51 protein-coding genes (2 of these 51 only partly in view) are annotated in these 55,001 nt (G+C 70.0%); 11 read left to right on the forward strand and 40 right to left on the reverse strand.

Features of this window, described 5'->3' with window-relative positions; all coding sequences use genetic code 11:
• The 6 genes from MYL53_RS10415 to yrfG all read right to left on the reverse strand — a co-directional run.
• On the reverse strand, positions 1-543 hold the 5' end (the start) of the coding sequence (locus MYL53_RS10415) for a Tex family protein (protein WP_247853739.1). It extends 1,821 nt beyond the left edge of the window; only the first 543 of its 2,364 coding nucleotides appear in the window; its start codon is at positions 541-543; its stop codon lies off the left edge, out of view.
• Between the two features lie 184 nt (positions 544-727).
• Positions 728-1,225 carry a peptide-methionine (R)-S-oxide reductase MsrB gene (gene msrB, locus MYL53_RS10420; RefSeq protein ID WP_247853740.1) on the reverse strand — a complete coding sequence of 166 codons (498 nt, stop codon included), beginning with the start codon at positions 1,223-1,225 and terminating at the stop codon, positions 728-730.
• 152 nt (positions 1,226-1,377) lie between these two features.
• Positions 1,378-2,931 carry a phosphoenolpyruvate carboxykinase gene (locus tag MYL53_RS10425; protein ID WP_247853741.1) on the reverse strand — a complete coding sequence of 518 codons (1,554 nt, stop codon included), beginning with the start codon at positions 2,929-2,931 and terminating at the stop codon, positions 1,378-1,380.
• Between the two features lie 250 nt (positions 2,932-3,181).
• Complete coding sequence (gene hslO, locus MYL53_RS10430; RefSeq protein WP_247853742.1) at positions 3,182-4,057, reverse strand: Hsp33 family molecular chaperone HslO; 876 nt, start codon at positions 4,055-4,057, stop codon at positions 3,182-3,184.
• Positions 4,058-4,174: 117 nt separating this feature from the next.
• Positions 4,175-4,555, reverse strand: a complete 381-nt coding sequence (hslR, locus tag MYL53_RS10435; protein ID WP_247853743.1) for a ribosome-associated heat shock protein Hsp15 — start codon at positions 4,553-4,555, stop codon at positions 4,175-4,177.
• Complete coding sequence (gene yrfG / locus MYL53_RS10440; RefSeq protein WP_247853744.1) at positions 4,552-5,229, reverse strand: GMP/IMP nucleotidase; 678 nt, start codon at positions 5,227-5,229, stop codon at positions 4,552-4,554. The genes hslR and yrfG overlap by 4 nt, the downstream gene beginning before the upstream one ends.
• A gap of 211 nt (positions 5,230-5,440) precedes the next feature.
• Here yrfG and nudE point away from each other — a divergent pair, with 211 nt between their 5' ends.
• Positions 5,441-6,028, forward strand: coding sequence for an ADP compounds hydrolase NudE (gene nudE, locus MYL53_RS10445; RefSeq protein ID WP_247853745.1), 588 nt, complete (start codon positions 5,441-5,443; stop codon positions 6,026-6,028).
• 52 nt (positions 6,029-6,080) lie between these two features.
• Here nudE and MYL53_RS10450 read toward each other — a convergent pair whose 3' ends face one another.
• Together MYL53_RS10450 and ilvD are read right to left on the reverse strand one after the other, a co-directional pair.
• Complete coding sequence (locus tag MYL53_RS10450) at positions 6,081-7,172, reverse strand: oxidoreductase (protein WP_247853747.1); 1,092 nt, start codon at positions 7,170-7,172, stop codon at positions 6,081-6,083.
• Positions 7,173-7,261: 89 nt separating this feature from the next.
• Positions 7,262-9,106 carry a dihydroxy-acid dehydratase gene (gene ilvD, locus MYL53_RS10455; protein ID WP_247853748.1) on the reverse strand — a complete coding sequence of 615 codons (1,845 nt, stop codon included), beginning with the start codon at positions 9,104-9,106 and terminating at the stop codon, positions 7,262-7,264.
• A gap of 408 nt (positions 9,107-9,514) precedes the next feature.
• On the opposite strand from ilvD, the gene MYL53_RS10460 reads away from it, so the two are divergent.
• Complete coding sequence (locus MYL53_RS10460; RefSeq protein ID WP_247853750.1) at positions 9,515-10,621, forward strand: histone deacetylase family protein; 1,107 nt, start codon at positions 9,515-9,517, stop codon at positions 10,619-10,621.
• Positions 10,622-10,961: 340 nt separating this feature from the next.
• The gene (locus MYL53_RS10465) at positions 10,962-11,408 is read left to right on the forward strand and encodes a GNAT family N-acetyltransferase (RefSeq protein ID WP_247853751.1); all 447 of its coding nucleotides are present in this window, start codon (positions 10,962-10,964) and stop codon (positions 11,406-11,408) included.
• Positions 11,409-11,481: 73 nt separating this feature from the next.
• Here MYL53_RS10465 and MYL53_RS10470 read toward each other — a convergent pair whose 3' ends face one another.
• From MYL53_RS10470 to nrdR, 12 genes are all read right to left on the reverse strand, one after another.
• Positions 11,482-12,126 carry an ATP-binding cassette domain-containing protein gene (locus tag MYL53_RS10470; RefSeq protein ID WP_247853752.1) on the reverse strand — a complete coding sequence of 215 codons (645 nt, stop codon included), beginning with the start codon at positions 12,124-12,126 and terminating at the stop codon, positions 11,482-11,484.
• Complete coding sequence (gene thiP, locus MYL53_RS10475) at positions 12,110-13,786, reverse strand: thiamine/thiamine pyrophosphate ABC transporter permease (RefSeq protein WP_247853754.1); 1,677 nt, start codon at positions 13,784-13,786, stop codon at positions 12,110-12,112. The genes MYL53_RS10470 and thiP overlap by 17 nt, the downstream gene beginning before the upstream one ends.
• Positions 13,783-14,787 (reverse strand): thiamine ABC transporter substrate binding subunit, encoded by a 1,005-nt coding sequence (gene thiB, locus MYL53_RS10480; protein WP_247853756.1) that lies wholly within the window; start codon positions 14,785-14,787, stop codon positions 13,783-13,785. Before thiB ends, thiP begins: the two co-directional genes overlap by 4 nt.
• A gap of 187 nt (positions 14,788-14,974) precedes the next feature.
• Entirely contained in the window at positions 14,975-17,407 is a 2,433-nt protein-coding gene (gene lon / locus MYL53_RS10485) for an endopeptidase La (RefSeq protein ID WP_247853757.1), read from the reverse strand.
• Between the two features lie 78 nt (positions 17,408-17,485).
• Positions 17,486-18,727, reverse strand: a complete 1,242-nt coding sequence (locus MYL53_RS10490; RefSeq protein WP_247853758.1) for a DUF945 family protein — start codon at positions 18,725-18,727, stop codon at positions 17,486-17,488.
• Positions 18,728-18,780: 53 nt separating this feature from the next.
• Positions 18,781-19,254, reverse strand: coding sequence for a phosphatidylglycerophosphatase A family protein (locus MYL53_RS10495; protein ID WP_247853759.1), 474 nt, complete (start codon positions 19,252-19,254; stop codon positions 18,781-18,783).
• Entirely contained in the window at positions 19,251-20,204 is a 954-nt protein-coding gene (gene thiL, locus MYL53_RS10500; protein WP_247853760.1) for a thiamine-phosphate kinase, read from the reverse strand. The genes MYL53_RS10495 and thiL overlap by 4 nt, the downstream gene beginning before the upstream one ends.
• A gap of 13 nt (positions 20,205-20,217) precedes the next feature.
• On the reverse strand, positions 20,218-20,718 hold the full coding sequence (gene nusB / locus MYL53_RS10505; protein WP_247853761.1) for a transcription antitermination factor NusB: 501 nt from the start codon (positions 20,716-20,718) through the stop codon (positions 20,218-20,220).
• Positions 20,718-21,206 carry a 6,7-dimethyl-8-ribityllumazine synthase gene (gene ribH, locus MYL53_RS10510; RefSeq protein ID WP_247853762.1) on the reverse strand — a complete coding sequence of 163 codons (489 nt, stop codon included), beginning with the start codon at positions 21,204-21,206 and terminating at the stop codon, positions 20,718-20,720. Before ribH ends, nusB begins: the two co-directional genes overlap by 1 nt.
• 85 nt (positions 21,207-21,291) lie before the next feature.
• Positions 21,292-22,458, reverse strand: a complete 1,167-nt coding sequence (ribBA, locus tag MYL53_RS10515) for a bifunctional 3,4-dihydroxy-2-butanone-4-phosphate synthase/GTP cyclohydrolase II (protein ID WP_247853764.1) — start codon at positions 22,456-22,458, stop codon at positions 21,292-21,294.
• Positions 22,459-22,647: 189 nt separating this feature from the next.
• Entirely contained in the window at positions 22,648-23,778 is a 1,131-nt protein-coding gene (gene ribD, locus MYL53_RS10520) for a bifunctional diaminohydroxyphosphoribosylaminopyrimidine deaminase/5-amino-6-(5-phosphoribosylamino)uracil reductase RibD (RefSeq protein ID WP_247853765.1), read from the reverse strand.
• Positions 23,775-24,260, reverse strand: coding sequence for a transcriptional regulator NrdR (gene nrdR / locus MYL53_RS10525; protein WP_016856619.1), 486 nt, complete (start codon positions 24,258-24,260; stop codon positions 23,775-23,777). Before nrdR ends, ribD begins: the two co-directional genes overlap by 4 nt.
• Positions 24,261-24,382: 122 nt before the next feature.
• On the opposite strand from nrdR, the gene dsbG reads away from it, so the two are divergent.
• The gene (gene dsbG, locus MYL53_RS10530) at positions 24,383-25,132 is read left to right on the forward strand and encodes a thiol:disulfide interchange protein DsbG (RefSeq protein WP_247853767.1); all 750 of its coding nucleotides are present in this window, start codon (positions 24,383-24,385) and stop codon (positions 25,130-25,132) included.
• A 6-nt stretch (positions 25,133-25,138) separates the two neighbouring features.
• On the opposite strand, the gene MYL53_RS10535 is transcribed toward dsbG, so the two are convergent.
• The 6 genes from MYL53_RS10535 to MYL53_RS10560 form a co-directional block, all read right to left on the reverse strand.
• Positions 25,139-25,528, reverse strand: a complete 390-nt coding sequence (locus MYL53_RS10535; protein WP_247854023.1) for a DUF6691 family protein — start codon at positions 25,526-25,528, stop codon at positions 25,139-25,141.
• A gap of 8 nt (positions 25,529-25,536) precedes the next feature.
• Entirely contained in the window at positions 25,537-25,998 is a 462-nt protein-coding gene (locus tag MYL53_RS10540) for a YeeE/YedE family protein (RefSeq protein WP_247854025.1), read from the reverse strand.
• A gap of 2 nt (positions 25,999-26,000) precedes the next feature.
• Positions 26,001-27,758 carry a SulP family inorganic anion transporter gene (locus MYL53_RS10545; protein ID WP_247853768.1) on the reverse strand — a complete coding sequence of 586 codons (1,758 nt, stop codon included), beginning with the start codon at positions 27,756-27,758 and terminating at the stop codon, positions 26,001-26,003.
• Positions 27,755-29,050 (reverse strand): NAD(P)/FAD-dependent oxidoreductase, encoded by a 1,296-nt coding sequence (locus MYL53_RS10550; protein WP_247853769.1) that lies wholly within the window; start codon positions 29,048-29,050, stop codon positions 27,755-27,757. Before MYL53_RS10550 ends, MYL53_RS10545 begins: the two co-directional genes overlap by 4 nt.
• A gap of 39 nt (positions 29,051-29,089) precedes the next feature.
• On the reverse strand, positions 29,090-29,959 hold the full coding sequence (locus tag MYL53_RS10555) for an MBL fold metallo-hydrolase (RefSeq protein WP_247853771.1): 870 nt from the start codon (positions 29,957-29,959) through the stop codon (positions 29,090-29,092).
• 181 nt (positions 29,960-30,140) lie between these two features.
• Positions 30,141-31,550 carry an MBL fold metallo-hydrolase RNA specificity domain-containing protein gene (locus tag MYL53_RS10560; RefSeq protein ID WP_247853773.1) on the reverse strand — a complete coding sequence of 470 codons (1,410 nt, stop codon included), beginning with the start codon at positions 31,548-31,550 and terminating at the stop codon, positions 30,141-30,143.
• 149 nt (positions 31,551-31,699) lie between these two features.
• Between MYL53_RS10560 and MYL53_RS10565 the strand changes: the two genes are divergently transcribed.
• Positions 31,700-32,257 carry a FlgO family outer membrane protein gene (locus tag MYL53_RS10565; protein ID WP_247853774.1) on the forward strand — a complete coding sequence of 186 codons (558 nt, stop codon included), beginning with the start codon at positions 31,700-31,702 and terminating at the stop codon, positions 32,255-32,257.
• 58 nt (positions 32,258-32,315) lie between these two features.
• On the opposite strand, the gene MYL53_RS10570 is transcribed toward MYL53_RS10565, so the two are convergent.
• The 6 genes from MYL53_RS10570 to MYL53_RS10595 form a co-directional block, all read right to left on the reverse strand.
• On the reverse strand, positions 32,316-33,314 hold the full coding sequence (locus MYL53_RS10570; RefSeq protein ID WP_247853775.1) for an OmpA/MotB family protein: 999 nt from the start codon (positions 33,312-33,314) through the stop codon (positions 32,316-32,318).
• A 210-nt stretch (positions 33,315-33,524) separates the two neighbouring features.
• Positions 33,525-34,790, reverse strand: a complete 1,266-nt coding sequence (gene glyA / locus MYL53_RS10575; protein WP_247853776.1) for a serine hydroxymethyltransferase — start codon at positions 34,788-34,790, stop codon at positions 33,525-33,527.
• Positions 34,791-34,937: 147 nt separating this feature from the next.
• Positions 34,938-36,383, reverse strand: coding sequence for a hypothetical protein (locus MYL53_RS10580; RefSeq protein ID WP_247853778.1), 1,446 nt, complete (start codon positions 36,381-36,383; stop codon positions 34,938-34,940).
• A 35-nt stretch (positions 36,384-36,418) separates the two neighbouring features.
• Positions 36,419-37,843 (reverse strand): polyphosphate kinase, encoded by a 1,425-nt coding sequence (locus MYL53_RS10585; RefSeq protein WP_247853779.1) that lies wholly within the window; start codon positions 37,841-37,843, stop codon positions 36,419-36,421.
• Positions 37,844-37,853: 10 nt separating this feature from the next.
• Positions 37,854-40,415, reverse strand: coding sequence for an ABC transporter permease (locus MYL53_RS10590; protein ID WP_247853781.1), 2,562 nt, complete (start codon positions 40,413-40,415; stop codon positions 37,854-37,856).
• On the reverse strand, positions 40,412-41,128 hold the full coding sequence (locus MYL53_RS10595; RefSeq protein ID WP_425591751.1) for an ABC transporter ATP-binding protein: 717 nt from the start codon (positions 41,126-41,128) through the stop codon (positions 40,412-40,414). Before MYL53_RS10595 ends, MYL53_RS10590 begins: the two co-directional genes overlap by 4 nt.
• A 10-nt stretch (positions 41,129-41,138) precedes the next feature.
• On the opposite strand from MYL53_RS10595, the gene MYL53_RS10600 reads away from it, so the two are divergent.
• The gene (locus tag MYL53_RS10600) at positions 41,139-41,813 is read left to right on the forward strand and encodes an arylesterase (protein WP_282103479.1); all 675 of its coding nucleotides are present in this window, start codon (positions 41,139-41,141) and stop codon (positions 41,811-41,813) included.
• Positions 41,814-42,118: 305 nt separating this feature from the next.
• Here the strand turns inward: MYL53_RS10600 and MYL53_RS10605 are convergent, their stop codons facing one another.
• Positions 42,119-43,009 carry a DMT family transporter gene (locus MYL53_RS10605; protein ID WP_247853784.1) on the reverse strand — a complete coding sequence of 297 codons (891 nt, stop codon included), beginning with the start codon at positions 43,007-43,009 and terminating at the stop codon, positions 42,119-42,121.
• A gap of 91 nt (positions 43,010-43,100) precedes the next feature.
• Positions 43,101-43,370: an Rdx family protein gene (locus tag MYL53_RS10610; protein ID WP_247853786.1), complete on the reverse strand. Its 270-nt coding sequence runs from the start codon at positions 43,368-43,370 to the stop codon at positions 43,101-43,103.
• Between the two features lie 54 nt (positions 43,371-43,424).
• On the opposite strand from MYL53_RS10610, the gene MYL53_RS10615 reads away from it, so the two are divergent.
• The 5 genes from MYL53_RS10615 to MYL53_RS10635 all read left to right on the forward strand — a co-directional run bounded on the left by MYL53_RS10615 (position 43,425) and on the right by MYL53_RS10635 (position 49,010).
• On the forward strand, positions 43,425-44,738 hold the full coding sequence (locus MYL53_RS10615; protein ID WP_247853787.1) for an MFS transporter: 1,314 nt from the start codon (positions 43,425-43,427) through the stop codon (positions 44,736-44,738).
• 103 nt (positions 44,739-44,841) lie between these two features.
• Positions 44,842-45,276, forward strand: coding sequence for a PAS domain-containing protein (locus MYL53_RS10620; RefSeq protein ID WP_247853788.1), 435 nt, complete (start codon positions 44,842-44,844; stop codon positions 45,274-45,276).
• A gap of 205 nt (positions 45,277-45,481) precedes the next feature.
• Positions 45,482-45,694 (forward strand): PA3496 family putative envelope integrity protein, encoded by a 213-nt coding sequence (locus MYL53_RS10625; protein WP_247853789.1) that lies wholly within the window; start codon positions 45,482-45,484, stop codon positions 45,692-45,694.
• Positions 45,695-45,811: 117 nt separating this feature from the next.
• A complete protein-coding gene (gene ettA / locus MYL53_RS10630; protein WP_247853790.1) occupies positions 45,812-47,473 on the forward strand; it encodes an energy-dependent translational throttle protein EttA in 1,662 nt (553 codons plus the stop codon).
• Between the two features lie 199 nt (positions 47,474-47,672).
• Complete coding sequence (locus MYL53_RS10635) at positions 47,673-49,010, forward strand: DUF2254 domain-containing protein (protein WP_247853791.1); 1,338 nt, start codon at positions 47,673-47,675, stop codon at positions 49,008-49,010.
• Here MYL53_RS10635 and lpxL read toward each other — a convergent pair.
• From lpxL to MYL53_RS10665, 6 genes are all read right to left on the reverse strand, one after another.
• On the reverse strand, positions 49,004-49,924 hold the full coding sequence (lpxL, locus tag MYL53_RS10640; protein ID WP_247853792.1) for an LpxL/LpxP family Kdo(2)-lipid IV(A) lauroyl/palmitoleoyl acyltransferase: 921 nt from the start codon (positions 49,922-49,924) through the stop codon (positions 49,004-49,006). The genes MYL53_RS10635 and lpxL overlap by 7 nt on opposite strands.
• Before the next feature lie 19 nt (positions 49,925-49,943).
• Positions 49,944-51,044, reverse strand: a complete 1,101-nt coding sequence (alr, locus tag MYL53_RS10645; protein ID WP_247853793.1) for an alanine racemase — start codon at positions 51,042-51,044, stop codon at positions 49,944-49,946.
• 213 nt (positions 51,045-51,257) lie between these two features.
• Complete coding sequence (rpoS, locus tag MYL53_RS10650; RefSeq protein WP_247853794.1) at positions 51,258-52,241, reverse strand: RNA polymerase sigma factor RpoS; 984 nt, start codon at positions 52,239-52,241, stop codon at positions 51,258-51,260.
• 129 nt (positions 52,242-52,370) lie between these two features.
• Positions 52,371-53,450: a peptidoglycan DD-metalloendopeptidase family protein gene (locus tag MYL53_RS10655; RefSeq protein WP_247853795.1), complete on the reverse strand. Its 1,080-nt coding sequence runs from the start codon at positions 53,448-53,450 to the stop codon at positions 52,371-52,373.
• A complete protein-coding gene (locus MYL53_RS10660) occupies positions 53,443-54,420 on the reverse strand; it encodes a DUF368 domain-containing protein (protein WP_247853796.1) in 978 nt (325 codons plus the stop codon). The genes MYL53_RS10655 and MYL53_RS10660 overlap by 8 nt, the downstream gene beginning before the upstream one ends.
• Positions 54,421-54,480: 60 nt before the next feature.
• Positions 54,481-55,001, reverse strand: partial view of a protein-L-isoaspartate(D-aspartate) O-methyltransferase gene (locus MYL53_RS10665; protein WP_247853797.1) — the 3' portion only. Its footprint extends 172 nt past the window's final position; only the last 521 of its 693 coding nucleotides appear in the window; the start codon falls outside the window, past its right edge; its stop codon occupies positions 54,481-54,483.

The raw sequence follows: 55,001 nt of genomic DNA on the forward strand, positions 1-55,001 counted from the left end.
CAGCTCGGCTTCCTCGGCGAAGCGCTCCATCAGGATCTGCTTGGCGCCGTCCAGCGCGGCCTTGGCATCCTCGATGGCCGGGATGTCGCCGTCGGCGGCGCGAAGATAGTTCGCGGCCTCGGCCTCGGGGTCGAGCGAAGGGTCGGCCAGCAGCGCGTCGGCGAGCGGCTCGAGGCCGGCCTCGCGGGCGATCTGCGCCTTGGTGCGACGCTTCTTGCGATACGGCAGGTAGAGGTCTTCCAGGCGCTGCTTGGTGTCGGCGGCGCGGATGCTGGCGGTGAGCTCGGGCGTCAGCTTGCCCTGCTCGTCGATGCTGGCCAGCACCGCCTCGCGGCGCTCCTCCAGCTCGCGCAGGTAGCCCAGCCGTTCATGCAGCTGGCGCAGCTGGGTGTCGTCGAGCCCGCCGGTGACTTCCTTGCGATAGCGGGCGATGAAGGGAACGGTGGCCCCGCCGTCGAGCAGCTCCACGGTGGCCGCCACCTGGGGGCCGCGAACGCCGAGCTCCTCGGCGAGACGATCGATGATCTTGGCTTGTGCGTCCATGTAATCCTTGGCAATCCGGGACAGACGATCGCGACAAGGTATCACACCGCCTGCGATGCCGGCAGGTGCGAGGAGCGAGGCAGCATTACCCTGCCCCACGTCACGGGGTTTCTTCACGCTTCCCACTCGCCCCCGCGCAGCGAGCGTTGTTCCAGCTTCAGGCTCTCGGCAAAACCGGGCCCGGCTATGCCGGCACGAAGCGCAGCGCCAGGCCGTTGTTGCACCAGCGCAGCCCGGTGGGCTCGGGGCCGTCCTCGAACACGTGGCCCTGATGGCCGCCGCAGCGGGCGCAGTGGTACTCGGTGCGCGGAATCAGCATCACCAGGTCGAGCTCGGTAAGCAGATGCCCCTCCACATGGGTGAAGAAGCTCGGCCAGCCGGTGCCGGAATCGTACTTCATGTCGCTGGTGAAGAGCGTCAGGTCGCAGCCGGCGCAGCGGTACTCGCCGTCGCGGGTCTCCTTGTCCAGCGGGCTGGAATGCGCCGGCTCGGTGTCGGCCTGACGCAGGATCGCGAAGCGCTCCTCGGACAGGCGCTCGCGCCATTCGGCCTCGCTGAGCTCGAGCGGCGCGATGTCCGGCGCACGCTCGAGATCGAGCTTGGGCCGCGCCTGGACCAGACCCGGCACCAGCCCGGCCAGGCCGCCGAGCCCCACAAGCCCCAGAAAATTACGTCGTTTCATGTTGCGCCTCCGTTGTGACGGGACACCCTTGTGTCGTGCCCGGCGCGGCATCCTTACTCGCACGGCTCGTTCCCTATCGAAAAAGTAGCGGAAGGCGCCGCCACTCGGCGACGCCCTCCGGAGCACGGCGCCGAAGCGCGGGCTCGTCGGCTTCAGGCGGGCCTCGGTCCCGCGGCCACGATCGCCGGGCTCACGCCCTCGAACCTGGCGAAGTTGTCGACGAAGCGCGCGGCCAGGTCATCGCGGCGGCGGTCGTAGGCGGCCTTGTCGGCCCAGGTCTCGCGCGGGTCGAGCAGCGTCGCATCCACCCCGGGCACGGCGGTCGGCACGGCCAGGTTGAGTCCCTCGAGATGGCGGGTCTCGACGCCGCGCAGCGCCCCGGACTGGATGGCATCGATGATGGCGCGGGTGGTGGGAATCGAGAAGCGCTCGCCGCCCTCCCCGTAGGCGCCGCCGGTCCAGCCGGTGTTGACCAGATAGACCTCGGCGTCCTGAGCCTCCACGCGCTTGATCAGCAGGTCGGCATAGACCCGCGCCGGCCGCGGGAAGAAGGGCGCGCCGAAGCAGGTGGAAAAGGTCGCCTCGAGCCCCTCGGAGGCGCCCATCTCGGTGGACCCCACCTTGGCGGTGTAGCCGGACAGGAAGTGGTAGGCCGCGGCCTCCCGCGAAAGCACCGAGACCGGCGGCAGCACGCCGCTCATGTCGCAGGTCAGGAAGACGATGGCGCTGGGCTCGCCGGCGCGATTCTCGGCGACCCGCTTGTCGATGTGCTCGAGCGGATAGGCGGCGCGGGAGTTCTGGGTCAGGCGGTCGTCGGCGTAGTCCGGCACCCGGCCCTCGTCGAGCACCACGTTCTCCAGCACGGTGCCGAAGCGGATGGCGTTCCAGATCACCGGCTCGTTCTTGGCCGAAAGGTCGATGCACTTGGCGTAGCAGCCGCCCTCGATGTTGAACACGGTGCCCGGCCCCCAGCCGTGCTCGTCGTCGCCGATCAGGTAGCGCGCCGGATCGGCGGAGAGGGTCGTCTTGCCGGTGCCGGAGAGGCCGAAGAACAGCGTGGTCTCGCCGTTCTCGTCGACATTGGCGCTGCAGTGCATGGGCAGCACGTCGACCTCGGGCAGCAGGAAATTCTGCACCGAGAACATCGCCTTCTTCATCTCGCCGGCATAGCGCATGCCAGCGATCAGCACCCGCCGGCCGGCGAAGTCGAGAATCACGCAGCCGTCGGAGTTCGTGCCGTCCCGGGCCGGGTCGCATTCGAAGCCCGGGGCATTGAGGATGCGCCACTCGGGTTTCGACGAGGGATTGAAGGCCTCGGGACGCACGAACAGGGTACGGCCGAAGAGGTTGTGCCAGGCGGTTTCGGTGGTCACCCGCACCGGCTGATAGTGGCCCGGATCGCTGCCCACGTGCAGCTCGGAGACATAGTGTTCGCCGTCACCGAGGAAGGACTCGACACGCGTCCACAGGGTCTCGAAGCGTTCGGCGTCGAAGGGCCGGTTGACGCTGCCCCAGTCGATGGCGTCCCGGGTCGAGGGCTCGTCGACGATGAAGCGGTCCTTCGGCGAGCGCCCGGTGCGAGCGCCGGTATTGACCACCAGCGCCCCCTGGGCGGACAGGCGGCCCTCGCCGCGGGCCAGCGCCCGCTCGATCAGTTCGGCGCTGGACAGGTTGAGGTGGGCCGTGGCGTGCTGTGTCGTTGTCATGTGGCGTTTCCTGGGCCGGAGGCCGTTCTCTCTCGTTTGCCGGGCGTCCGCGATGCGGTCTCATCCCCTCCCGGCGGCCGCTTGCGGTTGACCGTCTTGTGACAGCGGCGACCGGAACACGGAGGGGATGCGGGGCAGTATGGCAAACAAGTCGAGCGGCAGGAAATGCCGTCAGATCCACCACTTTTTTCGTAATTTTACTACTACTTCGACGATATTGACGGCGACGCATCGCGCCGCCGCCTGGGCCTCAGTGCACGGTCGGCGGCGGGCCTTCGGGGTCGTCGAGCATCGCTTCCACCTCGGCGAGCGTGAACTCGTAGCGGGTATGGCAGAAGTGGCACTGGGTGGCGATGCCGCCCTGCTCGGCGAGGATGTCGCGCAGCTCTTCGCTGCCCAGCGACAGCAGGGCGCCGGCGATACGCTCGCGGGAACAGGTGCAGGCGAAGCGCAGCGCCTTGGGCTCGAAGACCCTCACGGTCTCCTCGTGATAGAGGCGATGCAGCAGCTCGCGCTGCTCGACCGCGAGCAGCTCGGCGTCGGTCAGGGTCGAGGCCAGGTGCACGGTGCGTTCCCAGGCGTCGTCGTCCTGATTCTGCGCCTCGTCGGGCAGGCGCTGCAGCAGCAGGCCGGCGGCGCGCGTGCCGTCGTCGGCCAGCCACAGGCGGGTCGGCAGCTGCTCGGACTGGGCGAAGTAGTCTTCCAGGCAACCGGCCAGGCTGTCGCGAGTCAACGCCACGATGCCCTGGTAGCGATGGCCCTCGCGCGGGTCCAGGGTGATGGTCACCTTGCCCTCGCCCAGCAGCTCGGCGAAGCTCGCGTCCTCGGCGGGAATCGCCGCGTCCTCGTCGAGCCGGGCGATGGCGCGCAGCTCGCCGCCGGGATTGGACTCGGCCATCAGCAGCGACAGCGGCCCATCGCCGCGCACCTCGATGCTCATGGTGCCGTCGAGCTTGATGGTCTCGGTGAGCAGGGCCACCGCGGCCAGCAGCTCGCCGAGCTGGCGGGTCACCGCCGGCGGATAGTCGTGGCGCTCCATGACCTCGGCGTGCGCCTCCTGGAGGGTGACAATCTCGCCGCGGACGTTGGTCTCCTCGAAGAGGAAACGCTGAATCTGGTCGTTCATGATGCTTGCCTGGTTGGAGGTGAGGAGTAAGGGGTAAAGCGTGAGGAGTAAGGGGCAAAGCGTGAGGAGCAAGGGGATGCCACAGGCGCCTCACGCCTTGCCCCTCCCCCTCACGCTTCACTCACCCCGCATAAAACGCTTGATCTCGCGGCGCTGTTTCTTGTCGGGGCGCTTGAGCGGATGCTGCATGGCCTGATTGGCCTGGCGGCGGCTCTCGGCTTCCTTGGTCCGCCGCGCCTCGCTCTCCGCGGTCTCGCGATAGAGCTCGCGGGCCTCCGGGGCGCCGCGGCGCTGCTCGGAGAGCGCCACCACTTCGACCTCCCAGGTGTCCCAGCCCTGGGGCACGCGGATCAGAGCGCCGATCTCCACGGCCTTGCTGGTCTTGGCGCGACCGCCGTTGTAGTGCACCTTGCCGCCCTCGATGGCCTTCTTGGCCAACGCACGGGTCTTGAAGAAGCGCGCCGCCCACAACCACTTGTCAAGACGCACGCCGCTCATGCGTCCTCCCCGTCGCCGGGCCGCTCCCCGGGCAGGATGGCGGCGAAGCGGTCGAGGGCAATGAACTCCTCGAGCTCCTTCTCGGGCCGCCGGCTGTCGGGCTGCTTGATGCCCAGCAGGTGGCGGATGCCGTACTCGCGGGCACTCTCCAGCACCGCCGCGTTGTCGTCGATGAACAGCGTGCGGGCCGGGTCGAAGGGCTCGACCTCCTGCAGCAAGAACCAGAATTCCTGGGCCTCCTTGGGCACGCCGAGATCGGCGGAGGAGACGATGGCGTCGACGTAGTCCTCGAGGCCGGTCAGCGGCAGCTTCAGCGCCAGGCTCTCGCGGTCGGCGTTGGTGGCCAGCACCACCCGCGGATGGGCGCGCTTCAGCCAGCGCAGGAAGTCCAGGGCGTCGCTGCGCAGGCCGATCAGATGCTGAACCTCGCGCTTGAGCGCCACGATGTCGACGTCCAGCTCGCGGCTCCAGTAGGCCAGGCTGTACCAGTTGAGCGTGCCCTGCTCGCGCAGGATGCGCGCGCGGATCGCCTCCTGACTCGCTTCGTCGAGCCGGTGCAGCTCCGCGTAGCGGCGCGGCAAGTGTTCCAGCCAGAAGTGGCTGTCGAAGTGCAGGTCCAGCAGGGTGCCGTCCATGTCGAGAAGGACGGTATCGATGGCACGCCAGTCGATCATGGGACTCCTTAGGGATGGACGCCTTTCGGTCGGGTCGACGGCGCCGCGGAGACGTCCGCCGGGGGAAAGACGTGGTAGTGTACCCAAACGATGCCGAGGACGCATTCCAGCGCCCGACCGACCCGGGCTATCGCCCCGATTGGCGGGATTGATCGGACGCCTGCGACCGGCATCCTCAGGGAAAGACAGACGCCGAACGACCGGAGATCCCATGACCGACGACCATGCCCCCCACAAGCCGCACGTCCTGGCCCGGCGCAGCGTCGCCCGCAGCCGGCTGTTCCACGTCGAGGAGATGGAGCTGCGCTTTTCCAACGGCGCCGAGCGCACCTTCGAGCGGCTGGGCGGCACCGGGCGAGGCGTCGGCGCGGTGATGATCGTGGCCATGCCCGACCCCGAGCACGTGCTGCTGATCCGCGAATACGCCGCCGGCGTCGAGGACTACGCCCTGACCCTGCCCAAGGGGCTGGTGGATCCCGGCGAGGACCTGGTCACCGCGGCCAATCGAGAACTGATGGAGGAGTGCGGCTTCGGCGCCCATCGCCTGGAGCCGCTGGTGGAGCTGACCCTGGCGCCGAACTACATGCGCCACCGCATGCAGGTGATGCTGGCCACGGACCTCTACCCCAGGCGCCTGCCCGGCGACGAGCCGGAGCCGCTGATCGTCGAGACCCACGCCATCGACGAGATCGGCGCGCTGCTGGCGCGGGAGGACTTCCACGAGGCGCGGGCCATCGCGGCGCTGTACATCGCCCGGGACAAGGTACGCACCGAGAGCACCAGCCCGAGCCTCTGGTAGGCACCAGAAAGTGGCGCCGCTGCCCCGATGTGCCGGGGCAGCGGCACGCGATTCAGCCCTTGGCGTGCAGCCGGCGCGGCAGGCTGCCGCCCTCCTTGAGCTTGACCCAGCGCCCCTGGCGGTAGCTGTCCAGCCCCGCCTCGAGCAGGCACATCACGTCCAGCGCCTCATCGGCGGTCACCGGCGGCGGCGTGCCGCGCAGCAGGGTGCGGGCGATGCCGTCGTAGTAGGCGCGATAGTCGCCCGGCACGCCCTCGACCTCGTGGTGCACGAGCGTGACCTCGTCGCCCTCCCCTTCGTTCAGCGTCAGCCGCCCCGGCGCCGGGTCGATGCCCCAGGCCGGCTGCGGAATCTCGCCGCCCTTGAGCCACTCCTCCTGCGGATCGAGGCCGTACTTGACGAAGCTGCCGCGGGTGCCGTTGACCCGCCAGCGCGGCGTGGGCTCGGCCACCAGGGTGCTGGCCTTGAGGACCACCCTCAGATGGTCGTACTCCAGCACCGCCTGGAAGTCGTCGTCGATCTCGGCGCCGTCGCGCAGGGTGGCAAGCTCCAGCAGGACGGCCCGGGGCATGCCGAACAGCGCCCGGGCCTGGTCGAGCAGGTGCGGGCCCAGATCGAACCAGATACCGCTACCGGGGCGATGCTGCTCACGCCAGCGGTCGGGCACCGTCGGGCGGAAGCGGTCGAAGCGTGATTCCACCTCGACCACCCGCCCCAGGCGCTCCTCGTCGAGCAGCGTCTTGAGGGTCAGGAAGTCGCTGTCCCAGCGACGGTTGTGGAAGACGCTGAGCAGGCGCTCGGCGTTATCGGCCTGGACCTTGAGCTGACGCGCCTCGGCCAGGGAGACGGCGAACGGCTTGTCGAGCACCACGTGCTTGCCCTTGCCCAGCGCCGCCTTGGCCAGCGGGAAGTGGGTCTCGTTGGGCGTGGCGATGACCACCAGATCGATCTCCGGGTCGGCGAACAGCGCCGCCGCCTTGGCGTGCACCGTGACCTCGGGATAGATCGCCTGGACCCGCTCCGCATCGCTGGAGACCACGGCGGAGAGCTCAAGGCCCGGCGCGGTCTGGATCAAGGGCGCGTGAAAGGTGCGACCGGCCATGCCGAAACCGATCAGGCCGACGTTGAGGGTCTGGGTCTTCATTGCGTGGCTTCCCTGCTGTATCGAGTCTTGTGGGGGTGAAAGCGGGCCTGGAGGAAGGCGGACCCCGGCCATCGCCGGGGCCCGAAAGCTCAGTCGAGCTTGGAGAGGTCGCGCACCGCGCCCTTGTCGGCGGAGGTGGCCAGCAGCGCATAGGCCTTGAGCGCCGCGGAGACCTTGCGCACGCGCTGGATGCTCGGCTTCCAGGCGTCGCGGCCGCGGGCTTCCTCGACCCGGCGGCGCTCGGCGAGTTCCTCGTCGGAGAGCTTCACGTCGATGCTGCGATTGGGAATGTCGATGCGGATGATGTCGCCGCTCTGGACCAGGCCGATGGCGCCGCCGGCGGCGGCCTCCGGCGAGGCGTGGCCGATCGACAGGCCCGAGGTGCCGCCGGAGAAGCGGCCGTCGGTGAGCAGCGCGCAGGCCTTGCCCAGGCCCTTCGACTTCAGGTAGGAGGTCGGGTAGAGCATCTCCTGCATGCCCGGGCCGCCCTTCGGTCCCTCGTAGCGGATCACCACCACCTCGCCTTCGACCACCTTGCCGTCGAGGATGTGCTCCACCGCCTGGTCCTGGGACTCGACCACGTGGGCCGGGCCCTCGAAGACCAGGATCGAGTCGTCGACGCCGGCGGTCTTCACCACGCAGCCGTCGAGGGCGATGTTGCCCTTGAGCACGGCCAGGCCGCCCTGCTGGGAGAAGGCGTGCTCGAGGTCGCGGATGCAGCCGGTGGCGCGGTCGCCGTCGAGGCTCGGCCAGCGCGCGCTCTGGGAGAAGGCGGTCTGGGTCGGGATGCCGCCGGGGCCGGCCTTGTAGAACTCCACGACCTCGGCGCTCGGCGAGCGCATGATGTCCCACTCCTCGAGGGCCTCGGCCAGGCTGTCGCCGTAGACCGTGGGCACCCGGGTATCCAGCACGCCGGCGCGGTCCAGCTCACCGAGGATCGCCATGATGCCGCCGGCGCGGTGCACGTCCTCGATGTGGTATTTCTGGGTGTTGGGCGCCACCTTGCACAGCTGCGGCACCTCGCGGGACAGACGATCGATGTCGTCCATGTCGAAGTCGATGCCGGCCTCCTGGGCCGCGGCCAGCAGGTGCAGGATGGTGTTGGTGGAGCCGCCCATGGCGATGTCCAGGGTCATGGCGTTCTTGAACGCCGGCTTGGCGCCGATGGCGCGCGGCAGCAGGTGCGCCTCGTCACCCTCGTAGTAGCGCTTGGCCAGCTCGACGATGCGGTGGCCGGCGGTCTCGAACAGCCGGCGGCGGTCGCCGTGGGTGGCCAGCAGGGTGCCGTTGCCCGGCAGCGCCAGGCCCAGCGCCTCGGTCAGGCAGTTCATGGAGTTGGCGGTGAACATGCCGGAGCAGCTGCCGCAGGTCGGGCAGGCGCTGCGCTCGACCTCGCTCAGGGTCTCGTCGTCCACCGAGTCGTCGGCGGCCATGACCATGGCGTCGACCAGGTCCAGGCCGTGGTCGAGCAGCTTGGTCTTGCCGGCCTCCATGGGGCCGCCGGAGACGAAGATCACCGGAATGTTGAGGCGCATGGCGGCCATCAGCATCCCGGGGGTGATCTTGTCGCAGTTGGAGATGCACACCAGGGCGTCGGCGCAGTGGCCGTTGACCATGTACTCGACGCTGTCGGCGATGATGTCGCGGCTCGGCAGCGAGTAGAGCATGCCGTCGTGACCCATGGCGATGCCATCGTCCACGGCGATGGTATTGAACTCCTTGGCCACCCCGCCGGCCTTCTCGATCTCGCGGGCCACCAGCTGGCCCATGTCCTTGAGGTGGACGTGGCCGGGCACGAACTGGGTGAAGGAGTTGGCGACCGCGATGATCGGCTTGTGGAAGTCGTCGTCCTTCATGCCGGTGGCGCGCCACAGGGCGCGGGCACCGGCCATGTTGCGGCCGGCGGTGGTGGTGCGGGAACGATACTCGGGCATGGTGTCCTCTTGATGTGCTGCCGCCGCCCGTGGCCTCGCGCGTGCGTGCGAAGGCGTCTCGCACGCATCGTCGAGGCCCGGGCGGTCTTGGTGTCCAGAGCGCCGATTCTGTCATGCCCCCGGCCGCCAGGCCAGCGCCTCGCTCCCCAGCGCCGCCGGCTTCACGCCGGTCACCGGTAGCGCTCGCCCAGGCGCGGTCGTGCCCGCAGGCCATGGCCGGGCAATCGGCGAGACCCTCTTAGGCCCGCGCTGCCCCGGGAGCGTCGCACCCGGCCGCCGCGGGCTCGGCCGGGCGCCCGAGCGGATCACCGCGTGCTGATTGCCCCCTTCGATGCAGGACCCTGATACTCTGTAGTCAGCGGTGGGAACCGCCTCACCGCTATGTCAAGCGCCACAGGAGCCTTCGACATGGCCGAACAGAACCGCGTGATCGCTTTCTACGACGAGCGGATGCTGGCCCACGAGCCGGACATCGATGCGCCATTCTTGCCGGGGCGCATGGATGACCGCATCCGCAGGCTGCTGTCGGGGCTGGGTGTCCCCTGGAAGTATCCGGAACACCCGGCGAGGCTCACCGCCATCCGGCATCTGCTGGAACTCGAACCGGTGGCCGGCGTGGCCTTCGAGTCAGGCACGGCGGCGACACGCGAGCAGTTGGGGCGCGTACACACCACCTCCTATCTGGACCATATCTTCGGTCTTCGCGGCCAGAGCGCCTGGCTGGACGTGGACACCACGGCCGTGTCACCCGGCAGCGTCGACGCCGCCGAGGTGGCCGCCGGCACGGCGATCGCCGCCGTCGAGGCCGTCGTCGCGGGGAGGGCCGAGAGCAGTTTCGCGCTGGTGAGACCTCCCGGCCACCACGCTGAGCCGGTGCGGGCCCGCGGCTTCTGCCTGTTCAACAACGTGGCGGTGGCCGCCGCTCATGCCCGCATCGCCCTGGGCTGCGAGCGAGTGATGATCGTCGACTGGGATGCCCATCACGGCAACGGCACCCAGGACATCTTCTGGGCCGATCCCCATGTGCTGTTCTTCGACCTGCACCGCGCCGCCCCCTTCTATCCCGGCACGGGGGGCATCGAGGAGATCGGCATTGGCCTGGGGGATGGCACCAACGTCAACGTTCCCCTCCCCGCCGACGCCGGCGATGCCGCCTACCTCAAGGCCTTTCACGAGATCCTGGTACCCGCGGCCGAGTGGTTCCAGCCCGACCTGATCCTGGTCTCGACCGGTTTCGATCCGCATAGCCATGACCTGGCCCTGACGGTCTCCTATGACGGTTTCGCGGCCATGACCGGCCTGCTCAAGACCCTGGCCCGCCGGCACTGCGAGGGCCGCCTGGTCTTCGTGCTGGAGGGCGGCTACAACCTGATTTCGCTGTCACGCGGCGTCAGGTCGGTGCTTCGGGTGCTGGCCGGCGACGAGCCGCCGGAACCCGGACAGCGTGGCATCGCCGAGGTCGAGGCCGCGGCGGCCTTTCACCGCGGCGCCTTCGTCGGTCCCCCTCCGAGCTGACTCGCGTTGCGCGCAGGCCACTCGTCGAGGGGATGGATCGCTTCCCTCCTCGCGACCTTGGGCGTGTCACGCGACCGGTCGCAGCGACGGATGGGCAGGCCGCTTCGTAGTAGACTGTCGGCATGGGACATCGACCCTGTCGTCCTCGGGCAGCCCCGGCTTGCCTGTCACGGGGCATCCATCGCCCCGCGCTCTCACTCGACCACCGCCGGTGCGTCGAGCTCACCGGACTGGGGGCAAGCCGTGAGATCCCGGAGATACCGGCACACCGGAACCGGCACGGTCGGTCGCGCGGCATCCGCCAGTGCGGAATCTCATGCCCCGTCTGGAGGCAGCCTTGATGGAAATAGCACTGAAGGACGTCACTCGCGAGAATTTCGATGCCATCATCGCGCTGGAGGTGGCGGCATCGCAGCGCCGCTATGTCGCCGACAACCTGTATTCCATCGCCGAGTCGAAATTCCATCCGACCTATCGACCCCGCGCCATCTACTGTGACGGAGACGTCGTGGGCTTTCTCATGTATGAGTCCTTCGACCACGACGACAGGCCGCCTGCCTACAACATCTTCCGCCTCATGATCGACCGGCACCACCAGGGAAGAGGCATCGGGCACAAGGCCATGCAGGGGGTGCTGGACGAAATCCGGGCGAAGGGGCCCTTCGAACGGATCACGATCTGCTATGTGCCCACCAACCGGGTCGCCCGGGACTTCTACGCCAGCCTCGGCTTCACCGAGACGGGACTGAGCGAGGCCGGCGAAGTCATTGCGGAGATCAGGGGATGAAGCCGGCATCAAGCGACGCGTTCAGCGCCGCAAGACGCCATGCGTCACCGTGACGTCCTGCCTGGCACCGGGATCACACCAGCCGCCCACCCTCGAGCCGGCAGCGGCGGTCGGCCAGGGCCTCGATGTCGTCGCGGTCGTGGCTGACCAGCAGCACCGCCACGCCGGCCGCCTTCTGGCGACGCACCAGCTCCCAGAGCCCGCGCCGGGTGGCGTCGTCGAGCCCGGTGAAGGGCTCGTCGAGCAGCAGCAGCGGCGCACCCCGCAGCAGCGCGCGCAGTAGCGCCACCCGCTGGCGCTGGCCGCCGGAGAGTTCGTCGGGCAACCGGTCGTGGAGCCCCTCCAGCCCGACCTCGGCGAGCCCCTCGCGGATGCGGACCTGCTGTTCCCGGGAAAGCCGCATGTCCGGCGCCAGGCCGAGCCCCACGTTGAGCCACACCGGCAGGTGGTCGAAGAGATTGTGCTCCTGGAAGACGGTGGTGATGCCGCGCTCCCAGGGCGGCCGCGCCAGCAGGTCCTCCCCCGTCCAGTCGAGCCGCCCGCCGCCGGGCTCGAGGAAGCCGGCCAGCAGCGCCAGCAGGGTGCTCTTGCCGGAGCCGGACGGCCCCTCCACCGATAGGCACTCCCCCGGCGCGAGCGCGAAGGAAAAGCAGAAATCGGGGATCTCGCCGGGGTCGCAGCGGGTGTAGTGGAAGGTCAGGTCATGGCAGTCGAGCATCGGAGCGTCCTTGCGGCGAAGCGGCCCGCCAGCGGTGGCGCGGCGGGTGTCGGGTCAGGCGGTCGAGCGCGGCGAACAGCAGCGCCACCAGGGCCAGCAACAGCAGCGCCGTGGCCGCCGCCCCCTGCCAGCGATAGCCGCCGAGCTGCTGGAACAGCAGCATCGGCAGGGTCGGTGCCGCGGGGCTGCCGAACAGCGCGATGACGCTGAAGTCGCCGAGTGACAGCGTCATCGCATAGGCCAGTGCCAGCGCCAGCGGGCGGCGCAGCCGCGGCCACTGCAGCCAGCGCAGCCGGGCCATGCCGCGCACTCCGAGCTGGTCGGCCAGCCGCCGCTCCGGCGCCGAGAGCCCCGGCAGCGCGCCGCGGATCACCTGCATGGCGAAGGGCAGCGCCATGAAGGCGTTGACCAGCACCACCAGGGCGTAGCCCTCACAGCCGCTGCCGAGCCGCGGCCGCAGCAGCAGGAACAGCCCGGTGCCGAACACCAGCGCCGGGATCACCAGGATCAGCTGACCGCCGCCTTCCATCAGCGCCGCCAGCAGCGGCCGACGCCGGTCGCGCAGCCACTGGCGCCCGGCGAGCAGCGCCACGGCCAGCGCCAGCGCGCCGAGCCCGGCGCCGAGCGCCATCGACAGGCTGCGCATCGCCGCGGGAACGAGACTCGCGCCGCGTGGCATCTCGGGCAGGCCGAGCACGCCGGCCACCAGCACCGCCGCCAGCGGCGGCAACAGCAGCGCGGCCAGGCCGGTGAGGCAGAAGGCATCGGTGAGACGCGAGACGCCCTGGGCGTCGCGGCGCCACCAGCGCCCGCCAGGACGGCCAGAGCGAGCCCCCACCGCCAGCGACGGCGTGCCGCCGCGGGACAGCGCGAGTAGCCACAGCGTCAGGCAGATCGCCAGCTGGGTCAGCGCCAGCAGTGCGGCCAGGGCCAGGTCGTGGTCGAACTTCATCGCCTGGTAGAGCGCCACCTCCAGCGTCGAGGACGCCGGCCCGCCGCCCAGGGTCATGACGATGGCGAAGCTGGTGAAGCACAGCGTGAACACCAGCGCGGCGAGGCGCGGCAGCAGCGGCGCCAGCCGCGGCCACTCCAGCGCACGCCACAGTGCGCCACGCGAGAGCCCGAGCTGTCCGGCCAGCCGCCACTGGGCCGGCGGCGCCTGCTCGAGGGCCTGCAGCATCAGCCGCGCGGCCAGCGGCAGGTTGTAGAACAGATGCGCCAGCACGATGCCGGAGAGGCCGTAGAGGTAGTCGTCCGGCAGCCCGCCGAGCCAGTCGCGCAGCGGCGACAGCCAGCCCCGCCGGCCGTGCACGGCGACCAGCCCGAACAGCGCGATCAGGCTCGGGATCACCAGCGACAGCTCCATGGCCCGCAGCAGCAGGCGTCGGCCGGGAAAGCGCGGCCGCCGGGCCAGCGCCAGCGCCACGGGGATCGCCAGGCCGATGGAGAGCAGCGTGGAGAGGCTGGCCTGCCACAGGGTGAAGCGCAGCACGGCGGCCAGCCACGGTTCCTGCCACAGCAGCGCCGGATGCAGCTCGCGAGCCTGCCACAGCAGCGCCCCCAGGCTGCCGAGCCCGAGCCCCGCCACCGCGACGAGCGCGACGATGCCGGCCCCCAGGGGCCAGCGCGAATGCGTGGCCCAGCGCGTGGTGGGGCTCATCGGGCGGCGGCGTTGCGCCACTCGCGGAGCCACTCGCGGCGGTGCGTCTGCACCTCTTCCGGCGTGAAGGTCAGGCTCTCGGGCTGGATCAGCCGGTCATAGACCCCGGGCAGTTCGTCGCCGAGGTCGACGGCCGGATGCATGACGTTGCCCAGCGGAATATGGCGCTGGAAGTCCGGCATCAGCATGAAGGCCAGGAACTCGCGGGCGAGTTCGGGATGCTCGCTGCTCGCCACCCGGGCGGCCGTTTCCACCTGCAGGTAGTGGCCGTCGTCGAATTCGGCGGCCTGGTAGCGGTCGGTGCCCTCGACGGCCATGTGGTAAGCCGGCGAGGTGGCGTAGGACAGCACCATCGGCGCCTCGCCGTTCATGAACAGCGAGAAGTAGGCCTGGCTCCAGCCGTTGGTGACGGTCAACACGCGCTCGTTGAGCCGCGCCCAGATCTCGGGCGCACGCTCGCCGTAGACCTTCTTGATCCACAGCAAGAGCCCCAGGCCGGTAACGCTGGTGCGCGGGTCCTGAAGGATCACCTTGACGTCGTCCGGGGCGTCGAGCAGCGCCTCGAAGCTGTGTGGCGGCTCGGCGAGCTGCTCGGTGTCGTAGACGAAGGCGAAGTGGCCCCAGTCGTAGGGCACGAAGGTATCGTCGTTCCACACGATCGGCAGGTCGAGGGCGCCGGTGTCGATGCCGTGGGGCGTCAGCAGGTCCAGCGCGCGGGCCTCGGCCAGCAGGTTCATGTCGAGGCCCAGCACCACATCGGCGGCGGTGTCCTGCCCTTCCAGGCGAAGCCGCTGGAGGATGTCGACGCCGCCGGGCAGCGCCACGAACTCGAGATCGCAGTCGCAGCGCGCCTCGAAGGCCGCCTCGATGCCGGGCCCCGGCCCCCACTCGGAGACGAAGGAATCGTAGGTGTAGACGGTGAGGGTCTCGCCGGCCTGCGCGACGCCGGCGACCAGCAGCGTGGCAAGCGCCACACCGGTGGCATGAACCTTGGGAGCCATGGACATTCCTGTTGTTCGAGAAGTGGGAAGTGAAGAGTGGAGGATCGGACACGCAAACGCGCCCGCCATTATGCCATCGGCGGACGCGTTACGGAGGGATGGGGTTATCCGGGGCTTGTCCGGCGACAGGTCTGCGCGGGACGCTTGCCACCTTACTCCTTTTTCCTTACCCCTCGCCCCTCGCGCCTCACGAGCCGAACACCACCTTCGCCACATCCCGATAATGCCCCGCGAAGTGCACCGTGACGCCCTCGCGGAGGTAGTCAGGCAGCTCCTCGTAGTCGCGGCGATTGGCCTCGGGCAGGATCAGCTCGAAGATCTCGCTGCGCCGGGCGGCGATCACCTTCTCGCGAATGCCGCCCACCGGCAGCACGTGACCGGTCAGGGTCAGCTCGCCGGTCATCGCCAGCGGCCGGTCGATGGCCTTGTGCCTGGCCAGCGACAGCAGCGCGGTGGTCATGGTCACGCCGGCCGAGGGACCGTCCTTTGGCGTGGCGCCCTCCGGCACGTGCAGGTGCACGAAGGCGGAGTCGAAGAAGTCCGAGTCGGCGCCATATTCGCCGAGATGGCCCAGCACGTAGCTGTAGGCGATGTTGGCGGATTCCTTCATCACGTCGCCGAGCTGGCCGGTGAGCTTGAAGCCGCGGTCCAGGGCGTGCACCTTGCCGGCCTCCACCGACAGGGTCGCGCCGCCCATGGCGGTCCAGGCCAGCCCCGTGACCACGCCCTCGCCCTTCATCACCTTCTCCTTGCGGAAGGTGGGCGCGCCGAGGAACGTCTCGAGGTTCTTCACCGAGACCTTGACCGTCTGCTGGTCGTTCTCGAGCAGCTTGACCGCCGACTTGCGCACGATGCGGTGCAGCTGCTTCTCGAGCTGGCGCACCCCGGCCTCGCGGGCGTAGCCCTCGATCACCTGGCGCAGCGCGGCGTCGGTGAGGTTCAGGCGCTTCTTGGGAATGCGGTCGCGCTCGAGCAGCTTGGGCCACAGGTGATGCTTGGCGATGGCCATCTTCTCCTGGGCGATGTAGCCGGACAGGCGAATCTGCTCCATGCGGTCGAGCAGCGCCGCCGGGATCGAATCCAGGGTATTGGCGGTGCACACGAACAGCACCTTGGACAGGTCCAGGCGCACGTCCAGGTAGTGGTCGAGGAAGTCGACGTTCTGTTCCGGATCGAGCACCTCGAGCAGCGCCGAGGCCGGGTCGCCCTGGAACGACTGGCCGAGCTTGTCGATCTCGTCGAGCATGATCACCGGGTTCTCGACGCCGACCTCCTTGATCGCCTGCACCAGCTTGCCGGGCATGGCGCCGACGTAGGTACGGCGATGGCCCTTGATCTCGGCCTCGTCGCGCATGCCACCCACCGAGAAGCGATAGAACTCGCGGCCCAGCGCCTCGGCGATGGAGCGCCCCACCGAGGTCTTGCCGACGCCCGGCGGGCCCACCAGCAGCAGGATCGAGCCGCCGACGTCGCCCTTGAAGGTGCCCTCGGCGAGGAACTCGACGATGCGCTCCTTCACGTCCTGCAGGCCGTCGTGATCGCGGTCGAGCACCTCCCTGGCGTGGCCCAGGTCGAGCTGGTCGTAGCTGGTCAGCCCCCAGGGCAGCGAGGTCAGCCAGTCCAGGTAGTGGCGGGTGGTGCCGTACTCCGGCGAGCCGGTCTCCAGCACCGAGAGCTTGTCGAGCTCGTCGTCGATGCGCTCCTGGACCCGCTCCGGCACCGCCTTGTCGGCCAGGCGGCCGCGGAAGGTGTCGACGTCGTTCTCGCGATCGTCCTTGGAGATGCCCAGCTCGCGCTGGATGACCTTGAGCTGCTCGCGCAGGAAGAATTCGCGCTGGCGCTCCTGCATCTGGGCGTTGACCTGCTCGCTGATCTCGCTCTGCAGCCGGGCGACGTCGATCTCCTTGCGCAGCAGCGGCAGCACCTTCTGCATGCGCTCCATTACCGGCAGCGACTCCAGCACGTCCTGCAGCTCCGGCCCCTTGGCCGAGGTAATGGCCGCGGCGAAGTCGGTCAGCGGCCCCGGCTCGTGGGGGCTGAAGCGGTTGAGATAGTGCTTGAGCTCCTCGCCGTAGAGCGGGTTGATCGGCAGCAGCTCCTTGATGCCGTTGATCAGCGCCATGGCGTAGGCGCGGGTCTCCTCGTCCTCGGCGTCGACCGGCTCGCGGGGATAGCTGACCTCGACCAGGTAGGGCGGCTCCTTGGAGAGCCAGCGCTGGATGCGGAAGCGGCGCATGCCCTGGGCGATGAACTGCAGCTGCGAATCCTCGCCCTGCAGCTTGTGCACCTTGACCGCGGTGCCCATCTCGGGGAAGTCGCCGGGGCTCAGGTCCTCGACCCCGGCCTCACCGACGAAGGCCAGGCCCACCATGTGATGCGGCGTGTTGCCGACCCGGCCGATGGTGTCCTCCCAGCGCTCGCGGTTGATCACCAGCGGCTGGACCTGGGCGGGGAAGAAGGGACGATTGTGGATCGGCAGCAGGTAGAGGCGCTCGGGGAGCGTATCGCTGGCCGGCACCACCGCGTGCCCGGCGCCCTCGTCGAGTTCCAGCTCGTCCTCCGTCTCGGCCTCGACCCACTCCAGGCCGTCCTGTTCATAGCGCTGATCGTCTTCGCTCATGCGTACCTCATCCTGAAGGAACGGGACATCGCGACCCGTGATGTCTTCGGAATGCGGGCGACGGCGCCGAACTTCAAGTCATCGCCACCGTTCGAGCACCGGCGGCAGTGGCCGGCCGTTGAGTCTGACCTTGCCGCGTACCACGTCGACCTGCAGCTCTCGGGTGTCCAGCGGCAGCCCCAGGCCAAGGGCGATCACCGGCGGCAGGTCCTGCCACAGGAAGTCGCCGTCGAGCCGCTGGCGCCAGGCCGCACGCTCGGTGTCGGTATTCAGCGCCAGCGGCTCCAGGGCATCGAGGTCGCGGGCGTCGAACACCAGCACGCCCTTGCCGGTGAGCGACAGCCCCAGCATGGGGCTGTCCAGGTCGGCGTCGAGGATGTCCAGCCGCGGCGAATCGACCAGCAGCTCGCGCAACACCGGCGTCAGCGCTTCCTCCGGCGGGCGCTCGCCCGCGTCAAGCTGGCCGCGCGTCGCTTGATGACGCAGCAGGTTGCCCAGCCGACGCAGGGCATCGGCATCGATGCGAGAGAGCTCGCCGGCGAGCGTCCCCGTCAGCAGCACCTCGTCGCCCGAGAGCACCTGGCCGACGTCGAGCCTGCCCTTCAAGCGCAGCTCCTCGGCGTCCAGCACGGTGTTCGTCTGCAGCGTGATCTCGCCGGCGTCGAAGGCCAGCTCCGGCGAGCGCCAGGCCAGGTCCTCGATGCGCAAGCGATCGTTCTGATTGAAATGATAGGCGCCCTGGGTGTAGGCGAAGCGGCTCTCCAGCACCAGCGGGCCGGCGCTCAGGCTGGCCTCGCCGTCATCGAGGCGCAGCTCCGCCAGCCGCGCGCGCAGCCGCCAGTCGCCGACGTCGCCGTGCACGGCGACGCGGCCGCCCTGCAGGGTCAGGGTGCGCGCCTGCTGCTGGAAGACGATCGGCGCCAGTTCCAGGGTGGCATCGAGGGTGGAGGAATAGGGGCGGAAGTGGGCTTCCCACTGCGGCGGCGCGCCGGCGGCCCCCGACGAGGCCTCGGTCGCCTCGCCCAGATGCGGGCGCAGGGTACCGTCGAGCCGGGTCTCCAGCACGCCGTGTCGGGCCCGGTAGACGAGATCGAGGTGCCAGGCGTTACCCAACAGCGGCGACAGATGAATGACGCCGTGAGAAGTCAGCCAGCCGCGCTCGATATCGCTGCGGCTCACCCGCAGCTCGCCGTCGGCCTGGAGCTCCTCGACGGCCCGGGCCAGCTCGCGCTCGAACAGCAGCCCGGAGAGGGTCTGGGCCACCGCCCAGGCCAGGGCCAGCATCGCCAGCACCGGCACGATCAAGCGCTCCTTGCGCATCACTCACTCCTTGTCGCCGAGACGCCCTGCCCCGAGCCGATACGCCTCCGAGCTCAGTGGAGCCAGAACCACAGGTGCATGGTACACCAGGCGTAGGCGCTGGCCAGGACGTCGTCGATCATGATGCCGAAGCCGCCGGCCACGCGGCGGTCGGCCCAGCGGATCGGCCAGGGCTTGAAGACGTCGAACACCCGGAACACCGCGAAGCCCCACAGCGCGGCCTCCCAGGAGAAGGGCACCGCGGTCATGGTCAGCCAGTAGCCGACGAACTCGTCCCAGACGATGCCCGAGTGGTCGTGGACCCCGAGATCGCGAGACGTCTTGTCGCACAGCCAGACGCCCCACACGAAGGTGATCGCCACCACGATCAGGTACCAGCCGAGGGGCAGCTCCGACATCAGCCAGTAGAAGGGAATGGCCGCCACGGTGCCGACGGTGCCCGGGGCGAAGGGTACCGCGCCGCTGCCGAAGCCGAAGGCGAGGAAGTGGACCGGCCGATGCCAGACGCTCTGGGGGGCGCGGTTCATGGCGTGTCTCCTGAGAAGTGCTGCCAGCCCGCGGCGCCGTCCGGCACCGCGCCGGTGATGCCGGGGGCCTCGCTCACCCGGCCGATCGCGGTCAGCGCCAGCCCCTCGGCCGCCAGCCGCGCCCGGGCCGGTTCGAGGTGCGCCTCGGGCAGCGTCACTAGCAGTTCGTAGTCGTCGCCGCCGCGCAGGGCCGCGTGCAGAGCCTCGTCGTCGCCGAGTGCCGTCGCCAGCCCCTCGGCCAGCGGCAGCGCCTCCGGCGTCAGGGCCGCGCCCACGCCGGAGGCCGTGCACAGATGGCCGAGGTCGGCCAGCAGGCCGTCCGAGACGTCGATCGCCGCCGAAGCCAGCTCGCGCAGTGCCAGGCCAGCTCCGAGCCGCGGCTCGGGGCGTAGATAGCGGCGCAGCAGGGCGTCGTCGCAGTCGCGCTCGCCGGCCTGCCAGCGGGCCAGGCCCCCGGCGCCGCCGCCGAGGGCACCGGTCACCGCCAACACCTCGCCGGGCCGGGCACCGGCACGGGTCAGGGCCAGCCCCTCGGGCACCTCGCCCATCACCGTCACGCCCACGGCCAGCTCGCCGCGGGTGACGTCGCCGCCGGCCAGCGCCACGCCGGCGGCGGCGCACAGCGCATGAAAGCCGGCCGCGAAGTCCGCGACCCAGGCCTCATCGGCCTCGAGCAGGGTCAGCGACATCAGGCACCAGCGGGCCCGGGCGCCCATGGCGGCCAGGTCGCTGAGGCTGACCGCCAGCGCCCGATGGCCGATGGCGTCGGCCGGGGCCCCGGCGGGAAAGTGAACGTCGGCCACCGAGGTGTCGACGCTCACCGCCAGCCGCATGCCGGGCGTGGGCGCGAGCAGCGCGCAGTCGTCGCCGACACCGAGGCTCACGCCGGCGCCGCCGCCGGCGGGCGCCGGGGCGAGATAGCGGGCGATCAGCTCGAATTCGCTGGACATCGGTTCGAGGCCTTCAGCGTCGACGCGCGGAGACCTCGGCGCCGCGCAGCTTGGCGGCGAGCTTGTCGAGGATGCCGTTGACGTACTTGTGCCCCTCGGTGGCGCCGAAGGACTTGGCCAGCTCGACGCCCTCGTTGATCACCGCGCGGTACGGCACCTCGGGGCGCTTGGCGAGCTCGTAGGCGCCCAGACGCAGGATCGCCAGTTCGATCAGGTCGAGGTCCTCGAGGCGACGGTCGAGCAGCGGCGCGATGGCGGCGTCGAGTTCGCGGCGGTTGCGCGCCACCTCGTGCAGCAGCTGGTGGAACAGTGCCAGGTCGGCGATGCCCATCACCTTGTGCCAGTTCTCGTGATCTTCCAGGTCGTCATCGGCGATCTGGCTGCGGAACTCGGCCTCGACGGCGGCGATCGGCTTCTCGGTCAGCTGCCACTGGTAGAGACCCTGGACGGCCAGCTCACGGGCCGCATGACGGGCCAGCTGTGCCTTGGAAGGCTCGCGACGCTGTTCGCTCATCAGGCATTCTCCCCTTCGCCGAAGCGGCGCAGCAGCGAGACCATTTCCATCGCCGCCATGGCCGCCTCGGTGCCCTTGTTGCCGGCCTTGGTACCGGCGCGCTCGATGGCCTGCTCGATGGAGTTGACGGTCAGCACGCCGTTGGCCACCGGGGTATCGAACTCGAGCTGCAGGCGGTTCATGGCCGAGTTGCACTCGCCGGCCACGTGTTCGAAGTGCGGCGTGCCACCGCGGATCACCGCGCCCAGGGCGATGACCGCCTCGGGGCGGACCACCTGGAGCACGCGCTTGATGGCCAGCGGCAGCTCCCAGGCACCCGGGGTGTGAACGATGTCGATGTTCTCCTCGTCGACGCCGTGGCGCACCAGGCTGTCGACGGCGCCCTCGACCAGGCTGTCCACCACATGATGATTGAAGCGGCCCACCACGATCACGTAGCGGCCATCGACGTTGACGAAGCTGCCTTCGACTTGGGAAATCGGTTGCATGGTCTCTTTCCTGCTGAACCCGATGAAAACGGAATCGCCGGGGCGTACGACGGACGACGCCCCGGCGAGATGTCAGATGAAGGCGTCAGGCGCCGTCGTTACCCTCGGCGGCCGGTGTCTGGCCGGGCTCGAGGCGCTCGACCACTTCCAGGTCGAAGCCGGAAAGCGCCGAGAACTTCCACGGCGAACTGAGCAGGCGCATGCGGCCCACGCCCAGCTCGCGCAGGATCTGCGATCCCGTGCCGATCGTCAGGTAGTTGCCGGCGCCGTCGGAATCGGTGGTGCGCGGTGTCCGGCGCCGCTCGAGGAAGACCTCGAGCAGGTCATGCAGATCCTGCGACGGGCGGCCGTCGTCGAGCAGCACGAAGACGCCGTGCTCGGCGCGGGCGACCTCGGCAATCGCCTCATGGGCGGTCCAGCTGTCGTGCTCGCCCTTCTGCAGCTGCAGCAGGTCGCGCATCACATTGGAAAGATGCACGCGTACCGTGGTCAGTGCCTCGGGGTGCGGCCGCCCCTTGACCAGGGCCAGGTGATGGGCGCCCTGGATGCGGTCGCGGAACACATGCAGCATCAGCTCGCCGTGGGGCGTCTGCACGGGCATCGACTCCAGCGATTCGACGGTCTGCTCGTTGTGGATGCGATAGTGGATCAGGTCGGCGATGGTGCCCATCTTCAACCCATGCTCGCGGGCGAAGACCTCGAGCTCGGGGCGGCGCGCCATGCTGCCGTCCTCGTTCATCACCTCGCAGATCACGCCGCTGGGGTCCAGCCCGGCCAGGGCCGACAGGTCGCAGGCCGCCTCGGTGTGGCCGGCGCGACGCAGCACGCCGCCGGGCTCGGCCATCAGCGGGAAGATATGGCCGGGCTGGACGATGTCGGTCGGCTCGGCGTCGCGGGCCACCGCCGCCTGGACGGTGCGCGCGCGGTCGGCGGCGGAAATTCCGGTGCTGACGCCCTCGGCGGCCTCGATGGAGAGCGTGAACTTGGTGCCGAAGCCGGAGCCGTTGTCGCGCACCATCAGCGGCAGCTGCAGGCGCTCGCAGCGCTCGCGAGTCATCGGCAGGCAGATCAGGCCGCGGGCGTGGCGAGCCATGAAGTTGATGTGCTCGGCCTCCACCTTCTCGGCGGCCATGATGATATCGCCCTCGTTCTCGCGATCCTCATCGTCCATCAGGATCACCATCCGCCCCTGGCGAATGTCCTCGATCAGCTCGGCGATGGGGGCCAGCCCCCCTGCGGAGGAGTGCTCCATGGAATCTCCATTGACTCTGCTGCGGCCGTCGCGACGCGACGACACCGAAGTCGCCGACGGGCGTCGCCCACTCGAAACCGCGTCAGGGTACCGTGGCGCGACCGCCGGCGCTAGTAGTGGCTCGCCCGGCGGCGCCCATCGAGCGGCCGCCGGCGTCCTCGAAATGGCCCGACGCGGGCGGCGGCAGGCTCAGGCGGGACGTGCGGTGATGCGCCAGTCACGCCCGACGGCGCGGATGTCGAGAATCTCCAGCGGCTTCTGCTCGGCCATGGTCTCGAGGCCCGGCAGCGCGAACAGCGGACGTGCCTCGCCGCCGAGCAGAGTCGGGGCGACGAACAGCTGCATCTCGTCGACCAGCCCGGCGTCCAGCATGGCGCCGGCCAGGGTCGCGCCGGTCTCGAGCAGCGCCTCGTTCACGTCCTCGCGCTCGGCCAGATGCGCCAGCAGGGCGGCCAGATCGACGCGTCCGCCCTCGCCCGCGGGCAGCGCCAGCACCTCGGCGCCGGCGGCCTGGAGGCGCTCGCGGCGCTCGGCGTCGTGGCCCTCGACGGTGGCCACCAGGGTGCGCCCCGGCTCGCGCAGGCAGGCCGCCGCCTCGGGCAGACGCAGGCGGGAGTCGACCACCACCCGCAGCGGCTGGCGGGCGGCGATCGCCTCGGCGTCGGGCAGCTCGAGCTGCTCGGCGCGCAGGGTCAGCCGGGAGTTGTCGAAGATCACCGACTCGACGCCGGTGATCACCGCGCTGGAGCGGGCCCGCAGCCGCTGCACCTGGCAGCGCGCCCGGGGCCCGGTGATCCACTGGGATTCGCCGGAGCGCATGGCGGTACGGCCGTCGAGGCTCATCGCCATCTTCAGCCGCACGAAGGGCCTACCCTCGGCCATACGCGCGACGAAGCCGGGATTCAGCGCCCGAGCCTGGGCCTCGAGCAGGCCGACCTCGACCTCGATGCCGGCCTCGCGCAGCCGCGCGATGCCGTTGCCGGCCACCAGCGGGTTGGGGTCGCGCATCGCCACCATCACCTTCGCCACGCCGGCCGCGACCAGCGCCTCGGCGCAGGGCCCGGTGCGGCCGTGGTGGGAGCAGGGTTCCAGGGTCACGTAGGCGGTGGCGCCGCGGGCGGCCTCGCCGGCGTCACGCAGGGCGTGGACCTCGGCGTGGGGCTCGCCGGCACGCTGATGCCAGCCCTCTCCGACCCGGCGGCCGTCCTTCACCAGCACGCAGCCCACCCGCGGGTTGGGATCGGTGGTATAGAGGCCGCGCCGGGCCAGCACCAGGGCGCGAGCCATCCAGCTCTCGGGAGAACGCGCCACGGCGCTCATGATTCACCGGACCCGTCGGGCTGGAAGCTCGGCTCCTGGGCCAGGCGGTCGATCTCGGCGCGGAACTCGTCGATGTCCTGGAAGCGGCGATAGACCGAGGCGAAGCGGATATAGGCCACCTGATCGAGGCGCTTCAGGGCGTGCATGACCTCCTCGCCGACGTCCCGGGCGTGAATCTCGCGCTCACCGCGGGCGCGCAGGGTCTGGCGGATGCGCTCCACCGCGGCCTCGATCGACTCGGCGCTCACCGGCCGCTTCTCCAGCGCGCGCAGCATGCCGGCGCGCAGCTTGGCCTCGTCGAACAGCTCCCGGGATCCGTCACCCTTGATCACTCGCGGCATCACCAGCTCGGCGGTCTCGTAGGTGGTGAAGCGCTCGCCGCAGGCCGCGCACTGGCGCCGCCGCCGCACCTGATCGCCGTCGACGACCAGTCGGGAATCGGTCACGCGGGTGTCGGAGGCGCCACAGAAGGGACAGTGCATAAGCAGGGTTCCGGGTCGGGGACGAGTGTCGCCGCATTGTAACGGTTTTGGCCTCGAAGCCCCAGCGAACCCCGGAGCCACATCGCTGTCAGCAGAGGGCCACCCTTTCAAGGAGGATCGCCATGCGCACCCTGCCCCGCGCCCTGCTGCCGGCCACCCTGCTGCTGCCCCTCGCGGCGTCCGCCGACGAACTCCCCGCCCCGCTCCAGGCTCTCGAGGCCGAGGGCCTCGAGATACACGGCCGCTTCGAGGCGCCCGACGGGCTGACCGGCTACGCCGCCAGCGCCGGCGGCCGGCCGATGACGGTGTTCGTCACCGAGGACGGCGAGCATGCGGTGATCGGCAACCTGGTGGACGCCGAGGGCCAGAACCTGTCACAGGCGCCACTGGACAGGCTGGTGCGCGCGCCCCAGGACGCCGAGACCTGGGCCGAGCTGGCGGACAGCGCCTGGATCGCCGACGGCCGCGACGACGCCGACCGCGTGGTCTACGTGTTCACCGATCCCAACTGCCCCTACTGCCGGCAGTTCTGGCAGGCCGCTCGCCCCTGGGTAGAGGCCGGGAAGGTCCAGCTGCGCCACGTGATGGTCGGCATCCTCGCCGCCGACAGCCCGCGCAAGGCGGTCTCGCTGCTGGCCGCCGACGATCCCTCCGCCGCGCTGGCCGCCCACGAGGGCGGCGAGCCGGTCGAGGTCCTCGATGCCCTGCCCCGCCGTCTGGAACTGGCCCTGCAGGACAACCACAACCTGATGGACGGCCTCAGCCTGGTCGCCACCCCGGGCATCGTCTATCGCCAGGACGGCCTGCTGAAGACCGCCCAGGGCATGCCCCAACAGGACACGCTGACCGAGATTCTCGGACCACGTCCCTGATTCGACTCATACCCGCCGGGCAATGAACCAGCCGACGACCATGGCCGCCAGCATGGCGGCCAGCGGCAGGGTGAGCCCCGACACCGAGGCGAAAGCCGGCCCCGGGCAGTAGCCGGAGAGCCCCCAGCCGACGCCGAACAGCGCCGCGCCGCCGAGCAGCCGGCCGTCCAGATCGCGCCGGGTGGGCAGCTGGAAGGCGCTGGCGAACAGCGGATTGGGCCGCCGCATGGCCAGCCGATAGCCGAAGAAGTTGGTTACCACGGCGCCGCCGAGCACGAACATCAGGGTCGGGTCCCAGTCGCCGGCGACGTCGAGGAAGCCGAGCACCCGCGCCGGGTCGGTCATGCCGGAAATCGCCAGCCCGAGCCCGAACAGCAGCCCGGCGATATAGGCCATCACGGATCTCACGCGCCACCTCCCATCACGTGCCGGACCACGAACACGGTAACGACCGCCACCGCCAGGAACACCAGGGTCGCCGCCATCGAGCGCGGCGACAGCCGGGCCAGGCCGCACACCCCGTGACCGCTGGTGCAGCCGCTACCGATGCCGGTGCCCACGCCCACCAGCAGGCCGGCGACCAGCATCGTCGCCACCCCGCCGGCCGGCGCGCCGATCACCGCCCCGGCCTGGCCCGCCACGTTGCCGAGCCCACCGCCGGCCAGGATCACCACCGCCGGCCCCGAGAGCAGCCCCAGCAAAAAGGCCAGCCGCCAGCCACTGTCGCCCTTCGGGCGCGCGGTGATCAGGGTACCGAGGATGCCGCTGATCCCGGCGATGCGCCCCAGCGTTATCATCAGCCAGGTAGCCGAGAGGCCGATCAGCACCCCGCCGATCAGGCCGTGAAGGCTCGCCGTCATGTCCACCGTCATGTCTCCTTTTCCATCAGCATGCGTTGCGTGTCTTCCGCCGTGGCCGCGTTGCCATGCAGCGCCTGCCAGGCATCGAAGGTGCTCAGGAATACCCGGCCGCCGAGCTCGTGGCAGAAGTCGGTCTCCGCCAGGCGATCCATCACCGGTCCCTTGACCTCGGCCAGGTGCAGCGCCACCCCGGCGTCCTTCAGCCGGCGATTGATCGCCTCCAGGCTCTCCAGCGCCGAGGCATCGATGACGTTGACCGCCTGGCAGGCCAGCACGATATGGCGCAGGTCCGGCTGGCGGGCCGCTAGCGCCATCACCGTATCCTCCAGATAGCGCGCGTTGGCGAAGTAGAGGCTCTCGTCGACCCGCAGGATCGCCAGATGCTCGTCGGTTTCCACCGCGTGGCGCTCGACGTTGCGAAAGTGCTCGCTGCCGGGCACCCGCCCCACCAACGCGCTGTGCGGTCGGCTGGTGCGATAGAGATGCAGCCCCAGCGACAGCGCCACGCCGGCCAGGATACCGCTCTCCAGCCCGTGCACCAGGGTCAGCGTCAGGGTGGCCAGCATGGCCGCGCCGTCGGCCCGGGAATAGGCCCAGGTACGGCGGATGGCCCGCAGGTCGATCAGCGAGCCCACGGCGACGATGATGGTGGCGGCCAGCGTGGCCTTGGGCAGGAACGCCAGCGGCGCGGTCAGGGTCACCGTCGCCGCGGCGATGCCCAGCGCCGTGAAGGCGCCGGCCAGCGGCGTGGCCGCGCCGGCCTCGAAGTTGACCACCGAACGCGAGAAGCCACCGGACACCGGCGCACCGCCGCTGACGCCGGTGCCCACGCTGGCCAGCCCCAGGGCGATCAGCTCGCGGTTCGGGTCGATGCGCTGGCGGCGCTTGGCGGCCAGGGTCTGAGCCACCGAGATCGACTCCACGAAGCCGACCAGGCTGATCAGCGCCGCCGGTCCCAGCAGGCTCGACCACAGCCCCGGCTCGAGGCTCGGCAGCGCCAGCGACGGCAGGCCGCCCGGCACCTTGCCGATCAGCGCCACGCCGCGCTCGCCGAGCCCCAGCGCCCAGGCCAGCAGGGCGGTGACGATCACCGCCGAGACCGGCGCGGCCTTGGCGGCGAGGTCGGCCACCGTGGCCGACAGCCCCAGCCGGCGCAGCCCGCCCTCGAGATAGCGCCGGCACAGCAGCAGATAGCCCCAGGCGCCGAAGCCGATCAGCATCGTCACCGGGCTGACCTGCCCCAGCGCACCGCCCAGCGCCACCAGCGTCTCGATCAGCGTCTGTCCCGAGGCCTCGACGCCGAGCAGGTGGCGCAGCTGGCTGGCGGCGATCAGCAACCCCGAGGCGGTGACGAAACCCGAGATCACCGGATGGCTCAGGAAGTTGGCGAGAAAACCCAGCCGCAGCAGCCCCATGGCCACCAGCAGCAGGCCAGAGAGCGCCGCCAGCACCAGCGACGCCCCCACGTACTCGGCGCTGCCGGGCGCGGCGATGCCGGCCAGCGCCGAGGCGGTCATCAGCGAGATCACCGCCACCGGCCCCATCGCCAGGCTGGCGCTGGTGCCGAAGATCGCGTAGAGCACCAGCGGCAGCATGCTGGCGTAGAGCCCCATCTCCGGCGGCAGGCCGGCCAGCAGCGCATAGGCCAGCGCCTGGGGCACCAGCATCAGGGTGACGATCACCGCCGCCACCAGATCCCGGGCCAGCCACTCACGGCGGTAGCCGTGCAGCCAGCCGATCAGCGGAATCCAGCGTGACGGGATCATCGTCCGCTGGCGCTCCGGACGTCGTCGGAGTCCACCTTCGGCGCCCGCCGGGCCGGCGCGGCCAGCCATTCGTGGCCCTTGAGCATCAGGTTCCAGTACAGCCAGGGCAGCTGTTTGGCCTTGAGCCACCAGGCGCGGCGGGTGGCCCGGGTACCGTCGTTGACCCAGCGCGGGAAGGTCGGCTGCAGCGTGCCGCCGTAGCCGAACTCGGCCAGCACGATGCGCCCGCGCTCCACGGTCAGCGGGCAGGAGCCGTAGCCGGTGTAGGCCGCCTTGAGCGGGGTCTCGTCCAACGAGGCGAGCAGGTTCTCGGCCACCACCGGGGCCTGCATGCGCACCGCCGCCGCGGTCTTGGCGTTGGTCGTGCCGCTGACGTCACCGAGGCCGAACACCGCCGGATAGCGCACGTGCTGGAGCGTCTCGGCGTCCAGGTCCAGCCAGCCGCCGCCGTTGGCGAGCCCGGACTCGGCGATGAAGCCCGGCGCGCGCTGCGGCGGCACCGCGTGCAGCATGTCGAAGCCGCACTCCTCCTCATGCTCGCCGTCTTCGCCGCCGACCACGAAGCGCGCCGTGCGCGAGGGGCCGTCCACCGCCACCAGCCGCTCGCCGTAGCCGGCTTCGATGCCGTAGGCGTCGATGTAGCGCTGCAGGGCCGGCACGTAGTCCGGCACGCCGAACAGCACCCCGCCGGCGTTGCAGAAGCGCACCTCGATGTCGCCCAGCCGACCCTCGCGCCGCCAGTGATCGCAGGACAGGTACATCGCCTTCTGCGGCGCGCCGGCGCACTTGATCGGCATCGGCGGCTGGGTGAACAGCGCCCGGCCGCCCTGCAGCGACTGCACCAGCGACCAGGTGTAGGGCGCCAGATCGAAGCGGTAGTTGGAGGTCACGCCGTTCTGGCCGAGCGTTTCCTCCAGGCCGTCGATGGCGCCCCAGTCGAGCACCAGCCCCGGCGCCACCACCAGCCGGACGTAGCCGAGCCGGCGGCCGTCGGCCAGGGTCACCTCGGCGGCCTCGGGGTCGACGGCCTCGACGCGTGTGGCGTAGCGGGTCGCACGGCGCGGGATCACCTCGTCCATCGGGCGGCGGGTGATCTCGGGCGAGAACACGCCGCCGCCGACCATCGTCCAGCCGGGCTGGTAGCTGTGCATCTCGGCGGGCTCGACGATGGCGATGTCCAGGTCGCGGCGACGCTTGAGCAGGCTGGCGGTGACGGCGATGCCCGCCGCACCGCCGCCGATGACGACGACGTCGTGGCGGCGTGACGGAGATTCCGAGGTCGGATGAGGCATGGCGCTCTCCTGGTGGCGTTAGTGGGGTCGAGCGGCGGCTCAGAAACGGTTGAGCGGCACCTTGAGGTAGACCTGGCCGTTGTCCTCGGCCGGCGGCATCTCGCCGGCACGCATGTTGACCTGCACCGAGGGGATGATCAGCCGCGGCATGCCGAGTGTGGCGTCGCGCTCGGTGCGCATGGTCACGAAGTCGTCCTCGCCGACACCCTCGTGGACGTGGATGTTGTGCGCGCGCTGCTCGGCCACGCTGGTCTCGTGCTGGAACTCGTCGCGGTCCGGCGCCCCGTAGTCGTGGCACAGGAACAGGCGCGTCTCGCCGGGCAGCGACAGCACCTTCTGGATGGAGCGGAACAGCGTGCGGGCGTCGCCACCGGGGAAGTCGCAGCGCGCGGTGCCGTAGTCGGGCATGAACAGGGTGTCGCCGACGAAGGCGGCGTCACCGATCACGTAGGTCAGGCAGGCCGGGGTGTGGCCCGGGGTGTGCAGCACCCGGCCCTCGAGGCCGCCGATGGCGAAGGTGTCGCCTTCCTCGAACAGGCGATCGAACTGGCTGCCGTCGCGGGCGAATTCGGTGCCGGCGTTGAACGCCTTGCCGAAGATCTCCTGCACCTCGACGATGCGCGCGCCGATGCCGGTGCGGCCGCCGAGCCGCTCGTGCAGGTAGGGCGCGGCCGAGAGGTGGTCGGCGTGGACGTGGGTCTCGAGCACCCATTCGACGCTGAGCCCTTCGCGCTCGACGAAGGCGATGATCGCATCAGCCGAGCGCACGTCGGTGTGTCCGGCGGCGTAGTCGAAGTCGAGCACCGAATCGAGGATGGCGCAGGCCGTGGAGTCCGGATCGCGGACCACGTAGCTGAAGGTGTTGGTGGGCTCGTCGAAGAAGGCCGTGACGATGGGCTGCTGGGACATGGAGCGCCTCCGTTGACAGCGAAGAGTGGCAATCGAGGGACGCGGTGCGTCTCGATGCCGGTGGGCGATGACCGCAGCATAACAAGATATTTTGTTCTAACGTTAGATTTATTTTTCATATCCAGCGCATCGCCCGATAGCGCAGCGCCATAGCCGAGCGCAGCCACTTTTCCGACATGGCTCAGAGCTCGATGCGCTGGCGGTAGGTCGCCATCTCCGCCTCGATGCCGGCCTCGGCCAGGGCCGCCAGCAGCGCCCGCTGGGCCCCCGGCTCGCCGTGCACCAGGAAGAATCGGGGCCGATCATGGAAGGCGCCTGCCCAGCCGATCAGCTCGCGCTGGCCGGCATGAGCCGAGAAGCCCCCCAGGGTGTGCACCCGGGCCTTGACCGCCAGCTCCTCGCCCAGCACCCGCACGCGTTCGGCGCCCTCGACCAGCTGGCGGCCCAGGGTGCCCTCGGCCTGGAAGCCGACGATCACCAGCCGGGTGCTTTCGCGTTCCAGGTTGCAGCGCAGGTGATGGACGATGCGTCCGCCGGTGCACATGCCCGAGCCGGCAATGATGATGGCTCCGCCGTGGAGACGGTTGATGGCCATCGACTCCTCCACGCTGCGGGTCAGGCGCAGGATCGGCAGGTACTGGTCGGGATCGCCGTGGGCGGCGACGTTGAGCACCTTCAGGTCCTCGGGATCGAGGGCCTGGCGCTTGCGGGCGTAGAGCTCGGTGACGCGGATCGCCATGGGGCTGTCGAGGAACACCATCTGCTGGCGCAGATGCCCGGCGTGAAAGAGCACGCTCAGGTGATAGAGGATCTCCTGGGTGCGCCCCACGGCGAAGGCCGGGATCAGCACGTTGCCGCCGTCGGCGTGGGCCTCCTCGAGCACCTGACGGAACTCCTCGAGGGTGTCGTCGCGGGGGCGATGATCGCGATCGCCGTAGGTACTCTCCATCAGCACCACATCGGCATCGTGGACCTTCTCCGGGTCCTTCATCAGCACCGAGTCGGGGTTGCCCAGGTCGCCGGAGAACACCAGCCGCCGCTGCTGGCCGCCGGAGGGGATCGAAAGCTCGACGACCGCCGAGCCGAGGATATGGCCGGCATCGCGGAACACCAGAGTGACGCCGCCGGGCAGCGCCACCGGCTGGCCATAGCGATGGGGCTCGCATTGGGCCAGGGTGCGGGCCACGTCGTCCTCGTCATACAGCGGCTCGAGGACGGGCTTGCCGGCCCGCGAACGCCAGCGGTTCTCCCACTCCAGATCCTTGGCCATCACGAAGGCGGCGTCGACCAGCATGATCTCGAGCAGCTCGGCGGTCTCGGCGGTGCAGTGGATCGGCCCCCGATAGCCCTCACGCACCAGCTTGGGCAAGAGCCCCGCGTGGTCGAGATGGCCGTGGGAAAGCACTACCGCCTCGAGCTCGTCGGCGAGTCGGCCGAAGGGCACGGCGTTGGCCCCCTCGAGCTCGCGGCCGCCCTGATGCAGGCCGCACTCCAGCAGCAGACGATGGGAGCGAGTCTCCCCGTCCACCTCGAGCAGATAGCGAGAGCCGGTGACCTCGCCCACCGCCCCCAGAAAGGTCAAGCTCGACATGCCCACCTCCCGTCCGCGCCCTTGGGTCTTCCTCGAGCATAACCAAGCCGCGCCACCCGCGCCTTGGCTCAAGTCATCGACGCCGCGGCCGATAGCCGACAGGAGGCCCGCCACGGGCTCGTCAGGTCACGCTCAAGGGAAAGCCCCACATGCTCGCATCGCTCATTACCTCGCTCCGCCCCCTGTTCCGCCCTTTCGTCGCGCTCGGCCTGAGCCTGGCCCTGAGCGGCTGTGCGGGACTGGCGGACGCGCCGACGCCGCCGCCGGAGCGGCTGGACGAAGCGCTGGAAAAGGCGACGTCGGCGCTGATGGCGGCCCATCCCGAGCTGGCCAACTATGACCCGCTGATTCCCACCACCGTGGTCGACGTCGACGACCTGAACCGCTCCTCGACCCTGGGCCGGCTGGCCAGCGAGATCGTCGCCGCCGAGCTCACCGAGGCCGGGCTGCGGGTGCGCGAAGTGCGTCTGCGCGGCCGGCTCTACATCGAGGAGTACACCGGCGAACTGATGCTGTCGCGCCTGGCCCAGCGCCTCGGCATCGATCAGGGCGCCCGCTCGCTGCTGGTCGGCACCTACGCCGTGGGCGAGCAGCGACTCTACCTGACGCTGCGGATCGTGCGCGTCGGCGACGGCAACGCCCTGGCCGCCACCCAGCTCAGCCTGCCGCTGACCAATGACCTGCGCGCCATGCTCGATCGCTGGTAGGACACGCTCGCTCAGCGCGTCTGGATCACCAACTCGATCGCTGGCAGGCCACGCTCGCTCAGCGCGTCTGGATCACCACTTCCACTCGGCGATTGCGGGCCCGGCCCTCGGCGGTGTCGTCGGAGGCCAGCGGCCGGGTATCGGCCAGCCCCACCGCGCGCAGGCGCTGGGGATCGATGCCGGCCTCGATCAGCGCCTCGACGATGGCGATGGCCCGGGCGCTGGACAGCGACCAGTTGGAAGGGAAGCGCGACGTCTGGATCGGCCGGCTGTCGGTGTGGCCCTGGACCTCGACCTCCCCCGGATGCTCGGCGACCACCTCGCGCAGCCGCTCGGCGACCAGCGCCCGTCCCTCGTCGGTGAGCTCGGCCTGGGCCGAGGGGAACAGCAGCCGGTCCTCGACTCGCAGCCGCATGCCCTCCGGCACCCGCGACGCCTCGATGCCGTCGAGGTCCGGCAGATAGGGCGCATCGGCCACCTCCTCGGCGACCTCGCGGGCGGCGAGGGTCAGGGTCTCGACGGCCTCCGGGGCCAGCGCCACGCCGTCGGGCAGGCTGTCGGTGAGGATCACCATGTAGTCGGCCAGCGGCGCCTCACGGTCGAGGCCCTCGGGCAACGCCAGCATCGGCAGCTTCGGCATCGGCTCGGCTTCATCGACGACGGCCTGTTGGCGAGCCAGCAGCGCGGGCGGCGCTGGCACGACCACCCGCGACGGCAGCCCGGCCACGCCCAGCGCCGCCGAGATCGCCGATGGCCTGAGTCCCTCGCGCATCACCGGTGCCGACGGCGCCTCCATGGCCTGGCTCAGCTCCGCCGGCAGCGGCACGCCGAGGCGGCGCGAGGCGCTGCCGGGTTCGGCCACCTCGACGATCGTCGCCTCGTCTGCTGTCGGCGCCGCAGCATCGGTGCGATGCGTCAGTGCAATCATCAGCACGAACAGCGCGACCAGCAGGGTCATCACGTCGATGTAGCTGACCACCCAGCCGTGACCGCTCTCGTCGTGGCGGTGATCCGGCAGGAGGGACTCGTGGCGGGACAGGCCGCGGGGATGCTGCATGGCTCGACTCGGCAATGACGTGGCGGAGCGCCAAGCCTAACGCCTGTCAGCCCACGCCGAAGCGTCGAACAGGCGGGATTCGCGGCCGCCTATTGCCTCGCCATCGCCGATTGAAGGTCTCGATTCCAGCGCCCGAAACGCAAGGCGCCCCGCCCCGGACGAACCGGGACGGGGCGCTCTCTTGCGCGTCGGGCCTGGATCAGGCGCCGATCAGCGGTAGACCGGCAGGCGGCCGCAGACGGCCTCGACCTTGCCCTTGACCTCGGCCTCGATGGCGGAGGTGTCCTCGCCCTTGGCCAGCACATCGAGGATGTCGCAGATCCAGCCGGCCAGCTCGCCGCACTCGGACTCGGTGAAGCCGCGGGTGGTCACCGCCGGGGTGCCGATGCGCAGGCCGGAGGTCACGAAGGGGCTCTGCGGGTCGTTGGGCACGGCGTTCTTGTTGACGGTGATATGGGCGCGGCCCAGGGCGGCGTCCGCATCCTTGCCGGTCACGCCCTGCTTGACCAGCGACAGCAGGAAGAGGTGATCCTCGGTGCCGCCGGAGACGATGTCGAAACCGCGCTCGATGAACACGCCGGCCATGGCCTTGGCGTTCTTCAGCACCTGCTGCTGGTAGGTCTTGAATTCGGGTGCCATGGCTTCCTTGAAGCAGATCGCCTTGGCGGCGATGACGTGCTCCAGCGGGCCGCCCTGGATGCCCGGGAAGACCGCGGACTGCAGCTTCTTCTCGATGTCGGCATTGCCCTCGGCGGAGAGGATCAGGCCGCCGCGCGGGCCGCGCAGGGTCTTGTGGGTGGTGGTGGTGACCACGTGAGCATGGGCCAGCGGGCTCGGGTAGGCACCGGCGGCCACCAGGCCGGCGATGTGGGCCATGTCGACCAGCAGGTAGGCGCCCACTTCGTCGGCGATCTCGCGGAACTTGGCCCAGTCGATGATCTGGGAATAGGCGGAGAAGCCGGCGATGATCATCTTCGGCTGGTGCTCGCGCGCCAGTTCGGCGACCTGCTCGTAGTCGATGCGGCCGTTCTCGTCGATGCCGTACTGCACGGCGTTGTAGTGCTTGCCGGAGAAGTTCGGCTTGGCGCCGTGGGTCAGGTGACCGCCGGCATCCAGGCTCATGCCCAGCACGGTGTCGCCCGGCGTGACCAGCGCCTGGAAGACGGCGCCGTTGGCCTGGGAGCCGGAGTGCGGCTGGACGTTGGCATAGGTGGCGCCGAACAGTTCCTTGGCGTAGTCGATGGCCAGCTGCTCGACCACGTCGACGTACTCGCAGCCGCCGTAGTAGCGCTTGCCGGGATAGCCTTCCGCGTACTTGTTGGTCAGCTGGCTGCCCTGGGCCTCCATGACGCGGGGGCTGGCATAGTTCTCGGAAGCGATCAGCTCGATGTGCGCTTCCTGACGCGTGCTTTCCTTCTGCATCGCATCGAACAGGGCATCATCGAAACCGGCAATCTGCATGTCACGGCTGAACATCGGCGGGAAACCTCGCATCAACGGAGAAATCGAAGGCCGCCATCATACCCCAGCGTATGACGGCTTTCACATGAAACCCCGTCATGCGGCGCCCCATGATTTCTCATGTGCGCTTCAGTAATTCTGAAGGCTCTCCCGCCGTGCGGCTCAGCGCGACTCCACCTCCATCGACAGCTTGCTCGGCAGCCCCAGCGGGTCGGCGGCGAGCACGTCCGCGTCGCTCTCCGGCGGCAGGGTCAACGCCACCGTCAGCTCGCTGGCCCGCCCCGCCATCATGTCCACCAGGCCGTCCAGCAGCTGGCCGAATTCCGGGCCGAGCATGGTGCCGAAGCCCTTGGCCTGGGTACGCGCCTGATCGAGGAACTCGGCCTCGCTCACCCCGCGGCTGGCGGCCATCACCGCCGGCATGCGACCGAACAGCCCCAGGTCACCGAGCGTCGTCTCGATGCGCCCGCCGAGCAGGGTCACGCCGCTCAGATCACGCATCTCGGCCAGATAGGCTTCCGGCTCCACGCCTTCGGGCAGGCGCACCGGCAGCTCGCTGTCGAACGTCCAGCGGAAGGCGTCGGCGGCGGTGATCGTGCCGTCACCGGACAGCAGGCTCTTCTGGCCCAGTGCCTCCCAGCGGCCGTCGAACTCGGCGTCCAGGCGCAGCTGCCCGCTGCCGCCGGTCAGCACGTTGCTGGCCAGGCGCAGCTCGGTGCGCTCGTCGGGCGGCGCCATTTCGATCATCCGTGCCAGGTCGACGTCGAGGGCCTCGAGCCGGGCGCTGCCCTCACCGTCGTGCATGTCGCCGTCGACGCTCAATCGCGCCAGATCGGCCACCAGATGATCGGCGACGATCGACATGTCGTTCAGCTCGAAGCTGTCCAACGTCGCCGCCTCGGGATCGCCCGGCGGGTGGCTCAGGCCCTCGAGGCTCAGCGAAGACAGGGTGAGATCGCCGGCGCCTACGTCCTCGACCCCCTCGGCGTGGCCCTCGATGCCGCTCATCTCCAGGCGGCCGACGCCGGTCGCCGTGAGCCTCTCGGCCTCGAGCCGCTGCGCCGACAGCCAGCCGCTCGTCGGCACCTGAGGGCTCAGCGTTTTCTTACCGTCGGCGGAGGTGATCACCGCCGACTCGAGCGCCAGGCGCAGCCCTTCGGCGCTCAGCCCGTCGGCCTCGAAGGCCGCATCGCCCAGCCGGCCCTCGCCCCAGGGCAGCGGCCCGCCGGGACCGTCGAGGCGCAGCCGGTCGGCGGTCAGCACGCCCGCATCGCGGCCGGCCCGCTCGAGCCTCAGCCCCTCCATGACGATCGCCTCGGGATCCTCGTAGTCGCCCTTGACCACGTAGCGGGCGACGTCCAACCGCGATCCGTCGGCCTCGACCAGGCTCAGGTCCTCGGCGCGGGTCTCGCCGCCGAGCAGGCTGTCGGAGACCTCGCCGACCGAGAACTCGCCGGCCTCGGCGAAGCGCTCGCGCAGGTCGGCCTCGAGGCGCTCGGCATCGGCCTGGGCCAGGCCGCATGGCAGTGCGGCGAGAACGGCGGCGAGCGCCGCGGCTCGCGACGGGGGATTAGACATGAAGAACTGGCGTATCAAGGGCTTGCGCATGAGATTCACCTCCCTGGTGATCGCGCCTGCGGGCGTCAGCGCGGTTCGGCGAGACGCGCCTCGAGCAGGCGGTTGACGTGGTCCAGCACCGCCAGACGGGCGCGGCGCTTGTCATTGGCGTCGATCAGGGCCCAGCCGCCGTCGACGTCATGAGTATGCACAAACATGTCGTCGATCGCCCGCCGGTAGTCGTCCCAGCGCTCGCGATTGCGCCAGTCCTCCGCGGTGAGCTTGTGGCGCTTGTGGGGCGTCTCGGCGCGCGAACGGAAGCGGCGCAGCTGCTCGTCCTTGTCGACCGCCAGGAAAAGCTTGCCGAGCACCGCACCGTGGGCCAGCAGCTGGCGCTCGAAGCGGCGGATCTCGTCATAGCCGCGGCGCCAGGCGGCCGGCTCGGCCAGGCCCTCGACGCGCTCCACCAGCACCCGTCCGTACCAGGAGCGGTCGAAGATCGCCACCCGACCGTCCAGCGGCAGCCGGCGCCAGAAGCGCCAGGCCCAGGGATGGGCGCGCTCCTCGTCGCTGGGCGCGGCAATGCGATGGACGCGATACTGGCGGGCGTCGAGCGCCGAGGTCAGGCGATGGATGCAGCCGCCCTTGCCGGCGGCGTCCTGGCCCTCGAAGGCCAGCACCACGGGAATCCGCCGGCGCTGGATCTCGCGGGCGTTGCCGGCCAGCCGGGCCTGGGCCTCGGTGAGGCGCTCCCGGTAGGTGGCCTTGTCCATGGCCTCGGGCATCGCGACGTCGAGGTCCGCCAGCCGCGGCGGCGCCCCGCTGCCCGCCTTGGGCCGGGAGGGCGGAGGCGCGACCTCGGGCAGCGGGCCGGCCATGGCCGCCACCAGCCGGTGGGCCAGGGCCTTGATCGGCGTCTCGTCGGGGCCGCCGGCCAGGCGGTGCCAGGGCGCATGATCGGCCTCGGTGGCCTCGCGCATCTCGCGGCCCAGCCGGTCCAGGGCGTCGTACTGGAAATGGCGCTGCCAGTCGTGATCCTTGACCTGCCAGGCCCGTTCGGGGTCGTGCCACAGCGCCTTCAGGTGGTGCCCCTGGACGTCGCGGTCGATGTCCAGCCACAGTTTGACGATCGCCACGTTCTCGGCGGCCAGCTCGGCCTCGAAGGCGCGGATCTCGGCCAGCCGATCGCGGAAGGCGCCCTCTCCCAGGCGCTGCTCGGTGCGCGCGAACAGCGCATCGCCGTACCAGCCGTGCACGAACACGCCGACCCGCCCGCGGGCCGGCAGGCGACGCCAGTAGCGCCACCAGTAGGGGCGCTCGCGCTCCTCGCTGCTGGGGGCCAGGGCGTGCACCTCGGTCAGGCGATTCTCCAGGCGATGGTTGAGCTCGTTGATCAGCGCCGTCTTGCCGGCGGCGGCGTGACCGGTGACCACCAGCACCACCGAGCGCGAGGCCTGGCGGGCCAGCTCCAGCTGGGCCTCGAGCAGTGCATAGCGCAGCGATTCCTTCATTCCATCATCCTCATGCCTCGCCCAGTAGCCCCAGGCTCTCGGCGGGCGCCCGGTGCCGGATGCCCCGCGACAGCCACTGACCGATGGCGCCGACCAGCAGCGCCCCGCCCAGCGGCAGCGCCAGCCACAGCGCCGGATGCCAGCGCGGCGCCAGGTCGAGCCAGCCGCCGTAGAGCCCGGCCGCGGCCAGCTCGGTCAGCGCCGCGGCCAGCAGGCCGCTGGCCAGCCCCAGCAGCGCGAACTCGGCGCCCTGCACCCGCCGCAGCAGCCGGTCGCCGGCGCCGAACACCCGCAGCAGGCCTGCCTCGTGGGCGCGCACCGGCAGGCTGGCGGCCAGGGCGGCGTGCAGTACGCTGACTCCGGCGAGCAGCACCAGCACCAGCACCAGCTCCACCGCCCGGGTGACCTGCGACAGCACCTCGCGGACCCGCTCGAGGATTGCCTCCACGTCGAGCAGGGTGACGCCGGGGAAGTCGCGCACCAGCCGGCCCGGCAGCGCGCGCTCGTCGGGCGCCAGGTGGAAGGCGGTGATGTAGCTGTGGCCGAAGCGCTCCAGCACGCCCGGCGGGAAGATCACGTAGAAGTTGGGCCGGAAGCTGTCCCAGTCCAGGTCGCGCAGGCTGGTGATCTCGCCGTCGATGGTGGCGCTGCCGACGGTGAAGGTCAGCACGTCCCCGAGCTCGAGCCCCAGCCGTCCGGCCAGGCCGCTCTCCAGCGAGATCGGCACCGGCGTCGAGGCCTCACCGCCCGACGCCGCCTCTGGGTCGAACCACTCCCCCGCCACCAGCCGATTGCCCTCCGGCAGGTCGGCGCGCCAGGTCAGGTTGAGCTCGCGGCGCAGCGAGTTGTCGCCGCGCGCCTCCGCAGGCACCGCCTCGCGGGGCTCGACGCCGTCGATGGCCGTGAGCCGGCCGCGCACCATGGGGTAAAGATCGCTGCGCGACTCGGCGCCCTCGTTCAGCGCCGCGGCGAAGGCGTCACGTTCGCCGGGCTGGATGTTGATGGCGAACTGGTTGGGGGTGTTCTCGGGCAGCTGCTCGCGCCAGGCATCGAGCAGGTCGCCGCGCACCAGGGCGATCATCGCCATGGCGAACAGCGCCACCGAGAAGGCCAGCAGCTGGCCGAGGCTGGCGGCACGCCGACGCCCCAGCTGGCGCCCGCCCAGGCGCAGCGCCTGCAGGTATCCGGCCCCACCGCGCGCCGGCAGCCGCGAGCACAGCGCCAGCACGCCGCCGAGCAGCAGCCCGCCCAGGCCCCACAGGATCGCCAGCGCCAGGCCGCCGCCGAGCAGCAAGGCCAGCGACAGGACGGGATCGCCGGAGTAGAGCCACAGCAGCGCGCCGAATACCAGCGCCGCTGCGCTCACCACCCACCAGGCGGAGGCCGGCAGCGGGTCCAGCTCGCGGCGCAGCACCTTGAGCGCGCTGACCCGCCGCAGGCGCAGCAGGGTCGGCCCGGCGAAGCCGGCCAGCACCGCCAGCGCGGTCAGCACGCCGAGCGCCAGCGGCACCAGCCCCGGCGGCGGCAGCTCCACCGCCAGCAACTGGCCGAGCAGCGCCAGCAGCAGCGCCTGACCGGCCAGGCCCAACAGCGCGCCCAGCGCCGAGGCCGCCAGCGCCAGCCACAGCAGCTGCAGGGCGAACAGACGCACCAGCTCGGCCTGACGGGCGCCGAAGCAGCGCAGCAGCGCCGCGGTGTCCAGGTGGCGCTCCACGTAGCGCCGTGTGGCCATGGCCACCGCCACCCCGGCCAGCAGCACCGCGGCCAGCCCGGCCAGGCTCAGGTAGCGGTCGGCCCGGGACAGCGCGCTGCCGAGCCGCGGCCGGTCGCGGCGCACGTCCTGCACCTGCATGCCCTGCGAGCGCAGCCGCTCGAGCCGAGGCGTGATCGCCTCCACCGCCTCAGGCGGGCCGGCGGCCAGCAGCTCGTACTCGATGCGCGAGCCGGGCTGGATCAGCCCGGTGGCCTCGAGATCGTCGACGTGCACCATCAGCCGCGGATTGAAGCTCGAGAAGCCGGCCGAGGGATCGGCCTCGCGCTCGATCACCCCGCTCACCGTGAGCTCGGCCTGGCCCAGGCGCAGGGTGTCGCCGAGCGCGAGGTCGAGCAGCTGCGCCAGGCGCGGCGCGATCCAGGCCGTGCCGCGCTCGGGCCCCCGGGGCAGCGCCTCGGGGCCCGCGCCGCGATCGACCACGGACGCGCCGTAGTGGGGATAGGCGTCGTCCACCGCCTTGACGCCCACCGGCTGGAAGGCCTCGCCGGCGCTGACCATGGAGACCATGTCGACCTGGTCGGAGAGTGCGAGGCCGGCGTCCTCGAAGGCGCGGCGCAGCTCGGGATCGAAGGGCCGCGACTGCTCGAGCACCACGTCGCCGCCCAGCAGCTGGCCGGCCTGACGGGTCAGGCCGCGCTCCAGACGATCGAGGAAGAAACCGATCATGGTGGCGGCGGCCACCGCCAGGGTCAGCGCCAGGAACAGCGCACGCACGTCGCCGGCGCGCAGGTCGCGCTTGAGCCCCTTCCACGACAGGCCCACGACGTGACGCAGCCGCTGAGTGCGCGCCCCGCTCATGCCGAGGCCCCCTCGCGTTCGATCGCCTCGAGCCGTCCGTCGGCGAGCCTTAGGCAGCGGTCGCAGCGCCGCGCCAGCGCCAGGTCGTGGGTGACCAGCACCAGGGTGGTACCGGCCTCGCGGTTCAAGGTAAACAGGGTGTCGATGATGTGCTCGCCGGTGGCGGGGTCGAGGTTACCGGTGGGCTCGTCGGCGAACACCAGCTCGGCGCCGGTGACGAAGGCGCGGGCCAGCGCCACGCGCTGTTGCTCCCCGCCGGAGAGCTGCTTGGGCAGGTGGTCGAGGCGCTCGCCGAGCCCCACCCGGCCGAGCCAGTCGCGGGCACGGGCCTCGGCGTCACCGTTCGGGGCCAGCTCCAGCGGCAGCAGCACGTTCTCCAGCGCGGTCAGGGTCGGCAGCAGCTGGAAGTTCTGGAACACGAAGCCGACCCGCCCGGCCCGCAGCCCGGCGCGGCCGTCCTCGTCGAGGTCACCAAGGGGCTCGCCGAACAGCTCGAGCTCGCCGCCGCTGGGGGCGTCGAGCCCGGCCAGCAGGCCGAGCAGGGTCGACTTGCCTGCCCCGCTCTGGCCGAGGATGGCCAGCGTCTCGCCGGGGAACACCTCGAGGGCGAGATCACTCAGAATGGTCAGCGAGCGTTCGCCGCTCTCCACCCGCTTGGTCAGGTGGGCGGCGCGTAGAATAGGATGAAGATTTGCTGGCGAGGAGTCGGACATGAGGTCGGTCATGAGAAAGCGCATCCCTGTTGGTCGAGCCCATGGCGTCCTGACGGCGTGCCTGCTGTGGACGCTGCTGGTGCTGGCGGCCGCCCCGGCGGCGGCCGCCGAGCGCCCGCGGGTGCTGGTAATGGGCGACAGCCTGAGCGCCGCCTACGGCATCGAGCGCGAGGCCGGTTGGGTCAGTCTGCTGGCCCGGCGGCTGGAGGGGAAGGCCCGGGTGATCAACGCCAGCATCAGCGGCGAGACCAGCAGCGGCGGCGCGACGCGGCTGCCGGCGCTGCTCGAGGAGCACGCCCCCGACCTGGTAGTGCTGGAGCTGGGCGGCAACGACGGCCTGCGCGGCCTGCCGCCCTCGCAGATGAGCGCCAACCTGGCCGGCATGATCGAACAAAGCCAGGCCTCCGGCGCCGAGGTGCTGCTGCTCGGCATCGACATCCCGCCCAATTACGGGCCGGCCTATCGCGACGCCTTCACCGGAGTCTACGACGATCTCGCCGAGCGCTACGAGGTACCGCTGGTGCCCTTCCTGCTGGAGGGCGTGGCGCTGGACGATTCCCTGATGCAGGACGACGGGATCCATCCCACGGCGGCCGCCCAGCCCGCGCTGCTCGACAACGTCTGGCCGGCGCTGGCGCCGCTGCTGGAAGAGGAAGGCGTGGCGCTGGCGGCGCGTGGTGAGTGAGGAGTGAGGAGTGAGGAGCGAAGCATGCTCGGTGGATCCGTCCGACCCGGTCGGGCGATGCGCTGGCGCTTATCGCCCCTACGAGACTAAGCAAGGAAGACCGGGGACAGGGCATCGCGAGGGGTTTTTGGCCATGGGTGAGGCGGATTCCGCCGAACGGGCTGGCCAAGGATGGCCAGCACCGGTCCTGCTAGCGGAGCGGGATGCGAGAGCGCTGCAGGGCCAAAGGAGCGCCCAAGGATGGGTTCATAGCGCCCTCGCGAGGCCCTGGCCGCGGGATCTCCGGGCGCAAAGCAGAGCCTGGCTCAGGCGTCGTCCGGCGATGCCGGGGCCTTCTGCCACTGCTGAAGCCCCAGTCCGCCGAGGATCAGCACCAGGCCGACCAGGGTGGAGGGCAGGATCGGCTCGCCGACGACCAGGTAGAGCAGCATCAGCGAGACCGGCGGCGACAGGAAGATCAGGTTGGAGACCTTGGCGGTGCGCGACACCGTGCCCACCGCCAGCTGCCACAGCACGAAGGCGATGCCCATCTCGAACAGCCCCACGTAGACCCCGGCGGCGAGCCCGTCGAGGCCGTGCCACTGAAGCCCCGGCCCGAACAGCAGCAGCCCGGTCAGCACCGGCACCCCGACGCTGAAGTTCTGCCACTGAGCCACCAGCGGCGGGCGACGATCGCGCACATTGAGCAGCCAGTAGAGCGCCCAGATCAGCGTCGAGACCAGCGCCAGCCCCACGCCCAGCGGATCGGCGAAGGCCACGTCGAATACCGCGCCGCGGGTGGCGATCACCCACACCCCGGCGTAGGCGACCAGGCCGGCCAGCGCATCCACGAGCGTGAGGCGCTGGCCGAGGATCGGCACCGCCAGCAGCGCCATGGCCAGCGCCCAGGTGTAGTTTAGCGCCATCGCCTCCTGGCCCGGCAGGCGATCGTAGGCGGCGAACAGCACCAGGTAGTAGGCCACCGGATTCATCAGCCCCGCCCAGGCCGCGGTGCGCCAGCCGCGCCTCAGCGCCTCGCCGAGCAGACCCCGGTGCACCACCAGCGCGCCGATCAGCGCCCAGGACACCAGCGCCGCGAGCCACATCAGCTCCAGCGGCGTCATCCGCTCGAGCGCCACCTTGAAGGCGGTGGCCACCGTGGACCACAGCGCCACGGCGCCCAGCCCGTAGAGCATGGCACGACGATCCGTTGTCATAAGCTCTCCCTGTCGTTCGTTACCGGTCACGGGCTCAGCGAGAACCGCGTATTCTCCTCGCCCCTCGCCCCTCGCCCCTCGCCCCTCGAGACTACCGATCGATATGCCCCAGGTTCCGCTCGGGGTCGAGGCGGTCGCGCACCTTCTGCTTCAGCGTCTTGCTGTCGGGAAAGCCGCCGTCGCGCTTGCGCTCCCACAGGCTCTCGTCGTCGCAGAAGATCTCGAAGTAGCCGCCGTGGGACGGTACCAGGCTGACTTCCTCGAGGTCCTCGCCGAAGGTCGACAGCAGCTCCTGGGCATACCAGGCGCTGCGCAGCAGCCATTGGCATTGAGTACAGTAGTGAATGCGAATACGTGACACGATGCCCTTCCTGTCGCAACAATAAGCGCTTCATCCTACCAGCGAGGAGCCCCCATGGCCGCCCCCGAGATCAGCCAGACCCGCCTCTACGAGCGGCTGACCGGCGACGAGGACAGCCGGATGTGCAAGGACATCCCCGACGAGGCCTGCCAGGAGCAGCCACGCAACTTCTTCCTTCATCTGATGGCATCGCTGGGCAACAAGCTGGCCGACGAGCTGGCCAGCGCCCGGCTGGTGCTGCCCTGGCTGCTCGGCGCGATCGGCGCACCGATCTGGATGGTCGGGCTGCTGGTGCCGATCCGCGAGGCCGGCGCCCTGCTGCCCCAGGTGTTCGTGGCCGGCTTCATCCGCGGCCGCCCCGAGCGCAAGGGCGTGTGGGTGGTCGGCGCCCTGCTCCAGGCGCTGGCCGCGGCCGCCCTCGCCCTGCTGGCGCTGTTCGGCCAGGGCGGGCCCGGCGGCGCCCTGGTGCTCGCCGTGCTGGTGGTACTGTCGCTGGCCCGGGGCCTGTCGTCGATCGCCACCAAGGACGTGCTGGGCAAGACCATCGCCAAGCAGCGCCGCGGCACCCTGATGGGCTGGAGCGGCAGCCTGGCCGGCGCCGCCACCCTGGCCGCCGGCGTGGTGCTGATGCTGTTCAGCGACCGCCCCGGCGAGATCGCCCTGGCCGCGCTGCTGGGCGTGGCCGCCTTGGGCTGGGCATTGAACGGGCTGTGCGCCGCGCGCATCCACGAGGTGCCCGGCGCCTCGGAAGGCGGCGACAGCATCGCCTCGACGCTGCGCGAGGGCCTGCGCCTGCTGCGCCAGGATCGCGCCTTCCGCCACTTCAACCTGTCCCGCGCATTGCTGCTGTCGAGCGCCCTGGCGCTGCCCTACGTGGCGCTGCTCGGCCAGCGCCAGAGCGGCACAGAGCTCGGCGGCCTGGGCGTGCTGGTGATCGTCTCCGGCATCGCCGGCATGGTGGCGAGCCCGGTATGGGGCAAGCGCGCCGACGATTCCAGCCGCCGGGTGATGCGCACCGCCGCCCTGGGTACCGCCGCGTGCTGCGCGGCCGGCGCGCTGCTGGCCTGGCTGCCGCTGTCCTGGACCGCCAGCGTGTGGCCCTACGCCGCGCTCTACGCGCTGCTGGTGATCGTCCACGCCGGGGCCCGGCTGGGGCGCAAGACCTATGTCGTCGACCTGGCCGGTGCCGAGGATCGCGCCCTCTACGTGGCGCTCTCCAACACTCTGACCGGTGTGCTGATGTTGATCGTCGGCGGGCTCGCCGGTGCGCTGGCCCAGTGGCTCGGCAGCGGCGCCCTGCTGCTGGGGCTGGCCGCTACCTCACTGGCCGCCGCGGCCAGCGCCCAGCGCCTGCCGGAGGTGGAATGAGCGCGCCCGGCGTTGAAATCCGGCCATCGGCTGGCCATGATATTTTGCAACGGGGCCGCGCATGCGGCGCGGCCCACCCCGATTTCGCGACAGGAATGCCTCGATGAAACGCCCCGCCATGATCAGCCCGGACCTGCTCGAACGCATGGTCGATGCCTCCGAGGACGGCATCGTCGTCGCCGAACAGGAAGGCGACGAGAACATCCTGATCTACGTCAACCAGGGCTTCGAGCGCCTGACCGGCTACAGCACCGACGAGATCCTCTATCGCGACTGCCGCTTCCTGCAGAACGACGACCGCGACCAGCCGGCACTGGCGGCGATTCGCCAGGCGCTGGCCGAAGGTCGCCCCTGCCAGGAAGTGCTGCGCAACTACAAGAAGGACGGCACCCTGTTCTACAACGAACTGTCGATCACCCCGGTGTTCAACGAACAGGACGAGCTGACCTACTTCATCGGCGTACAGAAGGACGTCACCGCCCGCGTCGAGGCCCAGCAGGAGCTGGCCCGCCTCAAGGCCGAACACGGCCTGTCCTGAGCCCCTCGTCGAGCCCCGCCGAACGCGTCATTTCCCTCTCTCCGCCCCCGTGCGACACGCCATGTCGCACGGGAGACTTGCATCGCATCGCGTCCCGCCTTATATAGCCGTCAGGTGCCCGACAGCGGCGCCCTGGGGCCTCGCGCAACGCGGGGTGTCGGATCCGTTTCGCCGCCCCGCGCGGCCGGCCATGGGAGGACCTCGCATGCGCCAGAACAGCTATCACGAAGCACCCCTTCACGACGACGCCTATGACGACGACCACGACGAGGCCGTCAACGATGACGACTATCGCCGCGCCCGACCGGCCAGCCGCGCCGAGCAGCTGCAGGCCAGGCGCCGTCTGGAGGCGCTGCTCGAGGAGCGACGCCTGAGGCGCCGCATCGACGACGACTGGGATCTCGACGAAGAGGAGTGAGGGGGCCGGCTGGCCTTTCCGGGGTGCGGGCTCTATCATCGTGGGCCAGCGGAGTCCGCACTCAAAACCTCCAACCCGCACTCCACAACCCGCTTTTCCAACCATTAGTGAGATTCCATGGCGCAATACGTCTACACCATGAATCGGGTGGGCAAGGTCGTTCCGCCCAAGAAACAGATTCTCAAGGACATCTCGCTGTCCTTCTTCCCCGGCGCCAAGATCGGCGTGCTCGGCCTCAACGGCGCGGGCAAGTCGACCCTGCTGCGCATCATGGCCGGCGTCGACACCGAATTCGAGGGTGAGGCCCGCCCGATGTCGGGCATCAACGTCGGCTACCTGCCCCAGGAGCCGGAGCTCGACGACGAAAAGAACGTTCGCGAGACCGTGGAAGAGGCACTGGGCGCCATCAAGGAGGCCCAGGAAAAACTCGACGGCGTCTATGCCGCCTACGCCGAGCCGGACGCCGACTTCGACGCCCTGGCCGCCGAGCAGGCCCGCCTCGAGAACATCATCGAGGCCGCCGACGCTCACAACCTGGAGCGCAAGCTCGAGGTCGCCGCCGAGGCCCTGCGCCTGCCGCCCTGGGAGGCCCAGGTGGGCAACCTCTCCGGTGGCGAGCGCCGCCGCGTGGCGCTGTGCCGCCTGCTGCTCTCCAGCCCCGACATGCTGCTGCTGGACGAGCCGACCAACCACCTGGACGCCGAGTCTGTGGCCTGGCTCGAGCGCTTCCTGCACGACTACAGCGGCACCGTGGTGGCGATCACCCACGACCGCTACTTCCTCGACAACGTGGCCGGCTGGATCCTCGAGCTCGACCGCGGCGAGGGCATTCCCTTCGAGGGCAACTACTCCCAGTGGCTCGAGGCCAAGGAGCAGCGCCTGGAGCGGGAAGCCAAGCAGGAAGCCTCGCGCCAGAAGGCCATCAAGCACGAGCTCGAGTGGGTGCGCTCCAACGCCAAGGGCCGCCAGGCCAAGAGCAAGGCGCGTCTCAACCGCTTCGAGGAGATGCAGTCCGGCGACTTCCAGCAGCGCAACGAGACCAACGAGATCTACATTCCGCCCGGCCCGCGCCTGGGCGACAAGGTCATCGAGTTTCACGGCGTGTCCAAGGCCTTCGATGACAAGCTGCTGTACGAGAACCTGGACTTCGCGATTCCGCCCGGCGCTATCGTCGGCATCGTCGGCGGCAACGGCGCCGGCAAGTCGACCCTGTTCAAACTGATCAACGGCACCGAGCAGCCGGACACCGGCGAGGTGGTCAAGGGCGAGACCGTCGACATCGCCTACGTCGAGCAGCTGCGCGACGCGCTCGACAACAAGCAGACGGTCTGGGAAGCGGTGTCCGACGGCCAGGACATCCTCAACATCAACGGCTACGAGGTCTCTTCGCGGGCCTACGTCGGCCGCTTCAACTTCAAGGGCAACGACCAGCAGAAGCGCCTGTCGGACCTGTCCGGCGGCGAGCGCGGTCGCCTGCAGCTGGCCCAGACGCTGAAGCAGGGCGCCAACGTGCTGCTGCTCGATGAGCCGTCCAACGACCTGGACATCGAGACCCTGCGCGCCCTGGAAGAAGCCCTGCTGGCCTTCCCCGGCTGCGCCCTGGTGATCTCCCACGACCGCTGGTTCCTCGACCGCATCGCCACGCACATCCTCGCCTTCGAGGGCGAGTCGCACGTGGAGTTCTTCGAAGGGAACTACACCGAGTACGAGGCGGATCACAAGAAGCGCGTCGGCGACGAGACGCCGCATCGGATGAAGTACAAGCGCATCGACGCTTGACCGGCTTCGCCGGAGCCGTAAGAACGCCCGCTGCGCGGGCTGAAGCTTGCAGCTGAAAGACAACCCCACGATCTCGCGGTCGTGGGGTTTTTGCGTTGGCCCCGGCGCTGGACAGCGCCGGGCCGAACCGCCATAAGAAGACAGGGCGGGATGCCGGCAAGCGGCGGCCGCCGTCATCGTGGCCGCGCGAGGACCGGGCATGTCACCGACGCTTCTGCTGCACCCCGTTCAGCTATTGCGGCGCTTCGCCAGCAGCATCGCCTACCTGCCGACGCTGGCCGCCGCGAGCTACGGCCTGCTGGGGCTTCTTATCCTGCTCAGCACCACCCTCGACGTCGGCTTTCCCGACGGCCTAGCGCCCTGGATCCCGCCGCTGCCGGACGGCGCCCGCGGGCTGATGACCGCCCTGCTCGGCGGCATGATCTCGCTGATGGTGTTCAGCTTCTCGATGGTCATGTCGATCCTCTCCCAGGCCGGCGGCAACTTCTCCCACAAGCTGGTGTTCGGGCTGATCGGCGAGCGTCGCCACCAGTGGGTGCTGGGCCACTATCTCGGCACCATCCTGCTGCTGCTCCTGCTGCTGATGGCGCCAGACGACGCCCGCGGCTGGATGGCGCCCGCCGTCTATCTGGCCTGCATTCTGGTCGTGCACTGCCTGGGGCTGTTCGTCTATTTCATCCACGGCGCCTCGCAGTCGGTGCAGGTCGATGCGGTGATCGGCGGCCTGCACGACGCCACGCTGCACGCCATGCGCCGCCAGCAGGCGTGTCAGCGGGGCGAGCGCTGGCGCTGCATGGACACGCCGGCCCTGCCGCGCCCGCCCTGCCACGAGATCAGGATGCATCGGGAGGGCTACGTGCAGGGCGCCGATCTCGCCGCCATGGCGCGCCTGGCGGCACGTCTGGACGGCCGGCTGCATCTGAGCTTCCGCTTCGGCGACTACCTGATTCAGGGCGCCCCGCTGGCGGTACTGGAGGCCGAGCGAGCGCCCGACGAGGCCTGGGAGGAGGCGCTATGGGAATGCCTGATCTGCCTGGACGGCGAATCGGTGAGCGAGCACTACGTGCACGGCATGACGCAGCTGATGGAGGTGGCGCTCAAGGCCCTGTCGCCGGGCATCAACGATCCGGGCACGGCGCGGCTGTGCCTGCACCGACTGACCGACCTGCTGCGGCATCATCTGGCCTGGCAGCCGCCCGACGCGCTGCTCGACGAGCAGGAGCGGCTGCGGGTGACCTGGCCGCTGGAGGATTTCGACAGCCTGCTGCACCGGCTGTTCGTGCCGCTGCTGCACTACGGCGGCGACGATCAGAGCGTGCTGCTGGGGCTGCTCAAGGCCCTGAAGGCGCTGTCACTCGAGGCCGACGGCCCACGACTCAGCGCTCTCCAGGCCATGGCCGAACGCGTTGTGGCACGGCTCGACCGCATCTCCCGCCACCCGATGGACCGGGCCTTCGTCGGCGACCGGCTGACCCGGGGGCGGCACCGTCTGGCACTGCCCCGCGAGCTGCCGGGGATTGGCGACGACACTCAGTAGAGCTTGGGCTCGCCCTTCGGGCGGGTCTTGAAGCGCCGATGCAGCCACAAGTACTGCTCGGGATGGCGGCGGATGGCGGCCTCGATGACGGCGTTGACCTGGGTGGCGTCGGCCACGTCATCGCCGGAGGGGAAATCTTCCAGCGGCGGCAGGTACTCCAGGGTGTAGGTGCGGTCGTCGGGATTGCGATGGAAGATCAGCGGCATGACAGGCGCACCGGTCATGCGGGCGATCTTGGCGGTGAGCTTGATGGTCGCCGCCTCGACGCCGAAGAAGGGCGCGAAGACGCTGGCATCGCGGCCGAAATCCTGGTCCGGCGAGTACCAGACGTTGTGGCCGCTCTTGATCCGTCGCACCACGCCGCGCAGGTCGTGGCGGTCGATGGCACGACCGAAGATATGCGAGCGGGCACGGGTCATGAAGCGCTCGAACAGCGGGTTGTCGTGGGGCCGATAGACCACGTCCGCGGGGAAGAACAGCGAATGCAGCGCCCCGCCCAGATCCAGGGTCGAGAAGTGGATACCGATGATCAGCGCCCCCTTGCCCTGGGCCTGGGCGCGCGCCATGTGCTCCTGGCCCTTGAAGGTCACGCGGTGACGAAGGTGCTCCGGATCACGACACCAGCCGGTGGCCGTTTCCAGGATGCCGATGCCGTTGGCGATGAAGGCTTCGCGCACCAGCCGCGCGCGTTGCGCCTCGTCCAGCTCGGGGAAGCACAGACGGATATTGGTCTCGGTGATGTGCCGCCGCCGCCCGGCGAACCGCCAGGCGGCCAGGCCGATGGCCCGGCCGACCCAGAGCTTGAGCCGCCAGGGCAGCCAGGCGGCAACGCACATGGCGGCGATGGACAGCCAGGTCGGCCAGTAGCGGGGGTGGGCGAAGGAGGTCGTTGTCTCGGTCTCGTCCTTGGACATGGGGCGCTCTTGCTCGGGTTCAGCCCCCATGATAGCGCCTTGGCACCCGTGGCAGCACCCCGGTGAGCAGGGTGTAGCTGATGGTGTCGCAGTGACGGGCCACCTCGTCCACGGACAGCACCTCGCCGCTCGCCGCCCGCCCCCACAGCACCACCTCGCTGCCGATGCCCGCCTCGGGCAGCTCGGTCAGGTCGACGATCAGCATGTCCATCGAGACCTTGCCGGCGATCGCCGCGCGCCGGCCGTCGACCAGCACCGGCGTGCCGTCGACGGCATGGCGGTCATAGCCGTCACCATAGCCGCAGGCCACCACACCGACGCGCGAGGGACCCGGCGCCGTCCAGCGGCCGCCGTAGCCCACCGGCTCGCCCGCCTCGAGCTCGCGCACGGCGATGATCTCGGAGCGCAGCGTCATCACAGGCGCCAGCCGCCGGCTGGCGGCGTTGGCCTGCTCCAGCGGATCGCTGCCGTAGAGCATCACGCCGGGGCGATTCCAGGCGCCGTGGGCCTCGGGCCGCGCCAGGGTGGCCGGGGAATTGGCCAGGCAGGTGGGCGCGCCGAGCCGCTCGGCCAGCGTGGCCAGCAGCGTCGACTGGCGGCGGAAATAGGCGCTATCGACGGCGTCGGCGGTGGCGAAGTGGCTCATCAGGTGCAGGTCGGTGGCGCACTCCGGCGCCTCGCTGAGCCGCCGCCAGGCCGCCTCGGCCCGCTCGGGAGCGAAGCCCAGCCGGTGCATGCCGGAGTCCACCTTCAGCCACACCGGGATCGGCCGCGCCGGGCGGTGCGCCAGCAGTGCATCCAGCTGCCAGTCACTGTGCACCGCCAACCACAGCCCCAGCGCCTCGACGCGCTCGAGCTCACTGGCTTCGAAGATGCCCTCCAGCAGCACCACCGGCTCGTCGATGCCCGCCTCGCGCAGGGCCTCGGCCTCCTCGATGCAGGCCACGGCGAAGGCCGGCGCCAGCTCCTGCAGGGCCCGCGCGCAGGCCACGGCCCCGTGGCCATAGGCATCGGCCTTGAGCACCGCCACGGCCTGGCTGTGGGGCGCCAGCTCACGAGCCAGACGATAGTTGTGGCGCAGGGCATCCAGGTCGATATCGGCGCGCAGCGGTCGGGCCATGCGGGGCGTCTCCAGGCAAGTGGGCAAAACCACCATTATTTTGCAAACCGGCGCCGTTTTCACGGCCCTGACGACCAAAATATTTTCAAATAACCATATTTATTACTGCTTTTTCATGAAAAAGCAGATTTTTACACCCAGCTCGGCCATAAACGCGGAAAGCCAGGGCTTAGCCCTGGCTTTCGCTGGTCAATCGTCTCTAGGAAGGAAGGGTCACTCGAAGATGGCGTCGAGGTCGAGCCCCTGCTTGTCGAGCATGCGGCGCAGCTTCTTCAACGCCTCGACCTGGATCTGGCGCACCCGCTCGCGGGTCAGGCCGATCTCCTCGCCGACCTGCTCGAGGGTCGAGGCCTCGTGGCCACGCAGGCCGAAGCGGCGTACCACCACCTCGCACTGCTTGTCGGTGAGCTCGGCCAGCCAGTCGTCGACGTGCTGCTTGACGTCGCCGTCCACCAGCGTCGATTCCGGGCCCAGGTCGTTGTCGTCGGTCAGCGTCTCGATCAGCGGCTTGTCGCTCTCGGCGCCCACGGGGTAGTCGACCGAGGAGACCCGCTCGTTGAGCCCCATCATCTTCTTGACCGTCTCTACCGGCTTGTCGAGGTGATCGGCGATCTCCTCGGCGGTGGCCTCGTGGTCGAGCTTCTGGGTCAGCTCGCGGGCCGCCCGCAGGTAGATGTTGAGCTCCTTGACCACATGGATCGGCAGGCGAATCGTGCGGGTCTGGTTCATCAGCGCCCGCTCGATGGTCTGGCGAATCCACCAGGTGGCATAGGTCGAGAAGCGGAAGCCGCGCTCGGGATCGAACTTCTCCACCGCGCGGATCAAGCCCAGGTTGCCCTCCTCGATCAGGTCGAGCAGGGTCAGGCCGCGGTTGAGGTAGCGCCGGGCGATCTTGACCACCAGCCGCAGGTTGGACTCGATCATCCGCGATCGGCCGGCGGGGTCGCCCTTGCGGGCGAGGCGGCCGTAGAAGACCTCCTCCTCCGGCGTCAGCAGCGGCGAGAAGCCAATCTCGTTGAGATAGATCTGGGTGGCATCGAGGCTGTGGTGATAGTGGCGGTCCTCACGGCTCAGCGCCTTCTCGAAGGCCGCGTCCGCATCATCGGGCGCGGCGCTCTCGAGCTCGACCTCCTGCTCACCGGCTTCTTCGGCCGACTCCATGTCCACCTCGTTCAGGTCCCGTTCAAGCATGCTCATCGATTGTTACCCCATGGTTGTATCGAGCACCGTGTCATGCCCGAAACGATCGATGTCAGAGGTTGTCATTGTATTGTGTTGCCTTGCTGACACGAGCGGCTTGGCGACCCTTTCCTTCAACGCTTGGGCTCAACGCTTTGGCAGATACTCCAGCGGATCCTGAGGCTGGCCGTCCTTGCGCACCTCGAAGTGCAGCCTGACATCCTCGGCGTCGCTGTCGCCCATGGTGGCGATCACCTCGCCGGTCTCGACAACGTCGTTTTCCTTCACCCGCAGGCTGTCGTTGTGGGCGTAGGCGCTCAGGAATTCATCGTTGTGCTTGAGCAGGATCAGGTTGCCGTACCCGCGTACGCCACTGCCCGCATAGACCACGATTCCCGGCCCGGCCGCCTTGACAGGTTGCCCCTTTTGCCCCTCGATATCAATGCCGGCGGTGATGCTGCCACCCTCGCCGAAATTGCCGACCACCTGGCCATCGGCGGGCCACTGCCAGGGGACGTCGTCCACCGGCGTATAGGTCCGCTGTTCGCTGTCATTGGACGCCGGTTCGCCCGCCACCTGGGTGCCGGCATCGGCCTGGGGCGGCTCCTGGGAACCCGTCTCGGCGTCGGTCTGCTCGGCCGCGACGTCGCCTTCCGCCGTCGCCTGCTCGCGCTCCTCGCGACGCTGGCGCTCGGCCTGATCGCTCTCGCTCAGGTTGCCATCGGCACCGGGGCTGTCGGGATCGTAGACCGGGCCCGGCCCGGCGCTACTGGCCTGTTCACCAGCGCTCGTCTCGGCCTGCGCCTCGCCGCCGCTGCGCTCGGTGCTGCCGTCGGGCAGCAGCCAGTCCAGCGAACCGTCGTCCTGGCTCTCGCCGCCGAGGCCGGTCGCCACGGCCCCACCGGCGGCGGCGGCCGTGGCACTCACGCCGGTGCCGGACTCACCGCTGCCGGCGGAGGCGCTGCCGCCCAGCGACAGCTGCTGCCCCGGCTGGATGCTGTAGGGCGGCTCGATATGGTTGAGCCGCGCCAGGTCGCGGTAGTCCATGTCATGGCGCCAGGCGATGCCGTAGAGCGTGTCGCCGGCCTCGACGGTGTAGCTGGCCGGCCGATCCGCGGCGCGGCTGGCCGACAGATCCTGAACCTGCACCGGCGGCGGGGCCTCGCGAGAGGTAGCGCAGCCCGCCAGGGTCAGGGCCAGCCCTGAAATCAGCAAAACCTTATGCATCGGAACCTTCCTCCTTGTCCTCGTGTCGGCCGCCCAGGGCGGCGCTATGATCGCCATTCTGGGTCCTGCCGATGCCCCACACCAGGGCGGCACCGGCCAGCATCAGCGCGACCGCCGCGACGAGCTGGGCGGGCTCGCCGGTGACCTCGGTGAATGCCGAGGGTGTCAGATAACGGTAATCGAGGGGAATCATCTGGCCATCCGGGGAAAGCTGGTAACTCACCAGCTCGCGCCAGGGCCACAGCACCGGCAGCGAACCGAGGATGAATCCCACCAGCAGTTGCAGGGTGGCGGCATGAAATCGCTCGAGCAACCAGCACAGCAGTCGCGAGAAGGCGAACACGCCGATCAGGCAACCGCCGCCGAACAGCGCAATAGTGCCCAGCTCGAACCCGCGAATGGCCTCCATGACCTGGCCATAGAGGCCCATGGTCAGCAGCAGGAAACTGCCCGAGACGCCGGGCAGCAGCATGGCACTGATGGCGAGGGCACCGCCGGCCACCAGCACCAGTTCGGGGCTGCCGAGGCTGCCGATCAGCGGCATCAGCGACGGCAGCAGCTGAGCCAGCAGCAGGCCGACCGCCAGCGGCAGCAGGTGCCAGAAGCGCCAGTCGGCGGGATGTCGGCTCACCACCAGCGCCGAGGCCGCCACCAGGCCGAAGAAGAAGCCGTTGAGCAGCAGCGGCTGATCCGCCATCAGCCACACCACCAGGTGGGCGACGCTGATCAGGCTGGCGGCGATGCCGGCCAGCAGCGGCAGCAGAAAACCCAGATTGAGATGCGTGGCCAGCCCGCGCAGGCCGCCGCGGCGCCAGGCAACGAAGGCGCTCGGGCCGAAACGACGCACGGTCAGCAGCAGCTCCTCGTAGATGCCGGTAATGAAGGCGATGGTACCGCCGGAGACGCCGGGCACCGCATCGGCGGCGCCCATCCCGGCACCCCTGAGCAAGAGGCCTAATTGACGCTTCAAGAACTTACTCCCTAGAAAACACTGAGACATGGCCACGCTCGAATCGGCGCTTGCATCGACTTATCGGATCACACCTTCCAGCAGCGGCACGAAGCGTACTGGCTCCAGGCGTTCCTTCTCGAACCGGTCACCCTGGCGACGCACCCGCACCAGCCACTGGCGGCCGTCACACTCGGCCAGCGGGGCGATCATCACTCCGCCGTCGGCCAGCTGGGCCAGCAGCGGCTCGGGCAACGCCTTGGCACAGGCGGTCAACAGAATGACCTCGAAGGGCGCGGCCTCGGGCCAGCCGTGACCGCCGTCGGCCAGGCGCAAGTGAACGTTGTGCACGCCCAGCAGTCGCAGCCGCTCGCCGGCTCGACGGTGCAGGGCATTGATTCGCTCCACCGACCAGAGTTCCGCCACCTGCCGCGCCAGCACCAGGGTCTGGTAGCCCGAGCCGGTGCCGATCTCCAGCACCCGCTCGGGCGCTTCCTCGCGGACCAGCTCGGTCATGCGCGCCACGATCCACGGCTGTGACAGCGTCTGGCCGTGGCCGATGGGCAGCGAGGTGTCCTCGTAGGCGCGATGGGACAGCGCCT

This window comes from Halomonas getboli (assembly GCF_023094245.1).
GTDB lineage: Bacteria > Pseudomonadota > Gammaproteobacteria > Pseudomonadales > Halomonadaceae > Halomonas > Halomonas getboli.

Excerpts from the sequence above, each read along its gene's own strand:
- msrB (WP_247853740.1), bottom strand. The coding sequence starts at position 1,225 with ATGAAACGACGTAATTTTCTGGGGCTTGTGGGGCTCGGCGGCCTGGCC.
- MYL53_RS10425 (WP_247853741.1), bottom strand. The coding sequence starts at position 2,931 with ATGACAACGACACAGCACGCCACGGCCCACCTCAACCTGTCCAGCGCC.
- hslO (WP_247853742.1), bottom strand. The coding sequence starts at position 4,057 with ATGAACGACCAGATTCAGCGTTTCCTCTTCGAGGAGACCAACGTCCGC.
- hslR (WP_247853743.1), bottom strand. The coding sequence starts at position 4,555 with ATGAGCGGCGTGCGTCTTGACAAGTGGTTGTGGGCGGCGCGCTTCTTC.
- yrfG (WP_247853744.1), bottom strand. The coding sequence starts at position 5,229 with ATGATCGACTGGCGTGCCATCGATACCGTCCTTCTCGACATGGACGGC.
- nudE (WP_247853745.1), top strand. The coding sequence starts at position 5,441 with ATGACCGACGACCATGCCCCCCACAAGCCGCACGTCCTGGCCCGGCGC.
- MYL53_RS10450 (WP_247853747.1), bottom strand. The coding sequence starts at position 7,172 with ATGAAGACCCAGACCCTCAACGTCGGCCTGATCGGTTTCGGCATGGCC.
- ilvD (WP_247853748.1), bottom strand. The coding sequence starts at position 9,106 with ATGCCCGAGTATCGTTCCCGCACCACCACCGCCGGCCGCAACATGGCC.
- MYL53_RS10460 (WP_247853750.1), top strand. The coding sequence starts at position 9,515 with ATGGCCGAACAGAACCGCGTGATCGCTTTCTACGACGAGCGGATGCTG.
- MYL53_RS10465 (WP_247853751.1), top strand. The coding sequence starts at position 10,962 with ATGGAAATAGCACTGAAGGACGTCACTCGCGAGAATTTCGATGCCATC.
- MYL53_RS10470 (WP_247853752.1), bottom strand. The coding sequence starts at position 12,126 with ATGCTCGACTGCCATGACCTGACCTTCCACTACACCCGCTGCGACCCC.
- thiP (WP_247853754.1), bottom strand. The coding sequence starts at position 13,786 with ATGAGCCCCACCACGCGCTGGGCCACGCATTCGCGCTGGCCCCTGGGG.
- thiB (WP_247853756.1), bottom strand. The coding sequence starts at position 14,787 with ATGGCTCCCAAGGTTCATGCCACCGGTGTGGCGCTTGCCACGCTGCTG.
- lon (WP_247853757.1), bottom strand. The coding sequence starts at position 17,407 with ATGAGCGAAGACGATCAGCGCTATGAACAGGACGGCCTGGAGTGGGTC.
- MYL53_RS10490 (WP_247853758.1), bottom strand. The coding sequence starts at position 18,727 with ATGCGCAAGGAGCGCTTGATCGTGCCGGTGCTGGCGATGCTGGCCCTG.
- MYL53_RS10495 (WP_247853759.1), bottom strand. The coding sequence starts at position 19,254 with ATGAACCGCGCCCCCCAGAGCGTCTGGCATCGGCCGGTCCACTTCCTC.
- thiL (WP_247853760.1), bottom strand. The coding sequence starts at position 20,204 with ATGTCCAGCGAATTCGAGCTGATCGCCCGCTATCTCGCCCCGGCGCCC.
- nusB (WP_247853761.1), bottom strand. The coding sequence starts at position 20,718 with ATGAGCGAACAGCGTCGCGAGCCTTCCAAGGCACAGCTGGCCCGTCAT.
- ribH (WP_247853762.1), bottom strand. The coding sequence starts at position 21,206 with ATGCAACCGATTTCCCAAGTCGAAGGCAGCTTCGTCAACGTCGATGGC.
- ribBA (WP_247853764.1), bottom strand. The coding sequence starts at position 22,458 with ATGGAGCACTCCTCCGCAGGGGGGCTGGCCCCCATCGCCGAGCTGATC.
- ribD (WP_247853765.1), bottom strand. The coding sequence starts at position 23,778 with ATGAGCGCCGTGGCGCGTTCTCCCGAGAGCTGGATGGCTCGCGCCCTG.
- nrdR (WP_016856619.1), bottom strand. The coding sequence starts at position 24,260 with ATGCACTGTCCCTTCTGTGGCGCCTCCGACACCCGCGTGACCGATTCC.
- dsbG (WP_247853767.1), top strand. The coding sequence starts at position 24,383 with ATGCGCACCCTGCCCCGCGCCCTGCTGCCGGCCACCCTGCTGCTGCCC.
- MYL53_RS10535 (WP_247854023.1), bottom strand. The coding sequence starts at position 25,528 with ATGGCCTATATCGCCGGGCTGCTGTTCGGGCTCGGGCTGGCGATTTCC.
- MYL53_RS10545 (WP_247853768.1), bottom strand. The coding sequence starts at position 27,758 with ATGATCCCGTCACGCTGGATTCCGCTGATCGGCTGGCTGCACGGCTAC.
- MYL53_RS10550 (WP_247853769.1), bottom strand. The coding sequence starts at position 29,050 with ATGCCTCATCCGACCTCGGAATCTCCGTCACGCCGCCACGACGTCGTC.
- MYL53_RS10555 (WP_247853771.1), bottom strand. The coding sequence starts at position 29,959 with ATGTCCCAGCAGCCCATCGTCACGGCCTTCTTCGACGAGCCCACCAAC.
- MYL53_RS10560 (WP_247853773.1), bottom strand. The coding sequence starts at position 31,550 with ATGTCGAGCTTGACCTTTCTGGGGGCGGTGGGCGAGGTCACCGGCTCT.
- MYL53_RS10565 (WP_247853774.1), top strand. The coding sequence starts at position 31,700 with ATGCTCGCATCGCTCATTACCTCGCTCCGCCCCCTGTTCCGCCCTTTC.
- MYL53_RS10570 (WP_247853775.1), bottom strand. The coding sequence starts at position 33,314 with ATGCAGCATCCCCGCGGCCTGTCCCGCCACGAGTCCCTCCTGCCGGAT.
- glyA (WP_247853776.1), bottom strand. The coding sequence starts at position 34,790 with ATGTTCAGCCGTGACATGCAGATTGCCGGTTTCGATGATGCCCTGTTC.
- MYL53_RS10580 (WP_247853778.1), bottom strand. The coding sequence starts at position 36,383 with ATGCGCAAGCCCTTGATACGCCAGTTCTTCATGTCTAATCCCCCGTCG.
- MYL53_RS10585 (WP_247853779.1), bottom strand. The coding sequence starts at position 37,843 with ATGAAGGAATCGCTGCGCTATGCACTGCTCGAGGCCCAGCTGGAGCTG.
- MYL53_RS10590 (WP_247853781.1), bottom strand. The coding sequence starts at position 40,415 with ATGAGCGGGGCGCGCACTCAGCGGCTGCGTCACGTCGTGGGCCTGTCG.
- MYL53_RS10595 (WP_425591751.1), bottom strand. The coding sequence starts at position 41,128 with ATGTCCGACTCCTCGCCAGCAAATCTTCATCCTATTCTACGCGCCGCC.
- MYL53_RS10600 (WP_282103479.1), top strand. The coding sequence starts at position 41,139 with ATGAGAAAGCGCATCCCTGTTGGTCGAGCCCATGGCGTCCTGACGGCG.
- MYL53_RS10605 (WP_247853784.1), bottom strand. The coding sequence starts at position 43,009 with ATGACAACGGATCGTCGTGCCATGCTCTACGGGCTGGGCGCCGTGGCG.
- MYL53_RS10615 (WP_247853787.1), top strand. The coding sequence starts at position 43,425 with ATGGCCGCCCCCGAGATCAGCCAGACCCGCCTCTACGAGCGGCTGACC.
- MYL53_RS10620 (WP_247853788.1), top strand. The coding sequence starts at position 44,842 with ATGAAACGCCCCGCCATGATCAGCCCGGACCTGCTCGAACGCATGGTC.
- MYL53_RS10625 (WP_247853789.1), top strand. The coding sequence starts at position 45,482 with ATGCGCCAGAACAGCTATCACGAAGCACCCCTTCACGACGACGCCTAT.
- ettA (WP_247853790.1), top strand. The coding sequence starts at position 45,812 with ATGGCGCAATACGTCTACACCATGAATCGGGTGGGCAAGGTCGTTCCG.
- MYL53_RS10635 (WP_247853791.1), top strand. The coding sequence starts at position 47,673 with ATGTCACCGACGCTTCTGCTGCACCCCGTTCAGCTATTGCGGCGCTTC.
- lpxL (WP_247853792.1), bottom strand. The coding sequence starts at position 49,924 with ATGTCCAAGGACGAGACCGAGACAACGACCTCCTTCGCCCACCCCCGC.
- alr (WP_247853793.1), bottom strand. The coding sequence starts at position 51,044 with ATGGCCCGACCGCTGCGCGCCGATATCGACCTGGATGCCCTGCGCCAC.
- rpoS (WP_247853794.1), bottom strand. The coding sequence starts at position 52,241 with ATGAGCATGCTTGAACGGGACCTGAACGAGGTGGACATGGAGTCGGCC.
- MYL53_RS10655 (WP_247853795.1), bottom strand. The coding sequence starts at position 53,450 with ATGCATAAGGTTTTGCTGATTTCAGGGCTGGCCCTGACCCTGGCGGGC.